Genomic DNA, 57,671 nt, shown 5'->3' on the forward strand with positions numbered 1-57,671 from the left:
CCAACGCGGTTAATGACACAAAAACAGTGGCAGAAGACACCGTCGCTACCGGTAACGTATTGGCGAACGACACTGACATTGATTCAACCTTGTCGGTATCAACCTTCACGATTGCAGGGTCAAACACCGTTTACACCGCGGGCAGCACCGTTGTGACACTCACTAACGGCACCTTACAGTTATTGGCGAACGGTAATTACACCTTCACGCCAAATGCCAACTGGAACGGCGATGTACCGGTCATTACCTACACCACCAACACAGGTGCAACGGCGACCTTGACCATTAAGGTCACCCCTGTCGACGATGCGACCAACGCGGTTAATGACACAAAAACAGTGGCAGAAGACACCGTCGCTACCGGTAACGTATTGGCGAACGACACTGACATTGATTCAACCTTGTCGGTATCAACCTTCACGATTGCAGGGTCAAACACCGTGTACACCGCGGGCAGCACCGTTGTGACACTCACTAACGGCACCTTACAGTTATTGGCGAACGGTAATTACACCTTCACGCCAAATGCCAACTGGAACGGCGATGTACCGGTCATTACCTACACCACCAACACAGGTGCAACGGCGACCTTGACCATTAAGGTCACCCCTGTCGACGATGCGACCAACGCGGTTAATGACACAAAAACAGTGGCTGAAGACACCGTCGCTACCGGTAACGTATTGGCGAACGACACTGACATTGATTCAACCTTGTCGGTATCAACCTTCACGATTGCAGGGTCAAACACTGTGTACACCGCGGGCAGCACCGTTGTGACGCTCACTAACGGCACCTTACAGTTATTGGCGAACGGTAATTACACCTTCACGCCAAATGCCAACTGGAACGGCGATGTACCGGTCATTACCTACACCACCAACACAGGTGCAACGGCGACCTTGACCATTAAGGTCACTCCCGTGAACGATGCTCCAGTCATCAACGATTACACAGATACCATTAACGACTCTATTGCTGATGGAACGGTTGTATATAACGTTAATGATGCAAATACGGGGATCGACAAAGATATTGATGGTGATGCACTTACATATTCATTTGTACATTCAAATGGGTCTCAAAGCTTAATCAGCGAAGATGGTGCGTTTGTAATTGACGCTCAAACAGGTGTTATTTCTGTTAATGACACGACAAAAATAGATTATGACAATGGCAGCCAAATTCAATTAACCGTTAGCACAACAGATGGTAGTTTGTCAGATACTGCATTAGTTACTTTCAATTTAAACAACGTTGAAGCCAATGACGATATACCTGGCTCATCGTATAGCGTCACCACGGGCTCAAGTACTGGTTGGGTTATTCCTCAGTCAAATGGCGTGAATAAGATGACAATATCAGCTCGTAATGCTGATGGTTCAATGGGTGTGGTTAATATTGAAAGTAGTTCAGGTAAGCTTGGCGTTGCTGGCTCTCCTCGTCCTTCTGACCAAATTATTGGTCAAATCGAGTATGACTCAGCATCTGATACTTCTGAATCAATCGTTATTGATTTCAATGGATTAGTAAATCAAGCAACCTTTAGTGTTTCGAACATGTTCACCAATGAGAATGATGGCGAACAGGGTATTTGGAAGGCTTACTACAATGGTCAGTTAGTTGCGAGTGAAACCTTTAAGACCCTTTCAGGCGATACTGGGACATTCACTATTAATACTGGTGATATCGTCTTTGATCAATTAGTGTTCGAAGCGACTAAAACCATTAGTGAAACAAATGGCGGTGCGCCATTAAGTGACTCTTCAGATTATTTCTTGACGAGTATTACTGCCGCAGGTCCTGCGATAATGGGCACTTACCTGGTCTCTGAAGATGGGGTGTTGACAATCTCTAATGCTAGCAATGGCTTATTAAATAACGACTCTGATGCACAAGGAAATACCTTTAGCCTTACCGAAATAAATGGCAATGCTGTTACTGATGGCCAAGTCGTTATATTACCTAGTGGCGCACAATTAACTATCTATAGTGATGGTACCTATTCGTATGACACTAATGGTTCATTTGAAGCTCTTACTGCAGGTCAGCTAGCAACAGATACCTTTACCTACACGGTCACAGATCAATACGGTGCAACTGATACAGCTACCGTCACGATTAACATCGTTGGCGAATCTGAATCAGGTACTGTTTATGAGAAATACACGGGTAATCCGGGTAACGATGACATTGATGGAACTGTAAATAACGATATCATTGTCAGCGATCAACAAGGCTTACAAATCGTTGCCGGTGAAAATTACAACATCGCATTTATTTTTGATACGTCAGGTAGTATGTCTGGCGTTATCGCAGAGGCTAAAACACAGCTTGAAGCTGTCTTTAACTCATTGGCCAATAGCGCAACAGGTTCTAACAGCGGTACAGTAAATGTATTGCTAACTAACTTTGCATCTGGCTCAAATTACTCTGTATCAGTAGATATGGATGATCCTAACGCAGTCCAAACATTGCTAACAGAACTTGCGAAAATGAGTGCTACTGGTTCAACTAACTACGAAGCAGGTTTAGAGTCGGCTCTCAACTGGTTTACGAGCAGCACAGTGCTAAATAATGTTGGAAATAATATTTCTTACTTTATTACAGATGGTTCGCCAAATGCACAAACTGTAGACACTAATACTTCAACAGTATTAATGACCTATGATGCTTCGACCAGTAGCTATCTAACCTTAAGCAGTTTATTAAGTACTAATAACTATTCTAAAGGCCAATCCATTAGCATAGATGGTCAAGTTGTTGTCGACGCGAACGGTGCTGTGTATTCACCTTACACAGGCACTAAAATAGGTCAATTAAGCTTTAACAGTAATAACAGTGTTAGGAGCTTTACTGATAATGGATCAAACTCATCAAGCCAAGCCCAAGCACTGCACGCATTTAATTTACTTGCAGCCGTGTCTGAGGTTGAAGCAATCAGCTTAGCAAGTGCAAACGGTAGCACTACGGTTAATGAAGCTAACTTGTCACTATATGATACTGATGGAAATGTGCGTGCCTCTATCGACGTATCAACATTATCAAGTGTCATTATGGGTACTGAGACATTGCAATCTCAAGGTGACGATAATACAACGGGTAATCAAGGTGATGACATCATCTTTGGTGATTTAGTCCGCTTTAGTGGCTCTACCGAACAAGGCTATGTTGCATTACAAAGCTATGTTGCTGATAAAACAGGCCAAAATGCGGCAGATATTGATGTACAAGCTGTGCATGATTACATACGTACTCATGTCAATGAATTCAACATCAACAACTTAAATGACGGTGACGACATTTTAAACGGTGGTGTTGGTAATGACATACTCTTTGGCCAAGGCGGAAATGACACTATCTATGGCGGCGAAGGTAATGATGTACTTATCGGCGGTTTAGGTAATGACACACTCATTGGTGGATTAGGCAGTGACACTTTTGTGTGGTCGAACGGCGATGTCGGAACGGACACAATCACAGACTTTGAAGTAAATAATGATACGCTTCATATCAGTGATTTATTACAAGATGAGCAGAATGGTAATTTAGAAGACTACCTACAATTCTCATTCAGTGACGGCAATACCACTATCTCTATCGATGCTAATAAAGATGGTACCGTGGACCAAGTTATTGTTTTAGATGGTGTTGATCTATCGCAACAATACGGTGCAACAGCCGATGGCGTGATTATCAACGGACTATTAAATGATGGAGCCCTGATTGTCGACACACCAACGGCTAATCCTGCACCATCACCAGGAACCACACCACCTGATCTTTATGATCAATATAGTGGAAATATTATTCCTTAATAACAACACTTTGGATGCGTCGCATAGTAATATGTGACGCATCCATTGTTATTTCTAACAATAATAAATTAAGGATTCTAATTAGGTGTCTATAACTGCGTCTAACACAAACGAGCAGTGGACCATTTCGGCCTCACAACGTGTAACCGTTGATCCACTACTTGATTGCTTAGTATTACTGACAGAACACTTTGGCAGCCCTTGTTCTATTGACTCACTGGCAGCGGGTTTACCCTTGTCAGGCTCAGTTATTTCTCCAGAATTAGTACCACAAGCAGCGGCAAGAGCAGGCTTGTCTGCCAAGCTTTCACGTAAAGATTTAAATCAAATCTCAGACATATTATTGCCATGCATTTTATTATTAAAAGATAAAAAAGCATGCATATTAAGAAAAATTGATTTGGATAACGATAAGGTTATCATCCAATTACCTGAAACCAGCGGTGAAGATAAATTAACAATTGAAGAATTAGAGTCACTATATGTTGGCTATCTTTTTCTAGTTAAACAAGATTATCGCGGCGATAAAAGTTTTGATGTCCATTTGCACGACAACAGTACACACTGGTTAATGCAAAGCATTAAAGACGCAGCTCCGATATACCGAGATGCATTAATAGCGTCAGTTTTGGTTAACTTATTTGCGTTAGTGTCGCCACTGTTCATTATGAACGTCTATGACAAAGTTGTGCCCAATTTAGCATTTGAATCGCTCTGGGTATTAGCAATAGGTGCGAGCATAGCGTATCTGTTCGATTTTATTATGCGCCAACTTCGTAGCTACTTAATTGATGTCGCGGGTAAAAAAGTCGACATCATTGTCTCATCGAAACTATTTGCCAAAGCTATCGGGATCCCACTATCAAAACGCTCTCCAAGTGTTGGCGGTATGGCAAGGCAACTTGGCGAGTTCGACAGCATCAGAGAGTTTTTAACCTCCGCAACAATAACCGCCTTAGTCGACTTACCATTTGCTCTGCTATTTGTGCTGATTATTTATATTATCGCAGGTGATTTAGCGCTCATTCCAGTTTTTGGTAGCATCATTATCATCGCTGTAACCCTCTATTTGCAGCCGAAATTAAAGCAAGCAATTGAAGAGAGCAATCGTTTTTCAAGTTTAAAGCATGGCCACCTAATAGAAAGTCTAAGTGCATTAGAATCAATTAAAGCCAATGGTGCTGAAGGTTTAGTGCAAAAAAGCTGGCAGCAGATGATTGGACATACCGCCAATTGGCAACTAAAAAGTAAAAAACTATCCAATCATGTGGCTCATGTTGCTAACTTTATGGTGCAAATCACAGTCGTGTTAGTCGTCATTTTGGGCGTTTATCGGTTAGCAGACAATGAAATTTCAATGGGCGGTATTATTGCAGCAGTCATGTTATCGAGCAGAGCTATATCACCTATGGCACAACTAGCAGGGCTCATTTCTCGAGGTAACTACACAATAAGCTCTCTACGCCAACTTGACGCCATTATGGAACAAGATGATGAGTTTGAAGACAAAGGCCACCTCGTTAGTAAAGAACGCATAGTGGGTAAAATAGAAGCCGACAATATTAGTTTCAGTTTTCCAGGAAGCGAAAAACCAAGCCTTCACCCGTTGTCTCTTCGCATCAAACCTGGTGAACGCATAGCCATTATCGGTCGTAATGGTTCAGGTAAAAGTACCTTAGCTAAGTTATTAATTGGGTTATATAAACCCACACAAGGTAGCTTGCGCTATGATGGGCTAGATTCTGGACAAATACACCCAAGCGATTTACGACGCAACTTTGGCTACTTGCCTCAAGATGTCACCCTGTTTCATGGCTCAATCCGTGACAATATTCTCTTTGGATCTCGCCAAGTAACAGAACATCAATTAATGAGAGCGATTCAGCTATCTGGTGTCAATATGTTCACCAATTTAGAAGCCGAGGGGTTAGATCAGCAAGTTGGCGAAGGTGGTTTATCATTAAGTCGAGGTCAACGTCAAACTGTGGCATTGGCAAGAGCAACACTCAATGACCCGCCTATTTTATTAATGGACGAACCCACTGCAAGTTTAGATGCCAGAGCAGAAAAGCAATTCATTCGTTCAATGCAACTTGTTAGCCGCGATAGGACCTTATTACTTATCACGCACAAAATGCATTTACTCAATTTAGTGGATCGTATTATCGTTTTAGACAAAGGCCACATTATGGCCGACGGGCCTAAAGACGAAGTACTCGCCAAACTTAACTCCGGCGCAATGGCGGGAGAACAGACCAATGAGTAAACATTTAACTGCAGAAGATTTGGAAATGGTCGATGACGTATATGGAGCCATAATGACAGATGCCCCAACCGGTCATCGACTCATTATATGGTCACTCGCCGCCATGATGTTTTGCTTTATTATCTGGTCTTATTTTTCTGAATTAGACCAGGTCACCACAGGGCAAGGTAAAGTGATACCTTCATCTCAACTGCAAATCATTCAAAGTTTAGATGGCGGCATATTACAAGAAATATACGTACAAGAGGGGTTAATGGTCACTAAAGGTCAGCCGCTTGCACGTATAGATGACACTCGATTTAGATCCGATTTTGGCCAGCAAGAACAAGAAGTCTACGGCTTACAAACTAACATTATCCGTATGCGCGCAGAACTCGACAGCATCGTCATTTCTGACATGTCATCAGACTGGCGTGAACAAGTTAAAATCACAAAGCAAGAGCTGACGTTTCCCGGCACAACAATCGAAGCAGAACCAGAGTTAGTCAAAAGGCAACAACAAGAATACTCTCTACGCCTAGACAACTTAAACAACCAATTAGAGATTTTTGTTAGGCAAATCCAACAGCGCCAACAAGAAATAGAAGAGCTAGCCTCTAAAATTAATACGCTAACAACCAGCTATCAACTTGTCAGTCGCGAACTTGAACTAACACGTCCTTTGGCACGTAAAGGCATTGTACCCGAAGTTGAACTACTCAAACTTGAACGTACAGTTAACGACATACAAGGTGAGCTTCAATCATTACGGTTACTCAGACCAAAAGTCAAAGCCACAATGGATGAGGCCATTTTAAAACGCCGTGACGCTGTTTTTGCATTTACAACTGACCTGCGGGCGCAATTAAACGAGTCACAAACTAAATTATCGCGCATGAACCAGGCACAAATAGGGGCTTTTGATAAAGTCAGCAGAGCGGTAATTACGTCTCCGGTTGTTGGCACTATCAAAAAAATCTACTTTAATACTTTAGGTGGAGTTGTTCAGCCAGGTGAACAAATTATTGAGATTGTGCCATCAGAAGATAAACTACTGATAGAAACAAAAATTACACCCAAAGATATTGCGTTCCTACACCCTGGTTTACCCGCTATAGTTAAAGTAACAGCATACGATTTCACTCGTTATGGCGGGTTAAATGGAACGGTAGAACACATTAGTGCTGACACATCTCAAGATGAAGAAGGCAACAGCTTTTACATTATTAAAGTAAGAACTGAACAATCGAGTTTACTAAAAGACGATGGCACAGAGATGCCAATAATCCCTGGAATGCTCACCTCGGTGGATGTTATCACAGGGAAAAAATCAATACTTGAGTACATTTTAAATCCAATTTTAAGAGCGAAAGACACCGCCCTTAGAGAGCGCTAAGAAAAACCAGGAGGGTTTTAAATGAGCACGACTAATAATCTGCACACAAAGATAAGCGCAGTAGCACTTGCTTTGTCAGTGTTGATTGCGCCAGCCGCCTCAAGTCAATCACTTGAGCAGGCTGTTGCACATACACTAGACACCAATCCAGATTTACGGATTGCCTTTAACCGTTTTAAAGCTCGTGAAGAACAGGTTAACCAGGCGACTGCAGGCTTTCTGCCTACGGTGGATGTCTCAGCCGGTTACGGTTGGGAACAAACCGACACCCCTTCAACTCGCCGCAAAGCAGGCCAGGGTGATGTTGATGGCGATGGCGTAATAGACTTAAATCGCGGCGAAGCAGGCTTTAGCATCAAGCAAATGTTATTTGACGGTTTTTATACCAGCAGCGAAGTAGATCGCTATTCGTATGAAGCAACGGCAGATCAATGGGCTTTATTTGCTGCTGCTGAAGACATGGCGCTCGAAGTGACTAAAGTGTACCTAGACTACATCCGTAGCCAGCAAGTCTTAACGCTTTCAGAAAAAAACCTCGAAAGCCACAAAGCTATTTTTGAGCAAATCAAAGAACGCACAGACTCAGGATTAGGCTCAATTGCTGATTTATCGCAAATCACGGGGCGTTTAGCTCGTGCGAACGCAAATGTAGTGTCAGCAAAAAATAACCTAGAAGATGCAAAAGCGGCATTTATTCGAATCGTCGAATCAGAACCAGAAAACCTAGTTCTGCCCGTACCCGATGCAGACATGCTTCCAGAAGATTTAAACAAAGGGCTCATGCTCGCAAAAACCAATCACCCAATCCTCAAGTCAGCTGAAGGTGATATTAACGCAGCTAAAAACGAGCGTAATTCTGCCAAGGCAAATTACTTTCCACAGCTAAGTTTAGAGCTTAACGGCAACTGGAATAATGACGTTGATGGCGAAGACGGTTACAGCGCGCTAAGCAGTCAAAACGTCAATGGCCACAGCAATGACTTAGTGGCCATGGTACGGGTTAAATACAACTTATTTTCAGGCGGCAAGGATTTAGCACGCGACAGAGAAACAGCGTACAAAATTAATGAAGCCAAAGAAATTCAACAACGTGCTTATCGTCAAGTTGTTGAAGGGATGTCTTTAGCCTGGAATGCCTTCGACATGCTAGCACCACAAAAGCAATATATTCGTGAGCACGTGATTGCAGCCAAACAAACACAAGTTGCCTATGTTCAACAGTTCAATTTAGGTCAACGCTCTCTTCTTGATTTACTCGACACTGAAAACGAGTTATTTGAGGCTCGTAAAGATTACCTTCAAACCGAGTATGACGAAATTGCAGCTCGTTATAGAGTGCTAAATGCCTCCGGCAGCCTACTTGACTCATTAAGAGTGACTCGCCCAGATGAATGGCGCGGTGAACGCACTTATGAGGGAGGAGTTCAATAATGAAATATTTAATGATTCTACTCGCTATGTTGGCCGCTACGGGCTGTTCAATGAACGATATTGTCGAACTCGAAAAACCAACAGAACAAAAATTTGACCTAACCGATATGGACAAGGACGGCGTTATCACTGCTCGTGAAAATTGCGCAGGCACCATATTAGGTGCAGAGGTTGATAATTATGGCTGTGGTCAAGTTAACGATATTAATGACAGACAAGATCTCAAAATTTTATTTGAAAATAATTCTGATGTCATTGAGCCACAGTATTACGACCAAATAGAAAAAGTCGCAAAAATAATGAGAAAACACCCAGAGACTAAAGCCATTATTGAAGGTCACACTAGTCTTAGAGGCAGTTACGAACTCAATTTAGCCTTGTCTCAAAAGCGTGCAAAAGCCGTTATTGATGTACTAGAAAAAACATTCGATATTAGCGCTCAGAGAATGTCTGCAGTTGGGTATAGTTTCGATAAGCCCATTGATACTAGCGGTACACCCGAAGCTGAAATGCGTAATAGACGCGTCATCGCAACAGTAACTGGTGAAGATACAATGTCAAAGATGAGATGGACTATCTATACTGTTGACGATATGGATGAATAATCGTTAAACAGGATATGGGTCATTGAGTCGTAAAGACAGGCATGTCAACGCAGCGTATTACAAAAGGGTCTGTCACAGCATTATAGTGACATCGGCCCTTTTAGTTTCATGCTTATTTGCTGCTCCAACTCAAGAGCTAAACCAACAGCAGGTTGTTTCAGCATTAACAAAACGTTACGGCGACAGGGCCGCACTAAGAGCTAATGCCTGGTTTAAGATTCTTAAAGAAGCGCAGCAACTCAGTGATATAGAAAAATTAAAGAAAGTGAATCATTTCTTTAATTTATTTAGGTTTATTGATGATAAAACTCTGTGGGGAGACTCAAACTATTGGGCGTCACCCATGGAATTTATTGGGGTTAACGGCGGTGATTGCGAAGACTTTTCAATTGCAAAATACTTCACCCTACTCCAACTAGGCGTACCGGAAGATAAGTTGCGAATCACCATGGTAAAAGCAACAACCCTAAACCAATATCACATGGTACTTGCCTATTACGAACAACCTAACTCAATACCGTTAGTGCTAGATAATTTAGATAAAGCCATTAAACCTGCCACCCAAAGAAGAGATCTTCTTCCTGTATACAGTTTTAATGGTAAACAGTTATGGTTAAACAAAGAGAAAGGTCGAGGTGTATTAGCTGGCTCATCATCACGCCTTGAAAAATGGACGGACCTTAAACTTAGATTAGGTGTAGACCGCTTACGCCAACCCAAACTCAACATGGAGTAGTAGCAACATGACACTGTTCAGGCAGATCTATGCGTTACTTTTTGCACTTTTTTTACTAACAATTGCAAGTGTGGCCTACGTACAGTTTTCAGAAACCCAAGGTTTTTTAACGAAACAAATGGAGTCTGATCTTAATAATGCCAGTAATTCATTAGGTTTAATGCTAACCCCAGTGCTTGAAGCTGGAGATACAGCTGGCGCCGAAACCTTGGTCAATGTTATTTTTGAAGGGGGCTACTACCAACAAATCAAACTGACCTGGTTAGTGGACGGTAAACAACAGGTTTGGAATAACGCGGTAAAAGTCAATAACGTGCCCCAATGGTTTATCGACCTTGGCCTATTTAAAAGCATCAACAAGCAAACAACAATTACCTCTGGCTGGCTGCAAATTGCCACGTTAGAAATAACTGCCCACCCTGGGTTTGGTTACCAAGAGCTGTGGCGTATTATCAGTGACATAATCATTCTATTTTCAATTTTATTCTTAATCGCCATCGCATTTGCACGCGTCGGCTTAAGCTGGATTTTAAAACCGCTCAATACCCTTTCGGTTCATGCACAAAAAATTGCCGAACGCCAATTTGGCCCAGATATGCAGCCACCGAAAACAAAAGAACTAAAAGAGCTCGTTAACGCATTTAATAGTATGTCTGCACAATTAAAGCAGGTATTCAATTCACTCGATGAAGAAGTATCAGCACTACGCAAAAAAAATCTGGTCGATCAAGTCTCTGGATTACCTAATAGGCAATATATGGTCAGTCGTATTAACGGCTGGCTGAGCGAGCCAAACACTGGTGCACTTTTTTTAGTCAAAATGGATTGGCTAGAAGACATACACAGTAAATTTGGTTTTCAGGTAAGGGATGAAACCATCCGTATCCTGTCAGAAAAATTACAATACCACCAAGACGAAATTGCACACTCAGTCATTGCGAGAATAGCCGCTTATGAGTTTGCATTTTTAGTAGAAGATAGCGAGCACGACCAATTAACTAAGTACTTACAAAGCCTTATTCGTACAATAAACAAAGAAATAACCAAAGCCGGCTGCAAACCTAATGAACAATTTAATATTGGTGTTGCTGAGCGCTTAGGTCAAATGACAGTATCAGATATGATGGCACAAGCAGACAACGCGTTGCAGCAATCAATTAAAGAAGCCAAAGTATTCCACTGGTTTGAAAATAGTCAAAAGCAATTGTTTACACGTGAAGAGTGGCGCACCAACCTAGGGTATGCCATTCAACATAAAAAATTCCAGTTCCGCTGGCAACCAATCCAATTAAGCGCCAAAAACGAAGTATGTCAACGTGAACTATATTGCCAATTACAAATAGCAGACACAACACTTCATGCTGGCCAATTCATGCCTTATATTGAGCTGCTGTCACTAGGCACCCTATTGGATAGATGCCTCATCGAAACCGTCAATGAGCACAGATTACTTGAGCGCAACTACGAAAGAGTCGCAATAAATTTAACCAATCAAAGTATTAGCGATAATGATTTTCATATGTGGCTTAAGCAATTTTTAAGGGCAAACAAATACCCTGAGCGGATTTGCTTCGAAATCCCAGAAGCCAGTGTATACAGTGATTTAGAGTCGTGTGAGAACTTATGTAAGGTTATTCGCGATTGCGGAGCACACTTTGGTATAGATCACTTTGGACGTCAATTTGGTTCAATGGCTTACTTACAAAGCCTAAGACCACACTACGTCAAACTAGACCAATCGTTTGCTTACATTGATGAAAATCAACATAATAGTGAGCTATGCCGAGCCCTAATTAACGTTGCCAAAGGCTTAGATATTCAAGTTATCGTGACTGGCATTCAAGACGATCAACAGCTCAGTCGCTTTACCGAGCTTAGAGTCGATGCCTACCAAGGCTTTATCTCGCCGCCGGTCAATGTAAAGCTATAACGACTTAGCGACATACCCAATAAAAACCACTCTACGGAGTGGTTTTTTATTGGGGAACAATACTCTTATTGATGACTGATAAACATAGCAGAGTCATCAGACATACATATAAAGAAGCGTAACTCATATCAAAAATGAAAACAAAAAGTACCAAATAATGAAAACAAAAAAGCCACTCATTTGAGTGGCTTTTTTGTTAGATTGGTCGGTGATAGAGGATTCGAACCTCTGACCCTCTGCTCCCAAAGCAGATGCGCTACCGGGCTGCGCTAATCACCGAAATATACTTTAAACTGTGCAGTAAACCAATTAATCAAGTTAACCTGTTCACTTAAATGTGGTCGGTGATAGAGGATTCGAACCTCTGACCCTCTCGTCCCAAACGAGATGCGCTACCGGGCTGCGCTAATCACCGAAAATAAAAATTTTGATTGAATGGGGTGACTGATGGGGCTCGAACCCACGACAACCGGAATCACAATCCGGGACTCTACCAACTGAGCTACAATCACCACTGACTTTCAATCTACTAACCAATACAACATAACCACTGCTTACGGAATGGTGCGCCCAGAAGGATTCGAACCTTCGGCCTTACCCTCCGGAGGGGTACGCTCTATCCAGCTGAGCTATGGGCGCTCGCCTTGGTTAGCGACGCATATAGTAGGGATAAATTACCCTCACGTCTAGCACTGATTTACTTTTTTTAACTGACTGATTAACTTTTGACTCATTTTAGAAAGTAAAATGTGCAATCAGGATAGTTATTAACTTTATACTTACAATAAATTCGCTTGGATCACATTTATATTTATGGTAATTATAATGATTGTTCAAAAATATTTGTGCACATTATTAATAGGATAACGCCAGCTCGGGATATGGATACCAATTTAAGTCACCCAACAACATCTCCACGAGTAGAGCACCTACAAAAAAGGATTGCTCGGTTAAAGCGTTTGGCTAAAAAATATAAACGTTCCGAGATCATTCAAAATGCGCTGTTGGGCATATCTAATATTGCCACCCAGGTAACCTCATTAGATGATTTTTATCAACGAGTACATTTACACCTGCAACAACTTATACCCGCTGAAAATTTCTTTATTGCATCACGCAATCTTAAAACGGGATTAACCAGCTTACCTTTTTTTGCAGACCAACAAGATTCTCACCCAACAGAGTTATACCCAGATCAAGAAATTTCATCTTTATTAAATAGTGGTTTAACCGGATACGTTCTGAGAAAAGGTGAACCGTTATTATGTGACGATAAAAAATTTAATGAGCTCATCGCCAGTGGCGACATTAAAAGTTTAGGCTCACCCAGCCATCAATGGCTTGGAGTGCCAATTAAAAACCAAGATGTAGTCAGTGGTGTATTAGTGGTTCAAAGCTATAACGAAGCCAACACCTATGGCGAGCTTGAACTCGAGTTAATGGGCTTTATTTGTCACCATATTTCTGGGGTTATGGAGCGACTTGAGCATCATGAGCAACTAGAACAAGCTATCACAGAGCGCACAAAAGAACTTAGCCAAGCTTATGATAAAGTTAAAATTGAAGTTCAAGAACGTGTTAAAGCCGAAAAACTACAAAAAGCGTTATTCGAAATTGCCGATTTATCTGCTTCAAATGTATTACAACAAGATTTCTACAAGCGCATTCACGCAATTCTCAGTCAGTTAATTCCAGCGCAAAATTGTTTTATTTCATTAATAGACGACCACAACATGTTGTCTTTCCCATTTTATGTATCTCAAATGGCGGCAGAATATCCAGCATCGCGACCAATGCAAGATGGCTTAACCGAATATATATTACGCCATAAGCTACCACGGTTATTATCAGCAAATGACATTGCCCAAATGGTGGTTAATGGTGATATATATTCAAAATCACCAGAGTTAAACAAAACTCAACGTATGTATCAATGGATAGGTATTCCGCTGCTGATTAATGGCGACATTGCCGGGGCATTAACTATTTACAGCCTTAATGATGAGCACATTTATCAACTAAAAGATTTAGAGCTGCTCACTTTTGTATCGCAGCATATTGCCAACGCGATTGAACGTAAACAAGCGGTTGAGACACTCAAAAACAGCCACGAATTATTAGAAGACAAAGTCATTGAACGGACTCGTGCGCTCGCTGAACTGAACAACAGCTTGCAACAAGAAATACAACAACGTCGAAAAATTGAAGATCAACTGGTTCATGACGCACAACACGATGGCCTAACCGGATTGCCTAATCGTAGCTACTTAATGGAACGATTATCACAAGCATTAAAGCATCTTCGCCGCCATGGATTAGACCAATTTGCTTTATTATTTATCGATTTAGATCGCTTTAAACTCATAAACGACTCATTTGGTCATTTAGAAGGAGACCGTTTCTTAATAGAAACTGCTCAGCGGCTAAAATCATGTGTGCGCGACAATGACACACTGGCTAGAATGGGCGGCGATGAATTTGTTATTTTGCTTGACTCTATAAGTTCCACTCAAGATGCTGTCGACGTCAGCGAGCGCATATTACAAGCCATATCTAAACCCTACCAACTCGCTAAACAAGAGTTTATTTCAGGTGCCAGCATCGGTATTGCTTTTAGTGGCCGCAATAAGCTAGTGACGAGTGAGTCAATACTGCGTGACGCAGACGCAGCGATGTATCAGGCAAAAGCTAACGGCAAAGGTTGCTATGTTATTTTTGATGATCACCTCAGTGCTCAATCAAAACAACAACATGAACTTGAAGTCGACTTTAAACAGGCCCTTGAACAACAACAATTTGATATTGATTATGTAGAAGTAGTTGATTTTACTACAGGCGAAATCATTGCAATTGAACCCAACATTGAATGGCGACATCCGTTACACGGTAAAATAGAACACGCTAAAATGAAGCGCTTAGCGGAGCAATATCAACTTACTCTCAATTTAGATGGGTATATATTTTCTCACCTAAGCCAGAAATATCATTTACTTAAACAGCAATATCACCAAGATGTTATTTTGCACTTATCCATTAGCAGCCAACACATTAAAAATAAGTTTGTGCTACGCAATTTAAAAAACTCGATCAAAGCCAGCAATATTGAACCTAATAAGTTAATGTTGTTTTTTAATGAAAAAGCCCTGGTACAAGACACTGAAAACCACATCAATGGTTTCGATATTATCACCCAGTTAGGCGTTCACATCGGCATTGATGGTTATGGAAAGGGGTACAGCTCATTAAGTTGTCTCAGCTTTTTACCCATCACGGCACTAAAACTCGATACTGATATCAGTAAACACTTACTCAATGATAAACAGCTGCAACTGGTTAAAGCCTATCAACTGACGGCACAAACCCTTAATTTTGAAATATACGCCACAACAGTAGACACCCAACAACAGGTAAGACAATTTATCGATCTCGGATACACTCTTGGCCAGGGGCGTGCTATCAGCAAGTTATTTAACGAAAAAAAAAAGCCAACTAAATCCTGCGCCTAAATAATAATATTAGGCCTACTTTTTAAACATATCACGCAAGTTAGCAATATGACTTCTACCCGTTTCAACACGTTGCTGCTCAGTTTGTATCGGTTTTCGGTTTTCCCAAATTAAATCATCTTGGGGTAACTCAAGTAAAAAACGGCTTGGCTCGCAGCGCATAGTTTCACCAAATTGGCGACGTTCACGGCAAATCACAAACCACAACTCACGCTGTGCGCGGGTAATGCCAACATAAGCTAAACGCCTCTCTTCATCGACATTATCTTCATCAATACTCGATTGATGCGGCAAAATACGTTCTTCTACGCCAACCATAAACACAAACGGAAACTCCAGCCCTTTAGAAGCATGCAAGGTCATTAACTGTACCTGATCGCCGCCCTCATCTTCGCTATTGCGCTCCATCATGTCACGCAGGGTTAAACGCGTCACCACTTCAGGCAATGTCATGGCTTCGTCAAGTTCATCGCCTTCAAGCATTTCAGTCACCCAGCGATACAGCTCAGAGATATTCTTCATGCGCATTTCAGCGGCTTTTGCACTGGTACTGGTTTCGTATAAATAGTCTTCGTAATTAATTTTACGAATAAGCTGCTTAATGGCTTCTACTGGCTCCCCTCGCGTGGCAAGCTCGCCCGTATCGACAATAAACTGCCCAAATTGATAAAGCGAATTCACCGCAGCAGGTGCTAAATGATGATTCAGCTCGACATCAAAAATAGCCTCAAACAATGAAATATGCTTTTGATTGGCAAAATTGCCTAATCGCTCCAAAGTGGCAGGGCCAATACCACGTTTAGGTAAATTAACCACACGTAAAAATGCGTTATCGTCATCTGGATTCACCACCAAACGCAGATAAGCCATAATGTCTTTGATTTCTGCGCGCGCAAAAAATGATGTTCCACCACTTAACTTATAGGGTATACGGTTCGTCATTAGGGCGCGTTCTAATAAGCGCGACTGATGATTCCCCCGATACAAAATGGCGTAGTCGCCAAATTGAGTCCGGCCAACAAACTTGTGACGAATAATTTCAGCCACCACCCTTTCAGCCTCTTGCTCTTCGTTAGCAGCAATTAATACTCTAAGCGGCTCACCATAAGCGAGTTCACTAAATAATGCCTTGTCGTAAACATGAGGGTTGTTAGCAATTAAAATGTTTGCCGCGCGCAAAATACGTTGGCTAGAACGGTAATTCTGCTCAAGCTTAATCAGTTTTAATTTAGGAAAGTCTTTACCTAATAACACTAAGTTTTGTGGCTTAGCACCACGCCAGGAATAAATTGACTGATCGTCATCACCCACCACGGTAAATCTGGCACGCTCTCCAACTATCAATTTCACTAATTCATACTGGCTGGTGTTGGTATCTTGATATTCGTCCACCAGCAAATATTGAATGCGTGTTTGCCAACGGGTGCGCACTTCTTCGTTCATTCGCAGCAATAAGGTTGGGATTAAAATCAGGTCATCAAAATCAAGCGCGTTGTAGGCTTTCATGTGCTGCGCATAACGCTGGTACAACATGGCAAACAATTGCCCCTGCTCATCTTTTGCCAAGCTGCGCGCCTGCTGCGGTATAACCAGGCCACCTTTCCAATTTGAAATCGCCGAGGCCAGCGCTTTAATAAGGTCTTTGTCTTCGTCTAACTCATCTTGAGTCAGCTCTTTTAATAACGCAAAGGTGTCTTGGTCATCAAATAATGAAAAACCTGCTTTAAGGCCAAGCACTTTATGCTCACGCTTAATAATTTCTAACCCTAGAGTATGGAAAGTCGAAATCCACAACCCTCGCGCTTCTTTACGCCCCATAGACTGCGCCACACGCTCTTTCATTTCACGCGCAGCTTTATTGGTAAAGGTTACTGCGGCAATGTTACGCGCTTTATAGCCACATTTTTCGACCAGGTAAGCAATTTTATTAATGATTACACGTGTTTTACCGCTGCCTGCGCCCGCAAGCACTAAGCAGGGACCCGAGACATAATGTACGGCTTCATTTTGCCCTGGATTGAGTTTCATTAATATCGACACCTTACTAAATCTAAACGAAGGCGGATCATAGCAGAATCGCTAATACACAGTTAAGAAAATCACACTTTGGTTTTGGAAAAACGTTCACCTCGGTTACAATTACCTTAATATATCAGTAGGGGATCATAATGATTAATCCAAAGAAAATAGAAGAGCTCGCAAAACAACTCAGCGACAATTTACCAAGCGGTGTAAAGCAATTTGCAGGTGAGTTTGAAGAGCGTAGCCGGCAGGTATTACAAAACCAACTGATGAAACTTGACGTGGTATCGCGCGAAGAATTTGAAGTACAGCAACATGTGTTGCTTAAAACCCGTGAAAAGCTCGAAGCATTACAAGCGCAAGTTAACGAAATTGAAAAAAAGCTCGCTGAATAATCATGTCCAACAAACCATTATTCAACAAAAATGACGCTCAGTAGCGTCATTTTTTATGAACATAACCCAGAAACAACAAGCTTAACTGAGAGACTCTTGTAAAGCCCGTAAGCACAAGGCCACATTTTCACGGCGAGCACCAAAACCCATTAAGCCAATACGCCATGCTTTACCCGCTAATGCTCCTAAGCCTGCACCTATCTCAAGGTTGTACTCTTCTAACAGATGTTTACGCACAGCGGCATCATCAACACCTTCTGGAATATACACAGCGTTTAATTGTGGCAATCTCGACGCTTCATCTACTACAAATTTAAGCCCTAACTGGGTTAAACCATCACGCAATAACAGGTGCATCTTACGGTGTCTTGCCCAGGCGTGTTCTAAACCTTCATTAGCCAGTAAACGCAATGACTCGTGCAGTGCATAAAGCGCATTGACAGGTGCGGTGTGGTGGTAACTGCGTTTAGCACCGCTGTTATTACCCCAATACCCCATCACCAGTGTTTGGTCCAAAAACCAGCTTTGCACAGGCGTAGTGCGCGCTTTTAGCTTAGCAACAGCTTTAGGCGAGAAAGACACTGGCGATAACCCTGGCACGCATGAAAGGCATTTTTGGCTGCCAGAATAAATCGCATCAATGCCCCACTCATCTACCAGTAGCTCAACACCACCAAGAGATGTAACCGCATCAACAATACTGATACAGTCGTGTAATTGCGCTAACGTGCATAAGGTTTTGGCATCAGATAAGGCACCAGTAGAGGTTTCTGCATGCACAAAGGCTAAAAACTTGGCATCGGGGTTTGCCACAAGCGCGGCTTCAACTTTATCAGGGCACACGGGTTCGCCCCACTCATTGTCGACAACAACGGCAACACCACCAACACGCTCAACATTTTGGCGCATGCGCTCACCAAATACACCGTTGCGGCACACGATAACCTTTTCGCCTGGCTCAACCAAATTAACAAAACAGGTTTCCATACCGGCACTACCAGGAGCCGATACCGCTAAGGTCATTTCGTTTTTAGTTTGAAAGGCATACTGGATCAGGCTTTTTAGCTCATCCATCATGCCGACAAATAGCGGGTCTAAATGACCAATGGTAGGACGCGACTGCGCTGCAAGTACTTCTGGATATACATCAGATGGGCCAGGACCCATTAAGGTACGGCGCGGCGGCATAAAGGCTGGAATAGTTGGCACGGGTAACATCAATGTCTCCTTAAAATGAGGTCGTATACGCCTGCATATAACTACAAGCGCATGGAAAAATTTACCCTACATATAAGCAATCCATCACAATGACATAACCCAATAACGGCATTACACTTTGATGGTATTGGTATTAACCTACGAATATATTTTCGTTTTAGGCGCACTGACAATATCACACTGAGATGTTAAATCATCTCAATGTGATAATAATTTATTCACCATCAGCCCAGTGCATAGCTGATTTCATTCAACTTTTAACCACTAAACAGTTACCTTTAGCAGTGTTGAATGCTTAATGTATTTAGCTCTTTGCTCTATTTAGCTCTTAGCACTATTTAACTCTTAGCACTATTTAAGAATAACTTATAAGCTGGGCTATGAGTTTCTTCTTGATAAACAAAGTCTAAGTCCGTTAAAAACTGCGCAAAAGCGCCATCATCACTTGCCGGCACTTCAAAGCCTGCCAAAACACGGCCAAATGCAGCGCCATGATTTCGATAATGGAACAAACTTATGTTCCACTTACTTTGTAAGGTGGTTAAAAACTTCAGCAAAGCGCCAGGATGCTCAGGAAACTCAAAGCTAAATAGGCGCTCTTCTAACGGCTCAAGTGGATGACCGCCAACCATATAGCGAACATGCAGTTTAGCGGTTTCATCTTGAGAAAGATCTTGAACCTCAAAACCCTCTAACTCAAGCTTGGCGACAATTTCAGCCAGTTCTGTTTGGCCGCCCGTTAAACGAATACCGGCAAATACTACCGCCATATCTCGACTACTAAAACGATAGTTAAACTCAGTCATTGGGCGTTTTTCAAGTAGCTCACAAAAACGTAAAAAGCTGCCTGGTTTTTCAGGTACTTTAACCGCCAACACGGCTTCTTTTTGCTCACCAAGCTCACAACGCTCAGACACATAGCGAAGGCTATGAAAGTTAACATTAGCCCCACTTAATATGGCAGCGGCTTTTTTAGGCGCATCGCTACTGTCGCCCTGTAGTGCCATATATTTTTTTAAACCCGCAATTGATAACGCCCCAGCAGGCTCAGCAATGGCTCGAGTGTCTTCAAAAATATCTTTAACTGCAGCGCAAATTTCATCAGAGGTCACTGTGACCACATGATCTACGTATTCACGTGCCAGCCTAAAAGGTTCTGTGCCGATACGCTTCACCGCGACACCGTCGGCAAACAAACCGACTTGCGCTAATGTAACGGGCTCATCCGCTTCTAATGCCGCTTTTAAGCAGGCGGCATCTTCTGGCTCAACACCAATAATTTTAACTTGGGGCATAACAGCTTTGTAATACGCAGCAATCCCGGCAATTAACCCGCCACCGCCCACGGGCACAAAGACTACTTCGATGTCACGTTGCTGCTGCACCATCTCTTGGGCAATGGTGCCTTGGCCAGCAATCACGGCCTCGTCATCAAACGGCGCGATATACACACGCCCTTCAGTTGCCGATAGGTTTTTAGCATAATCATTTGCTTGATCAAAGGCTTGCCCATGCAACACCACATTACCACCAAGGCGACGCACAGCATCAACTTTAATGTCTGGTGTGGTACTTGGCATAACAATCACGGCATCAATGCCGCGGCTGGCCGCTGACATGGCTACGCCCTGAGCATGGTTACCCGCCGAGGCACACACCACGCCTTTATCGCATTCATCTTGAGTTAGCGCAGCAATCCGGTTGTAAGCACCGCGCAACTTAAATGAATGCACAGGCTGCATATCTTCACGCTTTAAGTACACCTGACAACCAAACCGAGCGGATAATTTATTCATGCTCGACAATGGCGTCACCTTCGCAACATCGTAAACCGACGACAGCAAAATTTTCTGCAAATAATAATGCGCTAAATCTAATTGAGTTTGAGACGCCAATGCCAACATACTACCCCTCCAGTTTAGTGCGATCGCGTACCGCACCTTTATCTGCACTGGTTGCTAATAGCGCATACGCTTTTAACGCTAACGATACATAACGCTCACGTGATACAGGCTTCCAACCTAATGGACCTTTGGCGTCCATTGCATCACGGCGACGTGCTAATTCGTCATCGCTCACATTCAATTGAATACTGCGTTTTGGAATATCGATCGCAATTTGATCGCCGTTTTCAATCAGTGCGATAGTACCGCCCGATGCGGCCTCTGGTGAAATATGACCAATAGATAAGCCCGATGTACCACCAGAAAAACGTCCGTCGGTAATTAGCGCACACTGAGTGCCTAAACCACGAGATTTAAGGTAAGTGGTTGGGTACAGCATTTCTTGCATACCAGGGCCGCCTTTAGGGCCTTCGTAACGGATCACCACCACATCACCTGCAACAACTTCGCCACCTAGGATTCCGCTTACAGCATCATCCTGGCTTTCATACACGCGGGCACTGCCCACAAAGGTTAAATTTGACTCATCCACACCAGCGGTTTTCACTATACAGCCATCAGTTGCCACGTTACCCGCAAGTACAGCTAGGCCACCTTCTTGACTAAACGCAAATTCACGTGCGCGGATACAGCCATTTTCGCGGTCATCATCCACACTGTCCCAGCGGCAATCTTGGCTAAAGGCTTTAGTGGTCGGAATACCAGCCGGGCCTGCGCTGAAAAACTTAATCACGGCAGGATCATTGGTTTGTTTTAGGTCGTATTTAGCTAATACAGATTTTAGGTCACCGCCGTCATCTGCTGCTACGTGTGGTACATCATTGTGCAATAACCCTGCTCTGTCTAACTCTCCCAAAATACCCATCACGCCACCAGCACGGTGCACATCTTCCATGTGGTATTTAGGGGTTGATGGTGCAACCTTACATAAATGCGGAACCAGACGTGACATACGATCGATATCAGCCATATCAAAGGCTAATTCAGCTTCTTGAGCCGCTGCCAATAAATGCAATACGGTATTAGATGAACCGCCCATGGCGATGTCTAATGCAGTTGCGTTTTCAAATGCTTTAAAAGACGCAATATTACGCGGCAATGCATTTTCATCATCATGCTTATAGTAACGCTCAGCCAGCTTCATTATTCGGCGGCCTGCTTCTAAAAATAATTCACGGCGATCGGCGTGAGTCGCCAACATCGACCCATTACCCGGTAATGACAAGCCTAAGGCTTCTGTTAAACAGTTCATTGAGTTTGCAGTAAACATACCTGAGCACGAACCACAGGTTGGACAAGCGCTGCGTTCAATTTGCTTACTGTCTGCATCGCTAACATTGGTATCCGCGCCAGCGACCATAGCATCGACTAAATCAAGCTTGATTAACTTGTCAGACAACTTAGTTTTGCCGGCTTCCATTGGGCCGCCAGACACAAAAATAACCGGAATGTTTAACCGCAGCGCAGCCATTAACATGCCGGGGGTGATTTTGTCGCAGTTTGAGATACACACTAACGCATCAGCACAATGCGCATTAACCATGTATTCAACACTGTCGGCAATCAACTCACGTGAAGGCAAGCTGTACAACATACCGCCATGTCCCATGGCGATGCCGTCGTCCACAGCTATGGTGTTAAATTCTTTAGCAATACCGCCCACTTCTTCAATCGCACTGGCAACAAGCGAGCCCATGTCTTTTAAATGCACATGCCCTGGTACAAACTGTGTAAATGAGTTGGCAATCGCAATAATTGGCTTACCAAAATCGGTTTCTTTAACTCCAGTGGCACGCCATAGTGCGCGGGCACCTGCCATGTTGCGGCCTTCGGTACTGGTTGCTGAACGTAATTTTGGCATTGCAAATATCCTTGTGTAATGTGGAGCAAGTTACCCGTGTTATCACAAGTAACGCATTAAAATGGGTAATAATGTATGTTTAGCTGTTTGCTGCGTGCCCAAGTGACACCGCTGGTATCACCTTGCATTGGGTGACATCAATTAATTTAGTGAGCTGATTACTTAACAGTTCTATTGCACGTTCAGCCTCAACCCATAATTCTACAGCCATACTAGCATCGTCATTGATGCGCATCTGCATTTGAGTGACTTTAAATCCACGGTGGCGAGTAACACGCAAAACACGCTCTAGCACTTCTGGACGTTGTTGAACGGTTATTTCAAGATTATGCATCATGTTTGCTTCTCCATTTGATCCATCATGTCACTGTTACTGGCTCCGGGTGGAACTAATGGCCATACATTAAAGGCATCATCAATCGCGACGTGCAACATGTAAGGACCACTGCTGTTAAGCATTTCATCGAGTGCTTGCTCGACTTGATCAGCATGGTTAATCGTCCGGCCAGGAATATCAAAAGCCGACGCCATTAACACAAAGTTAGGGTTGTCAGACAAGTCAGTCTCGCTGTAGCGCTCTTCAAAAAACAGCTGCTGCCACTGCTTAACCATGCCCAATTTTTGATTGTCTATCAGTAAAATTTTAACCGGCAGCTTACGACGTTTAATGGTCGTCAACTCTTGAACGTTCATCATAAACGAACCATCACCAGAGACCGTGACCACCGTAGCATCTGGGCGCGCCACCTGAGCACCAATGGCTGCTGGCAAGCCAAAGCCCATAGTGCCAAGGCCAGCGCTAGACAAATGATCTTCAGGACGACGAAACCACATATGCTGAGCAACCCACATTTGGTGTTGCCCCACATCGCACGCCACCACGCTGTCTTCAGGTAATTTATTGGCTAAACGGCGCAACATAGCTGGCGCGTAAATTAAATCACCTGGGTGTTGATAGTTCCATTGATGTTGACGCGAAAGCGTTTCTACCTCAGCTTGCCACTGACTAATCGCCAGCTTACCTTTTACAGCTTGAGTTAACGCAGGCAAGACTTGTCGAAGCTCTGCGGCAATAGCCACTTCGGCTTGGCGCAATTTACCTAACTCAGCCGCATCAATATCTAGGTGCAATACTTTGGCATTACTGGCAAAGCTGGCTAATCGCCCTGTGACTCGGTCATCAAAACGAGCACCAACAACGATTAATAAATCACACTCTTGTACAGCGAGATTTGCCCCTTTACCACCGTGCATACCTAACATGCCTAAGTATCCTTTGGTGCCGTGGGCAATACTGCCTAAGCCTTTAAGCGTTGCAACCGACGGAATACCTGTGGCATCTATAAATTCACGTAAATGTGCAACCGCACCTGCCATGCCCACACCGCCACCAACATACAACATTGGCTTACTAGCTTGTGAAAGTAATTCGATAGCCGAATCAAGCTCGCATTGGGTCGCCACTAGCTCATCAGCAACACTTTGTAGAGGTGTTTTGTACTCAAGCTCGGCAATTTGAATGTCTTTTGGGATATCAACCAATACTGGACCTGGGCGGCCTTCGGCAGCAATTTCAAATGCTTGATATAGCGTAGGGATTAAATCATTGATGTCGGTAACCATAAAACTATGTTTGGTACATGACAAAGACATACCAAGCACATCGATTTCCTGAAAAGCATCAGTGCCAATAACGGCAGTAGAGACCTGGCCAGTAATGGCCACTAACGGTACAGAATCGAGCAAGGCATCGGCTAACGAAGTGATTAAATTGGTCGCCCCAGGGCCTGAGGTTGCAAAACAAACACCGGTTTTACCACTGGCTCTTGCATAACCAACCGCGGCAAATGCCGCACCTTGTTCATGACGGCTAAGTAAATGCTCAACAGGGCTACCATAGAGCGCATCGTAAATAGGCATAATTGCCCCGCCAGGATAACCAAACACTGTGGTAACACCATGTGCTGCTAGTACTTTGATTACTGCATCCGCGCCGCGCATTTTCTGTCCTGCTTCCATAATTTTTATCTCTACTTCGTCAATGTTTTGCTTGCTCTACGTCATGTTTGGATATTTTTATTTAGCCTTAAACTAAAAAACCCCCGATCCTTTCGGAGCGGGGGTTTTGCAATCTTTGTGACTCTTAGGTCAGTCTAGTTGTCAAACGCCACCCCCGCTGTGACTTAATAATCACTACGGTAATAATCACGAGAATGAGCATGGCTGCACGGTTTAACATGTTTTAGACAGTATCCTAAGTTTCAAATATTTTTTCGTTCGCTTATGTTCAATAAACGTTACGGTATGACTAACAAGTACCATAAAAGATTTACTGAGCACAACTAAAAAATTGTCTATGTAAAAAAAATTCAGCTTCCCTGCCGAGACAATGCAAACAACAACAAAAACTTAACGCATGAGTTCAATCTAAAATTACTTTAAAACTCACTCTATCAATTTGTTTTTTCAGCGCCCCATTTAACACTCATTGGGGCGTTTCGATTGATGCCTGTCCGACAACGATACTGTATTTACAGCCAACAACTGAACAGGAACAACATCAGTTTTTTAACGCTTAGCCCGCTTCAACAATACGCTTCATGTCAGTCATGTAGCCGCGAAGCTCAGCACCAATAAACTCAACATCAGTGTGACGAATTTGCTCATTCACTTCGATTAAACGTTGGTTATCAACACCATTTGAAGACTCAGCAAGTCCAGCACCTAAATACTCAGGCGACATGGCATTCACATAGTCACGTAGCATGGGTACTGCTGCGTGGTTAAATAAATAACAACCGTACTCAGCAGTGTCAGAAATAACCACGTTCATTTCGTATAAACGTTTACGGGCAATCGTGTTAGCAATTAATGGCGTTTCATGTAACGACTCGTAATAAGCCGACTCTTCAACAATACCAGCTGCAACCATAGTATCGAAGGCTAGTTCAACACCGGCTTTGATCATCGCAACCAAGAAGATGCCTTTGTCAAAATACGTTTGCTCATCGATGTGCTCAGATGATGTTGGCGCATTTTCAAATGCCGTTTCGTTGGTTTCTGCTCTCCAACGTAGCAAGTTTGCGTCATCATTAGCCCAGTCTTCCATCATGGTGCGAGAGAACTCACCGCTGATAATGTCATCCATGTGCTTTTCAAATAGCGGTTTAAGGATTTCTTTTAGCTCTTCAGCCATATCAAACGCTTTGATTTTTGCAGGGTTTGATAAACGGTCCATCATGTTGGTAATACCGCCATGTTTAAGCGCTTCAGTAACGGTTTCCCAACCTTGCTGAATAAGCTTAGCGGCATAACCTGGCTCAACGCCATCGGCAACCATTTTCTCGTAACCTAAAATCGCACCTGTTTGTAACATGCCACATAAAATGGTTTGCTCGCCCATTAAGTCTGACTTAACTTCAGCAACAAACGACGACATTAATACACCAGCACGATCACCACCGGTTGCACTTGCATACGCTTTAGCAATCGCTAAACCATCGCCTCTTGGGTCGTTTTCTGGGTGAACAGCAATCAGTGTTGGCACACCAAAACCACGCTTATATTCTTCGCGCACTTCTGTTGCTGGACACTTAGGTGCAACCATAATGACAGTAATGTCTGAACGCACTTGCATGCCTTCTTCAACAATGTTGAAACCATGAGAATAGGCTAACGTAGAACCTTGTTTCATCAATGGCATAACGGCATTAACAACATTAGTGTGTTGCTTATCTGGCGTCAGGTTAAGCACTAAATCAGCATCAGGCACAAGTTCTTCAAATGTACCGACTTTAAAGCCGTTGTCGGTTGCTTTTTGCCAAGATGCGCGCTTTTCAGTGATAGCTTCAGGACGTAGGGCAAAAGAAATATTTAAGCCAGAGTCGCGCATGTTCAAACCTTGGTTAAGGCCTTGTGCGCCACAACCTAAAATAATAATGTTCCAATCTTTGATATATTGGCAACCGTCGCTGAACTCAGAACGTTCCATAAAGCGGCATTGTGCTAATTGAGCTAATTGTTGACGTAAATTCAGAGAGTTAAAATAGTTAGCCATCTGATACCACCTTTAAAATTTATCTATTTGGGACGCAAACTACGTTTGATATTCATTCAAACTTTGCGATTGAGTTGACTATAGCCTATCCATAGCATTGCTTAAAATGATATATTCGGCATGTGATGTTGCAAAAAATGCAACGTCGCTATTTTGATGAATTATCTTCACTTTACGGAAATACCGATTATGGACATACGCTCTCTAAAATTGTATTTGCACCTGTGTGATAGCCTGCACTTTGCTAAAACGGCAGAGCAATCGCATGTCAGTCCATCCACATTAAGTCGAGCATTACAACGCTTAGAAGATGAAGTCGGCAGTAAGTTATTTGAACGCGATAATCGCAGCGTTACCATGACCCATGCAGGATTAGAATTTAAACGCTTTGCCGAACAAACCCTGGCAGACTGGAGCCAACTGCGTAGCCGTATCGACCCTAGCCAACAGTATTTACGCGGTATTTTAAATCTATATTGCTCAGTCACCGCAGCATACAGCCATCTACCAGCTCTATTAGATCGATTTCGTCGCGACCATCCACATGTAGACATTAAACTCACAACCGGAGATCCTGCAAATGCAGTCAGCCTGATCCAAAAAAATCGCGCAGACATAGCCATCATTGCGTTACCCGAAGTGTTTCCCGATACCCTACATTTCACTCCTATAGATAAAGTGCCTATTTCGGTGATAGCACCAACCATGCAATGCCAGGTACAGCAATGGGTTAATCAGGCCAATATTGAATGGGCAAAATTACCTTACATAGTGCCTGATCACGGCCCAGGGCGAAAACGTATCGACCAATGGTTTAAGCAAATGGGAATTAAACCCAATATTTATGCACAGGTGTCGGGGCAAGAAGCCATTGTATCTATGGTGGCATTGGGGTGCGGAGTGGGCATCAGCCCTGAAGCAGTGATCCATAACAGCCCTGTACGAGATAGGATCCAAACATTAGCATCACCTGTAGACATTCCTGCATTTGAGCTGGGATGTTGCTGTAAAGAAAAACGCACCAATGATCCTATCATTAGTGCGTTTTTAGAGATTATTTGATGAACATACTTTCTTCAAGGCTTATGGCATAGGTGGAGCATCATTTTCTAAACGCGTCACCAACAATTGGTCGACTTTGTACGAGTCGATGTCGACCACCTCAAATTTATAACCCGCATAATTGACAAAGTCAGTGCGCTTCGGAATTTTGCGCAACATATACATCATAAAACCGGCAATCGTTTCGTAATTTTGGTTATGTGGAAACTCTTCAATCTGAAACGCTCGCATCACATCGGTAATAGGAGTCACCCCATCAACCAGCCAAGAATTGCCATCACGGGCAACAATTTGCTCTTCACTTTCATGTAATGACCAGGCGCCCATTACTGCACTTTGCAAATCGTTAGTGGTCACAATCCCCACCACTAATGCGTATTCATTCATAACCACAGCAAAGTCGGCACGATTATTTTTAAAATACTCCATCGACTCAGACAGGGTTAAGGTGTCAGGAATAATTAAGCAGTTGTGCACTAATGTACTGCCTTTAAGGGTAATTTTTTCTCCATTGATTACCCGAATAAGCAACTCTTTTGCATCAACAAAACCTTTGATCATATCTAACTGACCATCACACACTAAAAACTTATTGTGCGGGTTTTTAGCTATTTTTTGCTTAATGTCTTCTTCGGTGTCTTGCAGCAGAAAATACACCAAGCTTTCACGTGCTGTCATGGCCGAAGTGACAGACACCGACTGCATTTCAAACACGTTTTCCATCATTTGTTGCTCACCTTTATCCATTACACCGGCTTCTGTTCCGGCGGTCATCATGGCGTAAATATCATCGTGAGTAACTTGATCGTTGCGCGCTGTAGGCACCTGCAACAGTTTAAAAATCGCATTGGCCAGACCGTTAAAAATCCACACAAAAGGTTTTAAAACCGTAATACAAAACGCAATCGGCATCACAAAGGTAACAGCCACTTGCTCAGGGATCACCATCGCAATACGCTTTGGCATAAGATCGGCAAATAAAATAAATAACGATGTCACAGTCACAAACGAGCACATAAAGCTCAGTTGCAAGCCCCACTCATCACCTAATAACGGTAATAACAATTGCTCAAAATACGGGCGAAATGCCGACTCACCCACAATACCGCCCATAATGGCAACCGCATTTAAACCAATTTGCACCACAGTAAAAAAGCTCCCTGGATGCGCTTGTAATTTTAGGACTTTTTGCGCTCGGATATCACCTTCATCCGCCATGGTTTGCAGGCGTATTTTACGTGAGGCGGCTAAGGCAATTTCAGACATAGAAAAAAAGCAACTTATGCCTATCAGGCACAATATAATTAAGAAACTATCAGTAATAGTCATATATTCTCTTTATCCTAGGCACAAGGCACTTAGGCATAATGGGGTAGCGGTTATCGCGTTTAACACGTTAATTTTGTTTTACAACAAAAGGACAAAAATTCGGTTTGGGGCCAATTCGAGGATGATTTCGACAGGTCTCAGGGCGTTGATGGTAAATAGTGCAACGTCGGCTATGTCTATCAAGATAAAGACAATCATCATTGGCCATTCGGGCTAAGGTAAAAATAGCGGTTTTATGAGAAAAGTGCGCCACTATTTTAGCTTTTTGTAATCTTTTGGCGATAGCCTTAAGATCACCTTCTGCTTCAAATGGGTCAACCAACCCCATCCTAATCAAATCGTTAACGGTCACCTCGACCGGTAACGTGCAGCAGGTTGCTCGACAAGTATCGCAAAGATTTTTTCGATATGCTGTCCAAGTTGATAAATCATCAATATTAAAATGATTCCCCTTAGAAAACTTCACGCCGCTTTCTCCACATAAAAATAGCGCGCGTATTCTACTCAAAACACGGCAATATAACCAAGGTTTAGTTAACACAATTGAACAAATTTTGATTCATTATACCGAGCGATCCACCATAAAATCAGCAAAAAACCTCAACGCTGCTAGACTGTATTCATCCCTTCATTTGTATATTATTCAAACAAAAGGATTTGTTAATGGCAATAGCCTGTGTTTTTACTCGAGCAAGTTGTGGTGTTGAGGCACCTAAAGTCACCGTAGAAGTTCATTTAAGCAATGGTTTACCTGCTTTTAATTTAGTGGGGTTACCCGAAGCTTCAGTAAAAGAAGCCAAAGAGCGAGTCAGAAGCGCATTAATCAATGCGGGTTTTGAATTTCCCCAACGACGCATTACCGTCAACTTAGCGCCAGCTGATCTCCCAAAACAAGGAGGGCGCTATGACCTGCCGATTGCTGTCGGGATTTTAGCGGCATCCAATCAAATACCGAACAAAGCGCTTAACCAATGTGAATTTGTCGGAGAGTTAGCGCTCTCAGGCCAAGTCAGACCGTGTACCGGGCTATTACCAGCCATAATTGCTGCTCGTAACGACCAACATCATTTTTTTATGCCTATCGACAATCGCCACGAAGCAGAATTAGTAGGGTACAACCACAGCTATTTTGTCGCGCATTTACAAAATCTCGCCGCATTTTTACATGGACAAGCGCAACTGCCTTTGCTCGACACCCAGCCCGAATGGATAGACGAATCGCCAGTTACTGACAATTTATTATGCATGAGTGATGTAATTGGCCAATATCAAGCAAAGCAAGGGCTAGAAATCGCTGCAGCAGGAAATCACAACCTACTTTTTCTTGGGCCACCTGGCACAGGGAAAAGCATGTTAGCTAACCGAATTATCCCGCTGCTGCCGGCATTGACGTACGATGAAGCCATTGAGGTTGCAGCTATTCATTCTGTTGCCGGTTTGCATATTAAACCGCAAAATTTTCTTAATCGCCCTTTTCGCTCACCACACCATACCTGTTCATCTATTGCATTAATTGGCGGTGGCAGCCACCCCAAACCCGGCGAAATCTCCCTCGCCCATCGCGGAATATTATTTTTAGACGAAATCGCTGAGTTTCCTCGCAAAGTGCTCGATTGTTTACGAGAGCCCCTAGAAACCGGCCAAGTTGAGATATCTAGAGCTGCAGCTAAGCTTACTTTTTCAAGCCGTTTTCAACTCATAGCAGCAATGAACCCCAGCCCCTGTGGCGATACGGAGCGAGCCCGATCAACACCTGAACAAATTCAGCGTTATTTATCGCGGTTATCTGGGCCATTTTTAGACCGCTTCGATTTAACCGTTGAGGTGCCTAAATTGCCATCGGGCACTCTTACGCAACAACATCAACCGGGCGAAACCAGCGTTGAAATAGCCAAACGAGTAAAACAAGCGCGCGAAAGCCAGTTGGCGCGCTCGGGTGTATTAAACAGTGAATTAAGCCCAAAACAACTTAAACAAGACAGTAATATCAGCCAGCAAGATTTAGAATTTTTAGAAAAAAGTGTACTGAGTCTTGGTTTGTCTGTGCGCAGTTTTCACCGTATTCAACGAGTATCACGTACCATTGCCGATCTACAACAGTCTGTCACCACAGAACGAGGCCATATCGCGCAAGCACTTGGCTACAGAGCAATGGATCGTTTACTCGCAAAGCTTAATCAACAATAAAGTCAATTTTTAACTGTTGTATTTATTGAGCAATCTTGCGACTACGAGTAACATAGCTCTCCGTTTAAAAGGAGAGAAAAATGTCGTTGCTTGCTAAAATCAAAGGCTGCTTAGCATTTACATGCTATCTACTGAATACTGTTTTTTGGACTATACTCATTATGGTGTTTAGTCTCTTCAAACTTATCCCGATTAGCATTTTTCAAAAAAACTGCAGTTATATTCTTGATAACTGTGCCACCGCATGGATAAGCGTTAACAATATCGTCGAATCTATATTCCACCCTGTACGCATTCACGTTAGCGGCGATGACACCTTTTCAGAACAAGAATGGTATATGGTTATTGCTAATCACCAGTCTTGGGTAGATATTTTAATTTTGCAGCGCGTATTTAACCGAAAAATCCCTTTTTTAAAGTTTTTTCTGAAACAAGAATTAATTTATGTGCCCATCCTCGGTTTAGCTTGGTGGGCATTAGATTTTCCTTTTATGCGTCGTTACAGCTCAGCAGAGTTGCGTAAAAACCCTAAACTTAAAGGCAAAGACATTGAAATCACGCGTAAAGCCTGCGAAAAGTTTAAAACTAAACCCGTTAGCGTAATGAACTTTGTTGAAGGCACTCGATTTAGCCAAGCAAAGCACAACAAACAACAATCGCCTTTTACACACTTGCTCAAGCCTAAAGCCGGCGGCATGGCCTTTGCGTTATCGGCAATGGGCGAGCAAATTAATAAATTAGTTGATGTCACCATTTATTACCCAGGCCGTGTACCCAGTTATTGGGAGTACATTTGTGGGGCACTTAATGATGTGCATGTACATATTAAGATCAGTGATATTCCCCAAAATATGCGCGGGGATTACCTTAAAGATCGTGAGTTTAAGATTGATTTCCAAGAACAACTCAATCAAATCTGGTTAAACAAAGATCACCAACTACAAGAGCTTGCAGACAAGTCAAAGCAAAAGGTATAACAATACATGTTAACGTTTTTACCTGGCCCACTGCTGTTTGTTCTCAGCCTGGTTTTGCTGATTATTAATACCAGCGTATGGGGTTCATTAATTGCAATAGGCGGTATCATTAAACTGTTATTGCCATTAAAAGCCCTTCGTCGTGTGTTGACTAAAATCATGAACCGTTTTATGTGGGCCTGGGCCACCTGCAATGGCGGGATTTTATATCTGATATCGAATATCGAATGGGATATATCAGGGCTAGACAATCTAGACCCAAACGGTTGGTATTTATTGATCAGCAACCATGTCAGTGGCTTTGATATTGCGGCACAAACATATGTGCTACGCAACCACATCCCCATGTTAAAATTTTTCCTGAAAAAAGAACTCTTATACGTGCCAATCTTAGGTTTAGGTTGTTGGGCGCTCGACATGCCATTCATGAACCGAACCAGCCCAGCCAAACTGAAGAAAAACCCTAAACTCAAGGGTAAAGATCTTGAAACCACCCGCAAGGCTTGCGAACGTTTTAAAGATTCACCCACCTCAATCTTTAATTATGTTGAAGGCAGCCGTTTTACTGAAGAAAAGCGTCTGCGCCAAGACTCGCCCTATCGGCATCTGTTACGCCCCAAAGCCAGTGGCATTGCCTTTACGCTATCAGCCATGGGTGAGCAATTTACCAACTTACTCAATATCACTTTAGTGTATCCAGAAACATCTGAAAAAGTGTTAAGCAATGTTATGCAAGGTCGAACCAAAAAAGTCGTCATGCATGTTGAAGTACTGCCGGTTCCGCACGTCAATGCCAATGACTATTTACATCATGCAGATAGCCGAGTTGCTTTTCAGCGCTGGTTAAACCAACTGTGGTTTGAAAAAGATCAATTTATTGACAATGTGCTCAAGCAATATCAACAGTCATCGCTCCACAAAAAGGACAATTAGCATAGTTTTTATACTGCGAAGTAGCATAACACTGTTAGTTTTGTGCAATTTCCATTAACCTAATGACACAATTGATATAAACAAAATTTAGTCACTGAATACGCAAGGCTTAATTAGCGTTTTACTGTTAAGCTTGAACAAACACTTTTACGCTGCTTGTCTACTATAACTTGTATAGGTGAGATTTGAATTTTCGCGCAATAACACTTTTACCCTACTTGATAATTTTGCTGGCATTGATTTTTTCAGTGCCCGTTTCTGCGCAAAAAAATAGTGCGAACCATGCTCTTGCAGAAGTGAAATTTCAACATTTCGACACCGAAGGCAAACTCAATCAAAACTCAATCACTCGCCTGTTTATGGACAGTGCCGGTATGTTATGGGTTGGCACACAAGATGGCCTACACAGCTACAACGGTGTCGACTTCGAGCTTTACCTTAAACAAGCTAACAACAGCAAAAGCATTTCTGGCAACTACATTACTGATATTTTGCAATCACCTGACGGTGATTTATGGCTAGGCACGTTTGATAATGGCTTAAACCGCTTTAACTTGAACACAGGCGAGTTTACACGATTTAAACAAAAACAAGGGTTAAACGAACTTCAAATCACTAAACTTGCAGTAATTGGTGACACCCTATGGATAGGCACCCGTACAGGTTTATATTTATTATCGTTAAAAACCGAAAAAATTATCCCCGTGAGTTTAGGCAGCAATATCACGCCAGATGTTGTGAGCATTGCAAATGTTGACGACAAATTCATCGTCGTAGGCACCAAAGAACATGGCACTTTTGCAGTAGACAGCAACACCATTATTCGCCTTGATATCCCCACAAACATGGTCGTCAACCAAATTCAATCCAGTTCAATTTATTCTGTTTGGTTGGCAATCGACAATCAAATATGGCGTTACAATCTTGATACTCACCAAAAAGAGTTAATTTGGTCACGAGATAATAGTTACGGAGAAAACCGTAAAATTGTCGACTTTATCGTGGTGAACGCCAATCAAATTTTTGCAATAGGTAACAACACAGGCCTGTTCCAATTGGACTTTAAAGAGGGGCAGTGGCACAGCACCATTTACAAACATAATCCACAAGCACTCAACACCATCAGTGCCAACACGTTACAAACATTATTTCTCGATGCAACAGGCACCCTGTGGATTGGCAGTGGTTATTCTGGTATTGATAAACTCAATCTTAACCAGCAATACTTTACACATTATTACGATTACCAAACCGACGCACCAGACATGGCCAATATGGTACGCAGCATTTATCGTGATAATCAGCAGCGCTTATGGATAGGAACCGATGGCGCAGGTGTTAAATACCTAGCGCCTCAAGATAGTCAATACTATTATATTAATCAATTATTTGCAGACAATCTGCCGGTACCTGTTGAACAATTATCACTCATAGTTCACGACATAATCCAAGACAAACAAGAGCTGCTATGGTTTGCTACAAACCTTGGCCTGTTTACTCTCGATCTCAACAATGAGCTCAAACAAATTAAGCCTGCTAACCCGCAGTTTCATGCAGACACCAAGTTTCGAAGCTTTGCCTTTGATGATAAAGATCGCCTATGGATATCGAGCTCCCTAGGGCTGTATTTTATCTCTGAACACACCCATAAGATGATGGCCTATAATTTTGGCTTTCAAGCAGACTACTCACCCTTTAAACATCAAATTATTAAATTGCACTTTAGCCAAGGCTATTTATGGCTCGGCACCATGGGTGGTGTGGTTAGGTTGTCACCAGAAGAGCAAAAGCTGGATTTTTTAACCCACGACGCAGAAAACATTTATAGCCTAAGCGACAACCGCGTCAGAGACTTTTTACTGGCTGACAACGGCGATTTCTGGATAGCGACTCACGGTGGCATAGACAAACTCACCCTTGAGTACGGCACCTTCTCTTTTGAAAGAATGGACGTAAATGCAGACAAAAGCAGTAATACCGTTTACGCCATATTAGAAGATGAGCAACATGATTTATGGCTCAGTACCAATTCAGGTATTTCGCGTTTTACTCCCAGCACAAGAAGCTTCATTTCATATAATACTTATGAAGGCTTGCAGGCTAACGAGTTTAATGGCGCCGCTAAATTTAAAGACACCAACGGCAGCTTATGGTTTGGTGGCATACATGGCTTAAATCATTTTAATCCTGTAACCATTCCTGCATTCAGACCGGAAAACAAACTTGCATTAACCAAATACATCATTGGTGAAACACAATATCCTATCCGCGATTTAAGCCATGCCCCCAAAGTTGTCATGCCCTATGAAAAACAATTAATCAGTTTCGAGATTGGGTCACTTAACTTTAACTATCCCGGGCTAAGTCGGTTTAGTTACAAATTAGATGGCTTTGACACCGACTGGCGTGAGCTGTCACAAGGCAATCAAATTACCTACACAAACCTTGCACCTGGCGATTACAAATTATTAGTCCGTCATGCGCTGGGAACCAACAAATATAGCCAGTACACACTCAGTGTAGATGTGTCTGTGGTCCCACCGTTTTATATGACACATATTGCCTATGCAGCCTATGTGAGCGTGGGCTTGCTAGGCATTATTTGGATTATCGCTGCCAGACGCAGAAAACAAACCAAACAGCGAGAATTTGATAACAGTATTCGCGCATCAGAAGAACGCCTTAAACTCGCGCTTTGGGCTTCGGGCGATGGGATGTGGGATTGGAACATAAAAGACGATAAAGTCTATCGGACCAACATGGTTGAACCGATGAACTTTTCATTAAAAGATGAATTACTGATAAAAAACATTCATCCAGAAGATCGTCCGCGCGTGCAAAAACTGCTTAATGATCATCTGTCAGGTGAAAGCGAATTTTTTGAAGCTGAATACCGTGTAGAAACTCAACCAGGAAATTGGGCATGGTTATTAGACAGGGGCCAAATTGTAGAGCGCGACAGCAATAATGCGCCCATCCGAATGGCCGGCACTCACAAAGATATCACCAGCCGTAAGCTAACCGAAAACGAACTAAAATTGTCATCGCAAGTACTGTTTAGTATGAACGAAGCCGTTGTGGTTGGTGAGCTAGACTATCAAGTTCGCTCAGTAAACCCAGCCTTTAGCCGAATTACAGGCTTTAGACACCGCGATGTTGTCGGTAAGCACTTTTTATTTTTAACCATGGGCAAACAATCGCGCGAGTTTTACAACGCGGTAGAAACCCAGTTATTAAGACACAAGCATTGGGCCGGTGAAATTAAAATTAGAACCCGAGACCGTCGTGGCATATTGGCATGGTTGGAAATCAACCAGGTTATCGACAACAAGGGAGAAACCAGTCACTTTGTAGCGGTATTTACCGACATAACTGCACGTAAAAAAGCTGAAGAAGACCTACGAGTGTTGGCTAACTTTGACCCACTAACAGGCCTGCCTAATCGCACCTTATTCCAAGACAGATTAAACCAAGCTGTAACCAAAGCACACCGAGCCGAAAGCATAGTGGCATTGCTGTTTTTAGATCTCGACCGCTTTAAGCACATTAACGACTCAATGGGTCATCATATCGGTGACTTATTACTTAAAGCGGTAGCGCATCGCCTGCAAAATGCTGTGCGTGAAGAAGACACCGTCGCCCGCTTAGGAGGAGACGAATTTACCATTATTTTAGAAGGTGTTGCCAAAACCAAAGCAGCAACAATTATCGCCGAAAAGGTATTACAGGCATTTCAGAAACCTTTCTTACTCGACGATAAAGTACTGACTATTTCACCATCGATAGGGATAAGCCTATTTCCAGATGATGCCGAAGACACTACATCATTAATTAAGTATGCCGATACAGCTATGTATCATGCAAAATCATTAGGCCGAAACAATTTTCAGTTTTATACCAAAGAGTTAAACCAATATGCTACACGTCATGTGCAGTTAGAGGCTGGCCTAAAAAAAGCCCTACAAGAAAACGAATTTTATTTAGTGTACCAACCTAAATATGACGTAAAAACAGAGCGTATTATTGGGTTAGAGGCTTTACTTCGCTGGGAAAGTCCAGAATTAGGCCTTATTTCGCCAGTTGAATTTATTCCGCTCGCGGAAGAAACCGGCTTAATTAACCAAATAGGCCATTGGGCTATTAATCAGGCATGTACTCAACTTGCACAATGGCATCAGCAAGGGTTTGAGCATATCTCTGTGGCGGTAAACTTATCGGCAAGACAGCTTAAAGCAGACATTATTTCAACGATTGAAGTCGCCCTTGCCGTGTCAGGTTTGCCTGCCAGCGCACTTGAACTAGAGTTAACCGAATCAATGATTATGGGCAACCCACAAGACTCAGTAACCGTATTATCTAAACTCAAAGCGCTAGGGCTAACCATTGCCATTGATGACTTTGGTACCGGTTATTCCAGTTTAAGTTATTTAAAGCGTTTCCCAATTGACACCTTAAAAATTGACCGCGAGTTTGTTCGCGATATCACAGAAGATCCAGATGATGCAGCCATCACCAGCGCCATTATTACCCTAGCGCATAGCCTAGAACTCAATGTAGTTGCAGAAGGTGTTGAAACAAAAGAACAGCTTGAATTTTTACGTAATGGTGGCTGTGATCAAGTGCAAGGGTTCTTGCTCAGCAAGCCGCTTACGGCAAGCGAATGTTTAACGCTATTAAGTCAACGTTAAACTAGATCCTGTTGATCTAAAAACAAAAAAGCTCCCAAGGGAGCTTTTATTTTTTTGCTACTGTAAAGCTAAGGCGCTATTCGCTCAACACGCGTTACCCAGCCTTGTGGTGCGGCAACATAGCCTTTTTGTATATCCGTAAATAGCTTGTAAATTCGCTTAATGTTTGGACCCACAGTGCCATCGCCAACGGTGACGACTCTGCCATCTTCAAAAATATACGAATTTACTGGCGACACTACAGCAGCAGTACCAAAACCACCCGCCTCAATGATCTCACCAGACTCAATATCAGCAATAAACTTGTCTAACATGACCGTTTCTTGCCTTACTTTGCAGCCCAGCATATCCCCGAGTTCGAGAATAGATTGTGAGGTAATCGACTTTAAAATCGTATCGGTAAATTTTGGAATAATCACAGTACCATCTTTTAAAATATGGAAGTGATTCATCGCGCCAGCTTCTTCAATTTGCGTATTAGTCGAATCTAAATACAAAACTTGCGAAGCGCCATGTTCTACCGCAGCCTTGCCCGCCCGTAGTGACGCAGCATAATTACCAGCGGCTTTTGACGCGCCTGTACCACCAGACACTGCACGGTGATATTTAGTGCTAATTAACAAACGAATACCGTTATTAACACCAGACGAATAATAAGCGCCAGAGGGGCTTAACACGACGCAAAAGGTATATTGCTGGCTAGGGCTAACCGATAAACGGTCTTCGGTTGCAAATATAAACGGGCGAATATACAAACACGCCCCTTCTTGCAAAGGGAACCACAAACGATCAACATCAATCAGTGCATTAATCGCCTTAACTTGCATCGCTTCATCAATATTGGGAATACACACAATATCTGCAGAACGGTTCATGCGTTCAGCATTCTTATTGATGCGGAAGGTGTAAATTTCACCGTCCTCGTGCATAAAGGCTTTTGCGCCTTCAAAAATAGATTGGCCATAATGCAACGCCATTGCACCAGGCGCCATCTCAAACGGGCCGTAAGGGACTATGCGCGGATCGCACCATTGACCATCACGATAATCCATTAAAAACATGTGGTCAGTTCGAAGCTTACCAAAACCAACATCGCCTTCAGGCATAAACGGTTCTGTGCGGCGCTCTGACGCAGATTTTAAATTATATTTTATGTCCATTGCATACCACCTTAAAAACTGAGCTTGCAGACTATGGAGGCGAGAGATTAATGTCAAGTCGCAGCGCTAGATCCTAAATCAAAATACGTCAATTGAACGTAACAAGCATCGATATATTTATTCATATTGCAACAGACAAACTGTCAGTGCATCACGCTATGTTATCTGTAACGCCAAGTCATCCTGTTTATTGCACGATAGCAGCCACAATAGAGACTTCAACTAAATATTCTGGCTCTGCAATGGCGGCCTGTACACACGCTCTTGCAGGCGCATGCCCTGTCGGCACCCAATGGTCCCATACCAAATTCATAGCATCGTAATCGGCCATGTCTTTAAGGTAAATAGTGGCCGACAAAATATGCTCACGGCTCGAGCCAGCTTGAGCCAACAAAGCATCAACCTCTTCAAGCATGGTGATGGTTTGGGTAGTAATGTCGCTGTTTTTATCTTTTGCCACTTGGCCACACAAGTAAACCGTATTGTTATGGATCACAATACTGCTCATCCGAGCGCCTACATCGAGTCGAGTAAGTGTCATAAATGTCGTTTTATTGAGTAAGTCAGGCGATGAAAATAGCGCGATATTAGATAAAGCACAATATCGACTGATTTATTGAATATATTTTAGCCACTCAGTTTTAAAGGCTATTCCTATAGGGCTTGACACTGCTAGAATCGGGGTTCCATCCAGAAACGTATAGGACTCCCCATGAGCCTTGAATTATTGTCCCAACTGGAAACCAAAATCCAGGCGACTCTTGAAAATATTGAGCTACTAAAAATGGAGCTAGAAGAAGAGAAGCAAAAGAACCAAGCTTTAGTGCAACAGCAAGAAGCATTGACACAAAAAAACCAACAATTGCAGCAAGACCTCAACTCTTGGAGTGATAAGGTCAATGGCCTTGTTGGTTTATTGAATAGCGAAATGTAACTGAGACTGTTAAGTAGATTGTTGTGGCGTAGATTGCGCCTCAATCAATGCATTTAATTCGCTGATAGCCTGCCTTACTTTTGGCAGGCTTTTTTTTGTTTGTAAAAAACGTCCTTTATCAAATTCAAGTAAACCTAAATCTTTTACCCAAATCGCACCACTCAGAAAGATCCTAGCATGCTTAACAATTAACTTGGGCGCATAAACAGGGAACGTTCTCATAGGGTTTCCTCCTAGAGCAAATACACATAGCACAATGTAATTAACCTAAAGTCGCTATCTATAGCCATGCTTAAAGTGCATTGGTAACACGAGTCATTTACGCAGCACTTTTATTCACTATTTGTTCTAACGACTATGTCAGTAAACGACAAGACAACAACACTAAAAACGCTGATATTGATGCCTGCCTGAAAGTTGGACAACGGTTTTTTATAAGAGTTTCATTAAAATTTTCACTTTAAATCATCTGACAAATCACACAAAAACAACTTGCCAATATAATGCCACTTGCCAATTTTTTGACGCCATGCTAGTATTTTGGCGTTACTCAGGGTAAAAAAGAGTCATTTGACTCATCACCGTATTATCTTTTCATAGATATACGGTTTTTTTTTGCTTGGGTTTAGGGCAAAAAAAAGGAGCCAAAGGCTCCTTCTCATCAATAAGGCTTAATTAACCGTTACTTTTTATTCATCGTAGATAGGTAAAATGCGATATCGATTAGCTCGTCATAAGACTTGATTGAGCCAGTTTCGACACGGTACTTACCATTAACAACCAATGAAGGTACACCAGAAATTTTAGCGTTTTCAGTATCACGCTTCATTTTTGACATCTGTGCATTCACCATAAACGAGCTTGCCGCTGCGTCATAGGCTTTTGCCTCTACACCATTAGCAATAAACAATGCTCTTACATCATCTGCACGGGTAAACTGTTGGCGTTTGTCATGGATTGCACTAAACAAAGCAGGTTCAATCTTTTCTTCAACATTGAGTTGTTTAGCAATTGCAAAAGCGCGCGACATTTCTACACCCATTTCACGGCCAATAAACTCAACATGTGCTTGGTTAAAAGCAACACCTTCTGGAAGGTTAGCCTGAATTTTAGGGACTACCGTTTTAGCAAAGTTATAACAATGTGGGCAATAGAAAGAGAAAAACTCAGTAATTTCAGGCTTTGCAGACTCTGGACCTTCATTTATCACTGTGTAATGAACACCTTCTTTGTAATCTGCAGCCATCGCCGCCATTGGCGCAAGTAATAGTGCTGCGGCCATCAATAATGCTTTTTTCATCTCACTTCCTTTAAATAGGCAAAATAAACTAATAAACATACGCTGGGGCTATCATAGTCTAGCGTTAGCCTGAAACTCAATCGCTAGATGATTGTATTTGTAACTAAATACATTCTGATAGTTATTATGAATCAATGTTAATCAACAATTAAACTGGTTTAAACTTAATGGTGCATCATCGAGGGCGGCCAGTTGCTCTTTAAACGCCAAGGTTTGTTGCTCCCAATATTTGATATCTGCAAACCACGGAAAGTTCATTGGAAATGCCGGGTCTTGCCAACGTTTTGCTAGCCAGGCGTTGTAATGGATCATTCTAAACGCTCTTAACGGCTCAATTAACGCCAGTTGCCTTGTGTCAAAATCGCAAAATTCTTGATAGGCATCAATTAAGATATCCAGCTGCAATAGTTGCTGTGCTCTATCGCCGGTCAGCATCATCCAAATGTCTTGCACCGCAGGCCCTTGCCTTGCGTCGTCTAAATCCACAAAACCTGGGCCATCTGGTGTCCATAAAATATTACCCGGGTGCAAATCTCCGTGTAAGCGGATCGTGTCAAAGCTGTGTTGTTGCCAAATCTGTTTGGCTTTTACAAGCACTTGTTCTACCACTGTAAAAAAGGCGTTTTGCATGCTTTGATCAACAATGCCACTGCTGCGTAAATAGTGGTAAGCATCATCACCTAATATTTGGGGCGTTAAAGGTTCACGATGGGTAAAAGCTTGCTTACTGGCATACTGATGAATGCGGCCAATAAAACGCCCTACAGACTCTAATTGCTCTTCGTTATCTACTTCAAACGCGCGTCCACCTATCGATGGAAATAACGCAAATCGATAACCTTTAAACTCAAATAAGGTTTTTGCGTCAATGACCACAGGTACAGCAATAGGAATGTCTTCAGCCGCTAATGCCAATGCGTAATCGTGTTCTTCTTGTATTTGGGCATCACTCCAACGTTGTGGTCGATAAAACTTAACCACATAACGTTGCCCACGGTCGCAGCGGAACTGATACACGCGGTTTTCATAACTGTTTAATGCCAATAAACCGGTCTCAGGAAACACCCCAATACTTTCAATCGCATCTAAAATCAAATCGGGCGTTAATGCCTGAAAATGAAACGCCGCGCTGTTATCCATGTATGTCTTCTTCTGTTATGTGAATATAGGATTTAAGCAAGCCAGATAAAAAATGCAACACATCAACATCTTTTGCACTGTCTACTGACAACCAACAAATATCACCATAAAACTCATAGTGTAACCACACCGGACAACCTTCAAAATTCAGCAGCCATTGGTGTCTATCTGCGCCCCATTGGCGCTCACGGATGTCGCAATCTAATGCTGCCGCTAAAGGTTCGGCAAACCGTTCAAATTGCTCAAAATCAACTTCAGCTTGGATAACAATGCTCTTCGCTTCAGGATCAAATTTAGCAGACAATAATTTCATAACATCACTCAATAAAATGGCAATTAAACTGGGTTAACTACTGCAAGACATAACTAAGCCTTGGCCCCACTGCGGAGGACGTTTGGCAAAATCATTCATCTCGGGCTGTTCATCAAAAGGTCGAGTTAATAACTGCTGTAATTGTAAAAGCTTGCTATTGTCAGCTTTTTCTTCGATGTCGATAATCGCTTCCTGAGCAAGATAATTACGCAAAATGTATTTAGGGTTATGCTGGTTACGCTCATGCTGCCATGCAGCAACATCGCTAACCTGCCCAACACGACTCTGATAGGCTTGAAACCAGCTATCAAATTGGTGCACATCGAGCATGTCATCGCGTAGTAGACTGTGCTGGCTGCTAATGTCAATTGTGCCTATTTTGCGTAAGCTGTTGGTGTAATCGAGCTGGTTGTTTTCAAGCATGACGGTAAATTGGCTTATAAATGCTAAATCTTGTTTTTCTTGCTCGGCGTTATCTAAATCGCTGTCGGTACTTAAGCCTAATTTTTCTCGCATTAAGCTAACATAATGGTTCACCAAACTGGGTTGATAGGTATTCAATGCGGCAATTAAATCGTCCGATGCGATAATTGGGGGCAGCGCTTGTGCGAGGCGTTTTAGATTCCATAATCCAATACCGGGTTGCTGGCCAAAAGCATAACGGCCGTCATGATCAGAGTGATTGCAAATAAAGCTTTCTTTAAATGTGTCTAAAAATGCAAACGGCCCAAAGTCAAAGGTGTCGCCTACAATCGACATGTTGTCGGTGTTCATCACGCCATGGGCAAAACCTACTGCTTGCCAGTGGGCAATCATTTTTGCAGTTAATTGCACCACTTCAACAAACCATTGCTTATAGCCAGCGGCGTCGGTTGTTAAATGCGGAAAATGCTGGGTAATCGTAAAGTTAAGTAACTGGGTCAGTTTATCTGGTGCGCCCTTTTCGCTATAACAAAAGTATTCAAAGTGACCAAAGCGAATATGACTTTTCGCTAAACGCACTGTTATTGCTGCGGTTTCCTGGCTTTCACGCCACACGGGCAGATCAGATCCTATTACCGCTAAAGCACGAGTTGTTGGTACAGACAACGCCGCCAGTGCTTCAGACACTAAAAACTCACGCACGGCTGAGCGCATAACAGCCCGACCATCGCCATGACGAGAATACGGTGTGGGGCCGCCACCTTTTAGCGCCACATCCCACGCGCCATCAGGGCCAATGGCTTCGCCTAATATAATCGAGCGGCCATCGCCAAGCCTTGGAGTATAACCACCAAACTGATGACCACTGTAAACCTGGGCATAATAGCTCGCACCAGGCGCGGCGGCATTAGCAGATAACTGCATCAGTAATTCATGGTTTGGTTTGTCTAAACCAATCAGTTTAGCGGCAGCATCACTCCAGCCTAGCCAATGCGGATTGCTAATCCCCTGCGGATAAGCTTGCGAATAAAAGCCGTCTAATTGCTCAAAAAAGTCTTGTTTAAAGCGCATCTAACTCAGCCCCAGCAACCAAGCGTTGACACTGTAATTGCTGCTTATCGTCGACCTGACATGCTTGAGCACACACAAAGGCTTGCGCTGCCGGCATGGATGAACCTTGCAAGCGTAACATGCCGGTGCCTTTGGCCTGACATTGTGCTAAAGAATCGTAATAGCCACTAATAAAATCAGTATCTAGCATGTTGGTTGTAGCCATGGCTTTTTGGGCATTTACAGGATTATCTGCAACGTAAAATAGCGTCCACTCTGGTGTGCGCGTACACCCCATGGTTACACTTAACCCAATTGCTGCAAGCAGTAATTTACCTATTGTAGAAGTCATCTATTACCACCAAAATCTAAACTATGCTATCCATTAGCATCGATTACTTCATCACAGATGCTAAATACAAAAAAAGCGGACCTAGGTCCGCTTTCCTTTGTGGATATCATACCTGATATCCGTCACCCTGTATTAACTGAGTTAACCAGCTTTAGTTTTAGCCTTTTCTATTCGATTTATTCGGCCTTCAAACCCAGTCACAGTTCCGTCGGTTAGTTGGTACTCAAGCGCCTGTTGGCAAACATCAATGGCTTGGTCAAATTCGTTGGTATCGTTCAGTAGAGTCGATAACTGCATAAATGCCGGTGCTTTGATCTCTTGCGCGCTATCGTTGGCGACTTGCTGTTGATATACCAAACGAAATAAGTCTAGATACGCCGACTTAAGTGCAGCACCATATTGGCAATAGTCATGCTGTTTTCGCATTTTATAACAATGATTAATCACACCGGATAATGCATCATGCTGACTCTGAGGATCATTTGCGCCATTAGCAGACTCAACTAGCTGTTTAAAACTGTCGCTGGCCCAGTCGCCTTTGGTTGCTGGTAAGTTGAGTAAATGGCTTTGAGCAGTGTCGTGAGGTGTAGACTCTTCAACTAAAACGTTTGCCTCGTTTTCAGTGTTGAGGGTTTCAGGTTCAAGCAGTGGCGCGTTGGATTTATCATCTAAGGTGCTCACTGAGTCTATTTTTTCTGGGTCCTTTGCACTTTCAAAACGGCCTTCATCAAATTCAACGGGGTTATCTTGTTCAGGCTTTGTTTCGCTAGCCACCTTTGCGAGGTGTTCAACGTCAGCCTTAGCTTGTGTAGCAACTGAGGCCTCTGGGTCTTCAACATCAGATGGCGTTGTTGCCGAGGCCTTTACATTTGATGGCTTTGTTGTTGGAGTCTTTTTCTCTAACTCTTGCTTTGCCACGGTTTGAGTTCGCTTGTAAAGATACACAGCGACAGCAACCAATATGGCAATTAAAATGATCTTTACTAATGGCATTAGGTATCCACCTTGCTGATGATGCGCAAACACGCATGGGTTCGGTACTACTCACACTCAGGAGTTACAAGCGAAATCTACTGTGCTAAATAGAGCGTGATGTTTTTTTAATCACTCATCTTTATTATTTCAATCTGCGCTATAAAATCAAGTATTTATCTACTTTAAACACTAACAAGCTATCAATTTTAGCCAAATAGATGATCATTTAGCTCATTTTTGCGATCAATGACACACTCAAGCATGGTTTTGTGTACAAATTCATAATTAGCAAATGCGAATTTGTCAGCTTGCATGTTAGCCACATAAACTGTCTATACCAGACTGTTTTACTAAGGTATTTACGATGAGCGAAACCGAGTTACTCACAGGCAAATTACTGTATGAATTTCGCACCATTACAGCCATGGTTAATATTTACTGTAAAGCACATCATCCAATGAAACCATCACACGGTGTTTGTGAGCAGTGTCGAGAGTTTTTAAACTATGCCAACACTCGATTAGACCGTTGCCCGTATGGCCAAGACAAGCCAACCTGCAACAAATGCCCAGTACATTGCTATAAGCCTCATATGAAACAAAAAGCCCGTGAAATCATGATTTTTGCAGGGCCAAGAATGTTACTGCCACACCCAATCATGGCCATAAAGCATTTACTTGCCGAGCGTAAACCCGCACCTGGTTTACCACCTGAAGGCGCATCGAATCGCCATGAGCGCAAGCGGCAAATGTCGTGAACATGTTTTGCCGTTATTAATAACATGGCCACCTGTGCCGTTATTTGTTCAATCATTCCTTATGGTGTTTACAGTATTTGCCTTAAGCTAACCTTGGTATAATGCCGAACCGCATTAACAAGTGGCCACGCAGAATGCGACCCGCGATTGTTGATAAGTATAAACGTTAATTAACTCGCACCGTTTAAGTGGTATTGGTAATCTATAGCGATATACAATGACAATGATGTCAATGGGTTCGTTAATGAGGTGATTTATGCAAGGTTCAATCAACCTATTTTTTGCAAGCGTAGTGATGTTGTTTAGTGTCGTGTTTTCTGTACCCACTTTTGCTAATGAGAATGCTTATAACGAAGCCGTTGCTAACTTCAAAAAAGCCAGCGAGACCAGAGACTTTTTCAATTCAGCTTATGGTTACGCGATTTTCCCAACAGTTGCCAAAGGCGGCATTGGTATTGGTGCAGCTTACGGTAATGGACGTGTTTACCAAGGTGGAACTTACACGGGCGATTCTGCCCTGACTCAGTTATCCATCGGCTTTCAAATTGGTGGCCAGGCTTACAGCGAAATCATCTTTTTTAAAGATGCCAAAGCATACAATGAATTTACCAGCGGCAGTTTCGAGTTTAGCGCCCAGGCTTCTGCTGTAGCGATTAACCTAGGCGCCAATGCCCAAGTTGGCACTACCGGTAACTCAGCCGGCGCAGGCCAAGCAGGCAGTAACCATAACGCTGCGGCACAATACATTAACGGCATGGCTATTTTCACCGCCGCCAAAGGTGGTTTGATGTTTGAAGCCGCCTTGGCAGGACAATCGTTTACCTTTAATGCTAAGTAACTCGAGTTAGCTCAAATGAGTTCAAATGAGTTCAAATGAGTTCAAATGAGTTCGAGTTGTGCTCGTTGCTTAAAGTACATTCAGGCTGCCATTGGCAGCCTGAATTGTTTTGGGAAGAGTTATTCATCTTACTAATTGGTTTTATCACAAAGGTTTATTACTACATTCTTGAGGCCTCAACTCTAACGTCGTCCCAACTCTAAACGTCGTCCCACCTCTAAACGTCGCCCCAACTCTCACGTCGTCCCGGTAATGCTTTTGAGCCGGGACCCAGGTGTTTGTTTACTTTTGTGCTTTTTATGGCCTGCGGCCACACCAGATCAATAGTGGCTAATGTAAGTCGGTCAACTAGAGCTACTAATTCAAACAAAACTAGGGTGTTAGGTATCGATACTCAATGAAATCACTTCTATGACACGCGGTGAACCCATCCATGGGCGCTCTGCGAAAACGTCCATGTTTTCGAAGGTCATAGCCGCGATTACATCCCCGTATAGGTATCTTCGATGCAACCTTGTTTGTGTTTGTAATTTAAAGATCTAACGAAAAGCTCGATAACTACATTCTCGTCGCCCCACCCCTCACGTCGTCCCGGTAAGGCTTTTGAGCCGGGACCCAGGTGTTATGTTTACTTTTGTACTTTTTATGGCCTGCGACCACACCAGATCAATAGTGGCTAATGTAAGTCGGTCAACTAGAGCTACTAATTCAAACAAAACTAGGGTGTTAGGTATCGATACTCAATGAAATCACTTCTATGACACGCGGTGAACCCATCCATGGGCGCTCTGCGAAAACGTCCATGTTTTCGAAGGTCATAGCCGCGATTACATCCGCCGTATAGGTATCTTCGATGCAACCTTGTTTGTGTTTGTAATTTAAAGATCTAACGAAAAGCTCGATAACTACATTCTCGTCGCCCCACCCCTCACGTCGTCCCGGTAATGCTTTTGAGCCGGGACCCAGGTGTTATGTTTACTTTTGTACTTTTTATGGCCTGCGGCCACACCAGATCAATAGTGGCTAATGTAAGTAGGTCAACTAGAGCTATCTAATTCAAACAAACTAGGGTGTTAGGTATTGATACTCAATGAAATCACTTCTATGACACGCGGTGACCCCATCCCTGGGCGCTCTGCGAAAACGTCCATGTTTTCGAAGGTCATAGCCGCGATTACATCCGCCGTATGGGTATCTTCGATGCAACCTTATTTGTTATTTAAAGATTTAACGCATTTCTGGATCAAGCTTGATAACTATCTTCTTGTCAAAAACAATGCCACCCATGTTTTATAAAAGTAACTTAACTCTTTTTTATGACTTTGGCGAGGGTTACGATCGATGTTAACAACTAATCAATTTTTATCGATATGGCTAAAATATTATCGTTAAATGAGTGATTTATGGTCATCTAAGAAATTTAGCACAGCAGAAAATCTTGATATCTATCAAGTGTTAGGTGAATTGTAATTTGATTGGGGATGATGACTTAAGCGCACAACCAGCGCTGACAATTTGCAGCGCCTTGTCGTCGTTTTCGGTCTAAATGCTCACAGTATTCAGTTAATGCGGGTAATGCTCCGACAGCACCTTTAAATAATGTACCAAATTCTGTGGTGATTTTAAGCCAATTATCTGCGGGGATGTTGAGCCTATTCAGTATGTCCTGGCTGCTTGAGCTAATGGCGCCATGCTTATCATCTCGAATTATCCGACCGGTATCTTCAACTAAGACGATGTAGTCTTTCACGCTGAACATGAGCCCGTTAGGCATATTTAAGCGCTCATTACCCACAAACGGTAATAACTCAGGTGGTTGCTCGCCTTTCATTGCTGAATTGATACGTCTTTGAATACTGGTGTAATCTGAGGTTTCAGGGGTTGCAGCCATTTTGGCTCTGACTGGGTTTAAATCCACATAAGCCATACAGGCTAAAACTGCGGCTTCATCAAGCAGAGCTTGAGACTTAAAGCGACCTTCCCAAAAGCGACCTGTGCACTTATCTTCTTTATTGGCCATTCTGGCGATGGGCTCACTGAGTGAGCGCATAAACCAACTGATATCAATTAAGCGTTTACGGTATTCGGTAATGCATTCATTAACCGTTTGAAGTTCAAACTGGTTAAGGTCTTCCTCTTTTAGGAACTTGTGCGTGAGTAACGTACCTTTAAAGCCCTTGTGCCATTGAATGAGCACTTCTTTATCTGACCACTTTTTTGCTTTGTCAGCATCAACTTTTATAACCACATGTAAGTGATTGCTCATCACGGCATAAGCACAGATATCAATGGCAAAGATGGTCGCTAACTCAAGAATGCGGGAATCGACCCACTCGCGCCGATGCTCAAAGTTCTCACCTGTTGAATTATCAATTCCACAAAGAAATGCCTTACGCACCACACGAGAACAGCAGTGGTAGTAAGGTGTATCTTCCAGGCTAACGATTGTCTGTCTTGGTCTGGCCATCTTTAATTACCGTTTGGAAAGGGTAAATAAAGCGTAGTTCAGCGTTCATTATTTCGCCAACTATTGTGGGTGGCCATGTAAATATTGTAACTCTGTCAATAAAGAGAGAGTTATTGTTTAACAAGGCTTTGGCATGTTCACAAGCCGCTATTTTTTCTTGTTCAAGACTCATAGTTTCAAAAGCGTATAACGCCCAACTTTGGGGCACAAATACATGGGCTAAAATAACGAGCGAAGCGAGGGAGCCCATGTGTTTGTGTCCCAGCGAACGCAGTGAGCGCCAACAGTTGTTTATTAGGCTCAGTTGAATCTGGCCTCGACGTTTAAAATTGCTGTTTCCGCTGTTGCAGGTAATAGCAAAAGCCATGTTTTTTCATACTCTTTGAGCTTTTGAACGACCTCTTGAGAGAAGTATCGACCGTTTACATCGAAACCTAATTTGTAAACTACGTACGCGGTTTCATCTTTTAATGTCGTAGAAATGATTTCAAAATCAGAATTTTTCAACATTGAAATTAGCTCTGGAGCTTGAGCTGCAACTCCATCATTAAGCCTTTGAAATGCTTCTTCATTTGAAATTGCCATGTACTCAGAAAAGTTGTTGAGTGAAAGTAGTGGCAACAATTCATTTTTTGCTTGTTCAGCTTTCGGTCCCTGAAGAGCATTATCAAAAGAAGCTCTAAACCTTTCCAGTGCGAGTGGGTGAATAAGAGAAGCCATTTGTTTAGTGTCGTAGACTCGCATTGCATCAATATAAGATGCCATAACATTATTAATATCAGTTTCGCCATCTGCAAATGTGTTCGCAGAGAATAAAAGGATAAAAGCAAGAAAATACCATTTAAAAAATTTGTTCATCAAATCCTCAATGCTTCTGAGCCTAACGCCTGCCACAACGGCTTGGGTGAGATGGCGGCTTTTGTGCGTCTTTTTGCACAAAAGGTGACAGCTTACCCAAGTCCGCTTGCTGGCACTTGTTATATGCTTTTAAGTTCCGAGTCATACCAAACATCTTCATAGTCTCCTGCGACTAAAAACCTATAGCCTGGAGGTAATGATAGATATTGTTCTACCTCGGGCAAATATTCTTTGATGTGGCTTACATGGAGAGGTTTAAAGAACTCTGTATCTTCAGACATTTCTTCACCGCACCAAACGTACCAACCACAAGTTCCATTTTCTGGAGGGTGGCGTAAACCATTAATTGGCAATTTACCGATTGTCTCGATTGCAATACCCAACTTTTCACTGCTTCTACTTGGAATAGGTATCACATCAAACTTTTTACATACATCCTTTTGAATTTGCACGAGCCCCCCTACCGCATATAACAGCTTATTGAAGGGCAAAACAAAATTAAAGTCGCCCTTTAAGTTATTGATTATTAACATCCTACATTTACTAACTTATTGATGTAAAGCGATTTAATTTAACTCCATTGACAAATAAAAGCGAGCTTGCACATTAAAAGTGGACTGAATTTTAGTCAAAAAATAAAAATACCTCTTATTCAAATGGTTACAAAATAAACAAATCGTTTATCGCACTACTTTAGTTTGATTATTAGCCAATTTAGCTTGAGTACACCTCAAAACCCATTACCACTATATTTATATACAGTGCACACCATTTAAAGGTGGCAGACATGGTTGGCACAGGATATTTATCCGACATTTGTAAGCCAGTTACAGATTAAAGTGTACAGATGAGAGAAGCACCACGACGTTAGTGGCCATAGGTACAAAAGTACAAGAAAACACCTGGATCCCGGCTCAAAAGCATTGCCGAGAAGACGTTCAACTAACCTGCGTTAGTTGCTAATTTACGACCCTAATCTGCTGCGGGCGAAGCGCCACGACGTTAGTGGCCGCAGGCCATAGTTAAAAGTACAAAAGTACAAAAGTACAAACAAACACCTGGGTCCCGGCTCACAAGCATTGCCGGGAAGACATATCTAATGATGGTTACTGTCGCTGAAAGCAAAATATGCTAAAACAAATTACTCATGCCCCCATGGCACTGGTGGTAATGCAACTGGTTTGGTTAAATCAAACTCTACCCTAAAATCGCGATTTTCGCGCTTTAAACGATACGTAAAAGTATGCGCTTCAATCATCATTTGCCACACATTGGTGACCGACTGATCTAGGCCATTTTGTTTAAAGTTAACGATGGATTCATCATCAACTGGAAACGATTGCATGTTGGCGGTACCCACATCGCGGGTGTCGCCACCGTACATGGTAACTTTATCTTCATAGCCGTCTTTGTGGCGATGATCGTGTTTTAACCGTAAGCCTGTGTCAGTTTGGGTGATAACCCAGGTGCGTGAGTGATCGTCACCGACATGAAATGGTACTTTTAATTGAGTCTCGCTGCATTCGCGTACATGCATAATCAGTGCTTTACCGCTAAATCCATCATCTTCACTGCCACCAGCAGTGATTTTACCGGCAAATGCTTTGCCGCAAAGTTTGGCTATCGACTCAAAAAATTGTTGATGTTGCACTGAGTTCGCGGCGTGACTTGGGGCGATCATTAACACGGCACTACCGATTAATGCGCTAGTAAATAAACCACGTAAACTGCTCGTTTTAACCATGTTGCTGCTCCCTTGCTTATTGATATTTTTCTTGCACACAGAGTACACGCTTTGCGAAGTGATACCAATCAGGATAAATAAGTGTTCAGAGATTGCGTAGGAAAAATCGCTTAGAATAAGGCAGAAATTGCAGCGAGCTAGTTGTTCTAACTTCAAAATGTCTAACGACGTTATAAGTGGTTTTAACCAGTAAGAATGATCACATTCTTGTACTGATTGGTATGAAGCCCAGATAAACTAAACCCGCATAAATGCGGGTTTAGTGGTTAACGCGATATATAGCTAACTGACTATTTAGCGTATTTAGACTTAGTGGCCCAACCGGTTTTAGCGGGTCGTTTAGCCCCAGTTGCTTTAGCTGGCTGACCGCTGTTTTTTGCCGTTGCTTTTGGCTTTTGCCCTGTCGGTTTAGCTTTGGGTTTATCTGCGTTTGATGCCCCTTTACGGTCTTCAAACTGGTCGGCAGAAAAACGGGTCATGGCTTTTTGGCCACCTTGGTCTTTGGCTTTAGCAGTAGGCTTTTGGCCCCACTTCACTTTGTTTTGCTCGTTACGGGTTTCAGGCGGCACCAAATGCTGTGGGCCGTTACCAATTAAGTGTTCTTTACCCATAGCGATTAAGGCTTCACGGATCATCGGCCAGCCTGCTGGGTCGTGATAACGTAATAAAAACTTATGCAATTTACGTTGGCGACCTTTTTTAGGCACACTCACCTGCTCACTGTCGTGCTTCACGTTTTTAAGTGAGTTTAGCTCGGTATGATAAATGGTTGTTGCGTTAGCCATTGGCGATGGATAAAAGTTTTGCACTTGGTCCAGTTTAAACTTTTGCCCTTTTAGCCACAGCGCGAGATTTATCATGTCTTCATCGGTAGTGCCTGGGTGCGCCGAAATAAAGTACGGAATGAGGTATTGCTCTTTACCGGCTTCTTTTGAAAACTTATCAAACAATTCTTTAAACTTGTCGTAAGTGCCCATGCCAGGCTTCATCATTTTACTGAGTGGGCCTTCTTCGGTGTGCTCTGGGGCAATTTTTAAATAGCCGCCCACATGATGCTTGGCCAACTCTTTGATATAGGCAGGATCTTCAATGGCTAAATCGTAACGCACACCCGATGCAATGAGTACCTTTTTAATACCTGGCACATCACGAGCTGCGCGGTATAAGTCGATGGTGTGTTTATGATCTGTGCCAAGGTGTCCGCAAATAGACGGATACACACAAGACAAACGGCGACAGGTTTTTTCGGCCTTTTCGCTGGTACAGCCTAAGCGGTACATGTTGGCCGTTGGACCACCTAAATCAGAAATTACCCCAGTAAAACCCGGTACTTTTTCTTGAATGTCTTTAATTTCTTTAATGATCGACTCTTGCGAGCGGCTTTGAATAATTCGCCCTTCGTGCTCGGTGATCGAACAGAATGAACAGCCACCAAAACAACCACGCATAATGTTGATTGAGGTTTTGATCATGTCGTACGCAGGGATTTTCTCTTTGCCATAAACAGGGTGTGGCACACGCTGATAGGCTAAATCGAATACGGCGTCCATTTCATCGGTATTGAGTGGCCAAGCAGGTGGATTAACCCATACGCCACGGTTAGCGTCGTGCGGCTGAAATAGCGCTCGTGCACACCCAGGGTTTTGCTCTTGGTGTAAAATACGCGAGGCATGGGCATACAAATATTTGTCTTCGCTGACTTTGTCAAACGCAGGCAATAGCACATAGGTTTTTTCCCATGGCTTTGGACGAGGCGGTTGAATGCTAATTGGCTTGGGCGCATCGTTATCAAAAATTTTCTTATCGCTTGGACCTGACAACTTTTCACAGCCAACGTCGTCTGCACCATAAGGATTAGGAATAGGATCAATTTTGTGTAATTGATCAATTTTACGAGAGTCCATACCACGCCAACCTGGCATAGGGTCTTTACGCATTACCGCGGTGCCACGTACATCATCAATGTCACTAATGGCTTCGCCTGCAGCAATGCGGCGCGCCACTTCCATAAGCGGGCGTTCGGCATTTCCGTAAATTAAGATATCGGCTTTGGCGTCAAAAATGACACTGCGACGCACTTTATCTGACCAGTAATCGTAATGGGCAATGCGGCGTAAGCTGGCTTCAATACCACCAATGACAACTGGCACTTCTTTAAAGGCTTCTTTACAGCGCTGGGTATATACCGTTACAGCACGATCTGGGCGCTTACCACCTATATCGCCGGCAGTATAAGCATCATCATGGCGCAATTTACGGTCTGCAGTGTAGCGATTAATCATGGAGTCCATGTTGCCGGCGGTAACGCCAAAAAACAGGTTTGGCCGACCTAATTGCATAAAGTCGTCTTTGCTGGACCAATCTGGCTGCGAAATAATCCCCACTCGATAACCTTGAGCTTCAAGCATACGGCCAATTACGGCCATACCAAAACTTGGATGGTCTACATATGCATCGCCCGTTACGATGATAATATCGCAACTATCCCAGCCTAGCGTGTTCATCTCTTTTCGAGACATGGGCAAAAATGGCGCAGTACCAAAACTGTGCGCCCAATACTTGGGATAACTAAATAACGTTGACTCAACTTGCATGTATATAACCTAAATCAATGGAGAGAAGCGTGTACCGAGTCCGGTAGCAATATCGCGTGCGGCCGCATTAACGGACGCGGAGTATAGCAGTACAGAAGCATTAAGTGTGACTAAAAAAGCAGCAAAAGTGAAATATTTTTATCGTTAAATAACCCTAAAAAAAGTGGTGATATGCTGATAATACCACCACTGTCAAAGCACTTATAAACCTAAAAAGAAGCCAATATTAGCCACAGCTAAAACCAGCAGTACAATCCAGGTCGCCAGTACCCCCCAAAAACGCCCAAAGTGATAACCGCCTTGCCCTTGGTTTAGCCCAATTGCGTGTAATAAACGCGCTACAATCCAAACTGTACCTAAACAGTGTATTAAGTAGGCGGGCATGCCATTTAACTCTGCCAACGCCAACAAAATAAGTACTACTGGTGCGTTTTCAATTAAATTACCGTGCGCCCTAATGGCAATAGACAGCCCCTGGTGACCACCATCACCAATGCCTATTTTATTGGCTCGACGAAATTTAACCACTTTGTATGATAATGCTAAAACCAAAAGCGCCGTTAAGCCTGCGTATAAACCTGTTACCATCAATGTCATGTGTTATTCCTTTTTTATTTTGACATCAACATTTAATATGACAATGCTAATGTGACTTAAAGCAACATTTTGAATCAGTTTGGCTATAAACACACGCACTAATCGGTTAATATTCGCGCCCAAATAAGCCCTATACCCTAACAAGAGTGACTATCGCCCAGTGGATAATCAGGATTTTTTAGAAAAACGTCGATTTATCATAAAATTAGGTAAAGCCTTACATAAGTTTGGCACACCGGCATATCGCTTAGAATCTCACTTGCAAACAGTTTGTAGTACCTTAGGTATCGAAGGATATTTTTTAATATCGCCCACTTCAATGACCTTTGTACTGCAACACGACACCGAACAAGAATATAACCATGTAGCACGCGTTAAACCTGGCGACCTTGATTTAGGATCTTTGGCGCGCACATTTGAGCTAGTTGAAGAACTGAGCTCTGGTCAACGCACCTTACAAGAAGCGCTAGAACGCTTAGAAGAAATAGCCAATAAACCTAACCCCTATGGTCACAAGTTAACATTATTAGCTTTTGGCTCAAGTGCCGGGGCATTTGCCATGTTAATGGGTACCGGTTGGCATGATGTTTTTTGGTCAGCGATGCTTGGGTTATTAGTATACAGCCTAGTATTTTGGGCTGAGCGCTCTAAACGCGTTGCTGAAATGCTAGAACCTATGGCAGCGGTGATGTGTGCAATTTTAGCCACGGCTATTTCGCAGTTTGACCCCAGCATTAATTTACCAGTGACCATTTTATCGGGAATTATTATCTTTGTGCCGGGCTTGGCGCTAACGCTTGGCTTAGCAGAGCTTGCGGCGCGTGATTTAATCTCTGGTACGGCGCGCATTATGGATGCGGTAATGCAGTTATTTAAACTGTATTTTGGCGCTGTGCTGGGTATGACCATAGGTAAAGCCATATTTGGTGAAGTCACTTATATTGACCCCATTCCACTGCCGCGGTGGGCAATTTGGTCGGCAGTGCCGTTATTGTCGATGTCGTTAGTGATCATTTTTAAAGCGCGCCTTAAAGACTCGCCCTGGGGTGTTTTTGCCGGGATAGTGGCCTTTTTCTCGGCCATGCTTGGTGGTATTTACTTAGGTGAGTCGATTGGCATTTTTGTTGGCGCGCTGGCCGTTGGCATATACTCAAACCTCTATGCCCGCTGGATGAAAGCCCCTGTGTCGATAGCGTTATTGCAAGGCATTGTTATTTTGGTGCCTGGCAGTAAAACCTATATTGGTTTAAACGCTCTGATATCGGGTGAAACTATGCTTAACCAAGCACATTTAGGCTCGCAAATCTTTTTAATTTTTATGTCGTTAATTGCAGGCCTTATCTTTGCAAACGTTGTGGTGCCTCCAAGACGATCATTGTAAAAACAACATCAGGTTAATGCGACATACGCAAGATTATCGGGGCTGCAAACTATGCAGCCCCGATGCTTTTTGACCATGATATAAAAACGTTAAATACTTGACTATTTTACGATTCAAGTGTGTTATGACTTAAAGCGTTAACGCAAAGCGCACTAAAAAAACAACAAAAATCTATCATTAGGACGAGTTTATGCCAAAAGTAGTCATGGCAGCCTTTTTTATCGTCATCTTGCTTTTTCACCCTAGCCTCAGTGCTAATGATGCGCCGGTAGCCAATCTGCCCGCCGCCTCAACGACAAACAAGCATGATGTTGATGAGGTCGCTAATATCGTCATTATCAGCCACCCTATTTTTGATGAGTCAGCCCCAGACGCGATTTTTTTACATCGTTGGGCAAACTACCTACATATCAACACTAAAGAGTCGACTATTCTTAACAGTTTAAGTTTTGAAGTAGGCGATAACATTACTGAAAAAGATCTTGAAG

Annotated in this window: 43 protein-coding genes and 4 tRNA genes (1 of these 47 running past the window's edge); 19 read left to right on the plus strand and 28 right to left on the minus strand. The window is 42.9% G+C overall.

Annotated elements, in window-relative coordinates:
- From IEW93_RS00005 to IEW93_RS00035, 7 genes are all read left to right on the plus strand, one after another.
- Positions 1-3,818, plus strand: a 3,818-nt coding sequence (locus IEW93_RS00005; protein WP_188735600.1) for a beta strand repeat-containing protein, incomplete at its 5' end; no start/stop codon positions are given.
- Between the two features lie 85 nt (positions 3,819-3,903).
- Positions 3,904-6,084 carry a type I secretion system permease/ATPase gene (locus tag IEW93_RS00010; protein ID WP_188735602.1) on the plus strand — a complete coding sequence of 727 codons (2,181 nt, stop codon included), beginning with the start codon at positions 3,904-3,906 and terminating at the stop codon, positions 6,082-6,084.
- Positions 6,077-7,459, plus strand: a complete 1,383-nt coding sequence (locus tag IEW93_RS00015) for an HlyD family type I secretion periplasmic adaptor subunit (RefSeq protein WP_188735605.1) — start codon at positions 6,077-6,079, stop codon at positions 7,457-7,459. Before IEW93_RS00010 ends, IEW93_RS00015 begins: the two co-directional genes overlap by 8 nt.
- 21 nt (positions 7,460-7,480) lie before the next feature.
- Complete coding sequence (locus IEW93_RS00020) at positions 7,481-8,890, plus strand: TolC family outer membrane protein (RefSeq protein ID WP_188735607.1); 1,410 nt, start codon at positions 7,481-7,483, stop codon at positions 8,888-8,890.
- A complete protein-coding gene (locus tag IEW93_RS00025) occupies positions 8,890-9,495 on the plus strand; it encodes an OmpA family protein (RefSeq protein WP_188735609.1) in 606 nt (201 codons plus the stop codon). The genes IEW93_RS00020 and IEW93_RS00025 overlap by 1 nt, the downstream gene beginning before the upstream one ends.
- 85 nt (positions 9,496-9,580) lie before the next feature.
- Positions 9,581-10,231, plus strand: a complete 651-nt coding sequence (locus tag IEW93_RS00030; RefSeq protein ID WP_188735610.1) for a transglutaminase-like cysteine peptidase — start codon at positions 9,581-9,583, stop codon at positions 10,229-10,231.
- Positions 10,232-10,238: 7 nt separating this feature from the next.
- Entirely contained in the window at positions 10,239-12,161 is a 1,923-nt protein-coding gene (locus tag IEW93_RS00035) for a bifunctional diguanylate cyclase/phosphodiesterase (protein WP_188735612.1), read from the plus strand.
- A 202-nt stretch (positions 12,162-12,363) separates the two neighbouring features.
- Here IEW93_RS00035 and IEW93_RS00040 read toward each other — a convergent pair.
- From IEW93_RS00040 to IEW93_RS00055, 4 genes are all read right to left on the minus strand, one after another.
- Positions 12,364-12,440: transfer RNA gene (locus tag IEW93_RS00040), tRNA-Pro, on the minus strand.
- A 59-nt stretch (positions 12,441-12,499) separates the two neighbouring features.
- Positions 12,500-12,576 (minus strand) — tRNA-Pro (locus IEW93_RS00045).
- A 21-nt stretch (positions 12,577-12,597) separates the two neighbouring features.
- Positions 12,598-12,673: transfer RNA gene (locus tag IEW93_RS00050), tRNA-His, on the minus strand.
- A gap of 50 nt (positions 12,674-12,723) precedes the next feature.
- Positions 12,724-12,800 (minus strand) — tRNA-Arg (locus IEW93_RS00055).
- 242 nt (positions 12,801-13,042) lie between these two features.
- Between IEW93_RS00055 and IEW93_RS00060 the strand changes: the two genes are divergently transcribed.
- The gene (locus IEW93_RS00060; RefSeq protein WP_188735622.1) at positions 13,043-15,667 is read left to right on the plus strand and encodes a sensor domain-containing diguanylate cyclase; all 2,625 of its coding nucleotides are present in this window, start codon (positions 13,043-13,045) and stop codon (positions 15,665-15,667) included.
- Positions 15,668-15,682: 15 nt separating this feature from the next.
- Here IEW93_RS00060 and rep read toward each other — a convergent pair whose 3' ends face one another.
- On the minus strand, positions 15,683-17,695 hold the full coding sequence (gene rep / locus IEW93_RS00065; protein ID WP_188735624.1) for a DNA helicase Rep: 2,013 nt from the start codon (positions 17,693-17,695) through the stop codon (positions 15,683-15,685).
- Positions 17,696-17,835: 140 nt separating this feature from the next.
- Here rep and ubiK point away from each other — a divergent pair, with 140 nt between their 5' ends.
- Positions 17,836-18,084, plus strand: a complete 249-nt coding sequence (gene ubiK, locus IEW93_RS00070; RefSeq protein WP_188735625.1) for a ubiquinone biosynthesis accessory factor UbiK — start codon at positions 17,836-17,838, stop codon at positions 18,082-18,084.
- 81 nt (positions 18,085-18,165) lie between these two features.
- Here ubiK and IEW93_RS00075 read toward each other — a convergent pair whose 3' ends face one another.
- From IEW93_RS00075 to ilvC, 6 genes are all read right to left on the minus strand, one after another.
- On the minus strand, positions 18,166-19,302 hold the full coding sequence (locus IEW93_RS00075; RefSeq protein ID WP_188735628.1) for a pyridoxal-phosphate-dependent aminotransferase family protein: 1,137 nt from the start codon (positions 19,300-19,302) through the stop codon (positions 18,166-18,168).
- 338 nt (positions 19,303-19,640) lie between these two features.
- Positions 19,641-21,206 (minus strand): threonine ammonia-lyase, biosynthetic, encoded by a 1,566-nt coding sequence (ilvA, locus tag IEW93_RS00080; RefSeq protein WP_188735629.1) that lies wholly within the window; start codon positions 21,204-21,206, stop codon positions 19,641-19,643.
- Between the two features lies 1 nt (position 21,207).
- Positions 21,208-23,067: a dihydroxy-acid dehydratase gene (gene ilvD / locus IEW93_RS00085; RefSeq protein WP_188735631.1), complete on the minus strand. Its 1,860-nt coding sequence runs from the start codon at positions 23,065-23,067 to the stop codon at positions 21,208-21,210.
- Positions 23,068-23,146: 79 nt separating this feature from the next.
- Positions 23,147-23,404, minus strand: coding sequence for an acetolactate synthase 2 small subunit (gene ilvM / locus IEW93_RS00090; RefSeq protein ID WP_188735633.1), 258 nt, complete (start codon positions 23,402-23,404; stop codon positions 23,147-23,149).
- Positions 23,401-25,086, minus strand: a complete 1,686-nt coding sequence (ilvG, locus tag IEW93_RS00095) for an acetolactate synthase 2 catalytic subunit (protein WP_188735634.1) — start codon at positions 25,084-25,086, stop codon at positions 23,401-23,403. Before ilvG ends, ilvM begins: the two co-directional genes overlap by 4 nt.
- Before the next feature lie 556 nt (positions 25,087-25,642).
- On the minus strand, positions 25,643-27,124 hold the full coding sequence (gene ilvC, locus IEW93_RS00100) for a ketol-acid reductoisomerase (RefSeq protein WP_188735637.1): 1,482 nt from the start codon (positions 27,122-27,124) through the stop codon (positions 25,643-25,645).
- Between the two features lie 189 nt (positions 27,125-27,313).
- Here ilvC and ilvY point away from each other — a divergent pair, with 189 nt between their 5' ends.
- A complete protein-coding gene (gene ilvY / locus IEW93_RS00105) occupies positions 27,314-28,186 on the plus strand; it encodes an HTH-type transcriptional activator IlvY (protein WP_188735638.1) in 873 nt (290 codons plus the stop codon).
- A gap of 21 nt (positions 28,187-28,207) precedes the next feature.
- Here ilvY and paeA read toward each other — a convergent pair whose 3' ends face one another.
- Positions 28,208-29,515 carry a polyamine export protein PaeA gene (paeA, locus tag IEW93_RS00110; protein ID WP_188735640.1) on the minus strand — a complete coding sequence of 436 codons (1,308 nt, stop codon included), beginning with the start codon at positions 29,513-29,515 and terminating at the stop codon, positions 28,208-28,210.
- Positions 29,516-29,582: 67 nt separating this feature from the next.
- Complete coding sequence (locus IEW93_RS00115) at positions 29,583-29,981, minus strand: YkgJ family cysteine cluster protein (RefSeq protein WP_188736061.1); 399 nt, start codon at positions 29,979-29,981, stop codon at positions 29,583-29,585.
- A gap of 197 nt (positions 29,982-30,178) precedes the next feature.
- Here IEW93_RS00115 and IEW93_RS00120 point away from each other — a divergent pair, with 197 nt between their 5' ends.
- The 4 genes from IEW93_RS00120 (at position 30,179) to IEW93_RS00135 (ending at position 38,300) form a co-directional block, all read left to right on the plus strand.
- A complete protein-coding gene (locus tag IEW93_RS00120) occupies positions 30,179-31,702 on the plus strand; it encodes a YifB family Mg chelatase-like AAA ATPase (protein ID WP_188735643.1) in 1,524 nt (507 codons plus the stop codon).
- 80 nt (positions 31,703-31,782) lie between these two features.
- Entirely contained in the window at positions 31,783-32,679 is an 897-nt protein-coding gene (gene yihG, locus IEW93_RS00125; RefSeq protein ID WP_188735645.1) for a 1-acylglycerol-3-phosphate O-acyltransferase, YihG family, read from the plus strand.
- Between the two features lie 6 nt (positions 32,680-32,685).
- Complete coding sequence (gene yihG / locus IEW93_RS00130; protein ID WP_188735646.1) at positions 32,686-33,612, plus strand: 1-acylglycerol-3-phosphate O-acyltransferase, YihG family; 927 nt, start codon at positions 32,686-32,688, stop codon at positions 33,610-33,612.
- Between the two features lie 185 nt (positions 33,613-33,797).
- On the plus strand, positions 33,798-38,300 hold the full coding sequence (locus IEW93_RS00135; RefSeq protein ID WP_229706543.1) for an EAL domain-containing protein: 4,503 nt from the start codon (positions 33,798-33,800) through the stop codon (positions 38,298-38,300).
- Positions 38,301-38,368: 68 nt separating this feature from the next.
- On the opposite strand, the gene IEW93_RS00140 is transcribed toward IEW93_RS00135, so the two are convergent.
- Together IEW93_RS00140 and IEW93_RS00145 are read right to left on the minus strand one after the other, a co-directional pair.
- Positions 38,369-39,460 carry a branched-chain amino acid aminotransferase gene (locus IEW93_RS00140; RefSeq protein ID WP_188735648.1) on the minus strand — a complete coding sequence of 364 codons (1,092 nt, stop codon included), beginning with the start codon at positions 39,458-39,460 and terminating at the stop codon, positions 38,369-38,371.
- A gap of 187 nt (positions 39,461-39,647) precedes the next feature.
- Positions 39,648-40,001, minus strand: coding sequence for a RidA family protein (locus tag IEW93_RS00145; protein ID WP_188735650.1), 354 nt, complete (start codon positions 39,999-40,001; stop codon positions 39,648-39,650).
- A 171-nt stretch (positions 40,002-40,172) separates the two neighbouring features.
- Between IEW93_RS00145 and IEW93_RS00150 the strand changes: the two genes are divergently transcribed.
- Complete coding sequence (locus IEW93_RS00150; RefSeq protein ID WP_188735652.1) at positions 40,173-40,394, plus strand: cell division protein ZapB; 222 nt, start codon at positions 40,173-40,175, stop codon at positions 40,392-40,394.
- A 9-nt stretch (positions 40,395-40,403) separates the two neighbouring features.
- Here IEW93_RS00150 and IEW93_RS00155 read toward each other — a convergent pair whose 3' ends face one another.
- The 7 genes from IEW93_RS00155 to IEW93_RS00185 all read right to left on the minus strand — a co-directional run bounded on the left by IEW93_RS00155 (position 40,404) and on the right by IEW93_RS00185 (position 45,965).
- Positions 40,404-40,616: a DUF1107 domain-containing protein gene (locus tag IEW93_RS00155; protein ID WP_188735654.1), complete on the minus strand. Its 213-nt coding sequence runs from the start codon at positions 40,614-40,616 to the stop codon at positions 40,404-40,406.
- Between the two features lie 460 nt (positions 40,617-41,076).
- The gene (locus tag IEW93_RS00160; RefSeq protein ID WP_188735656.1) at positions 41,077-41,694 is read right to left on the minus strand and encodes a thiol:disulfide interchange protein DsbA/DsbL; all 618 of its coding nucleotides are present in this window, start codon (positions 41,692-41,694) and stop codon (positions 41,077-41,079) included.
- Positions 41,695-41,835: 141 nt separating this feature from the next.
- Positions 41,836-42,834, minus strand: coding sequence for a serine/threonine protein kinase (locus IEW93_RS00165; protein WP_188735658.1), 999 nt, complete (start codon positions 42,832-42,834; stop codon positions 41,836-41,838).
- Positions 42,827-43,147 (minus strand): DUF3630 family protein, encoded by a 321-nt coding sequence (locus IEW93_RS00170; RefSeq protein WP_188735660.1) that lies wholly within the window; start codon positions 43,145-43,147, stop codon positions 42,827-42,829. Before IEW93_RS00170 ends, IEW93_RS00165 begins: the two co-directional genes overlap by 8 nt.
- A gap of 33 nt (positions 43,148-43,180) precedes the next feature.
- Positions 43,181-44,641: a protein adenylyltransferase SelO gene (locus IEW93_RS00175; RefSeq protein WP_188735663.1), complete on the minus strand. Its 1,461-nt coding sequence runs from the start codon at positions 44,639-44,641 to the stop codon at positions 43,181-43,183.
- A complete protein-coding gene (locus IEW93_RS00180; RefSeq protein WP_223418845.1) occupies positions 44,631-44,972 on the minus strand; it encodes a hypothetical protein in 342 nt (113 codons plus the stop codon). Before IEW93_RS00180 ends, IEW93_RS00175 begins: the two co-directional genes overlap by 11 nt.
- A gap of 141 nt (positions 44,973-45,113) precedes the next feature.
- Positions 45,114-45,965 (minus strand): hypothetical protein, encoded by an 852-nt coding sequence (locus IEW93_RS00185; RefSeq protein ID WP_188735665.1) that lies wholly within the window; start codon positions 45,963-45,965, stop codon positions 45,114-45,116.
- Positions 45,966-46,311: 346 nt separating this feature from the next.
- Here IEW93_RS00185 and IEW93_RS00190 point away from each other — a divergent pair, with 346 nt between their 5' ends.
- Positions 46,312-46,704: a nitrous oxide-stimulated promoter family protein gene (locus IEW93_RS00190; RefSeq protein ID WP_188735667.1), complete on the plus strand. Its 393-nt coding sequence runs from the start codon at positions 46,312-46,314 to the stop codon at positions 46,702-46,704.
- Positions 46,705-46,999: 295 nt separating this feature from the next.
- On the plus strand, positions 47,000-47,542 hold the full coding sequence (locus IEW93_RS00195; protein ID WP_373284844.1) for a YSC84-related protein: 543 nt from the start codon (positions 47,000-47,002) through the stop codon (positions 47,540-47,542).
- 1,489 nt (positions 47,543-49,031) lie between these two features.
- On the opposite strand, the gene IEW93_RS00200 is transcribed toward IEW93_RS00195, so the two are convergent.
- The 6 genes from IEW93_RS00200 to IEW93_RS00225 all read right to left on the minus strand — a co-directional run bounded on the left by IEW93_RS00200 (position 49,032) and on the right by IEW93_RS00225 (position 55,802).
- A complete protein-coding gene (locus IEW93_RS00200) occupies positions 49,032-50,009 on the minus strand; it encodes a transposase (RefSeq protein WP_188735671.1) in 978 nt (325 codons plus the stop codon).
- Positions 50,010-50,309: 300 nt separating this feature from the next.
- Positions 50,310-50,867: a hypothetical protein gene (locus IEW93_RS00205; protein ID WP_188735673.1), complete on the minus strand. Its 558-nt coding sequence runs from the start codon at positions 50,865-50,867 to the stop codon at positions 50,310-50,312.
- A gap of 119 nt (positions 50,868-50,986) precedes the next feature.
- Positions 50,987-51,319: an immunity protein Imm33 domain-containing protein gene (locus IEW93_RS00210; protein WP_188735675.1), complete on the minus strand. Its 333-nt coding sequence runs from the start codon at positions 51,317-51,319 to the stop codon at positions 50,987-50,989.
- Between the two features lie 689 nt (positions 51,320-52,008).
- Positions 52,009-52,548 carry a hypothetical protein gene (locus IEW93_RS00215; protein ID WP_229706554.1) on the minus strand — a complete coding sequence of 180 codons (540 nt, stop codon included), beginning with the start codon at positions 52,546-52,548 and terminating at the stop codon, positions 52,009-52,011.
- A gap of 353 nt (positions 52,549-52,901) precedes the next feature.
- Positions 52,902-55,205 carry a YgiQ family radical SAM protein gene (locus tag IEW93_RS00220; RefSeq protein ID WP_188735679.1) on the minus strand — a complete coding sequence of 768 codons (2,304 nt, stop codon included), beginning with the start codon at positions 55,203-55,205 and terminating at the stop codon, positions 52,902-52,904.
- 201 nt (positions 55,206-55,406) lie between these two features.
- Positions 55,407-55,802 carry an MAPEG family protein gene (locus IEW93_RS00225; RefSeq protein ID WP_188735681.1) on the minus strand — a complete coding sequence of 132 codons (396 nt, stop codon included), beginning with the start codon at positions 55,800-55,802 and terminating at the stop codon, positions 55,407-55,409.
- A 160-nt stretch (positions 55,803-55,962) separates the two neighbouring features.
- Between IEW93_RS00225 and IEW93_RS00230 the strand changes: the two genes are divergently transcribed.
- Together IEW93_RS00230 and IEW93_RS00235 are read left to right on the plus strand one after the other, a co-directional pair.
- Positions 55,963-57,183, plus strand: coding sequence for a threonine/serine exporter family protein (locus IEW93_RS00230; protein ID WP_188735683.1), 1,221 nt, complete (start codon positions 55,963-55,965; stop codon positions 57,181-57,183).
- A 190-nt stretch (positions 57,184-57,373) separates the two neighbouring features.
- A protein-coding gene (locus IEW93_RS00235) for a ShlB/FhaC/HecB family hemolysin secretion/activation protein (protein ID WP_188735686.1) crosses the window boundary here: on the plus strand, positions 57,374-57,671 show its beginning. It continues 1,349 nt past the right edge of the window; 298 of the gene's 1,647 nt are visible here — the first part of the coding sequence; its start codon is at positions 57,374-57,376; its stop codon lies off the right edge, out of view.

It is taken from the genome of Shewanella inventionis (assembly GCF_014641855.1).
GTDB lineage: Bacteria > Pseudomonadota > Gammaproteobacteria > Enterobacterales > Shewanellaceae > Shewanella > Shewanella inventionis.

Coding starts and splice junctions, on each gene's coding strand:
- IEW93_RS00015 (WP_188735605.1), top strand. CDS start 6,077: ATGAGTAAACATTTAACTGCAGAAGATTTGGAAATGGTCGATGACGTA.
- IEW93_RS00020 (WP_188735607.1), top strand. CDS start 7,481: ATGAGCACGACTAATAATCTGCACACAAAGATAAGCGCAGTAGCACTT.
- IEW93_RS00025 (WP_188735609.1), top strand. CDS start 8,890: ATGAAATATTTAATGATTCTACTCGCTATGTTGGCCGCTACGGGCTGT.
- IEW93_RS00035 (WP_188735612.1), top strand. CDS start 10,239: ATGACACTGTTCAGGCAGATCTATGCGTTACTTTTTGCACTTTTTTTA.
- IEW93_RS00060 (WP_188735622.1), top strand. CDS start 13,043: ATGGATACCAATTTAAGTCACCCAACAACATCTCCACGAGTAGAGCAC.
- rep (WP_188735624.1), bottom strand. CDS start 17,695: ATGAAACTCAATCCAGGGCAAAATGAAGCCGTACATTATGTCTCGGGT.
- ubiK (WP_188735625.1), top strand. CDS start 17,836: ATGATTAATCCAAAGAAAATAGAAGAGCTCGCAAAACAACTCAGCGAC.
- IEW93_RS00075 (WP_188735628.1), bottom strand. CDS start 19,302: ATGTTACCCGTGCCAACTATTCCAGCCTTTATGCCGCCGCGCCGTACC.
- ilvA (WP_188735629.1), bottom strand. CDS start 21,206: ATGTTGGCATTGGCGTCTCAAACTCAATTAGATTTAGCGCATTATTAT.
- ilvD (WP_188735631.1), bottom strand. CDS start 23,067: ATGCCAAAATTACGTTCAGCAACCAGTACCGAAGGCCGCAACATGGCA.
- ilvM (WP_188735633.1), bottom strand. CDS start 23,404: ATGATGCATAATCTTGAAATAACCGTTCAACAACGTCCAGAAGTGCTA.
- ilvG (WP_188735634.1), bottom strand. CDS start 25,086: ATGGAAGCAGGACAGAAAATGCGCGGCGCGGATGCAGTAATCAAAGTA.
- ilvC (WP_188735637.1), bottom strand. CDS start 27,124: ATGGCTAACTATTTTAACTCTCTGAATTTACGTCAACAATTAGCTCAA.
- ilvY (WP_188735638.1), top strand. CDS start 27,314: ATGGACATACGCTCTCTAAAATTGTATTTGCACCTGTGTGATAGCCTG.
- paeA (WP_188735640.1), bottom strand. CDS start 29,515: ATGACTATTACTGATAGTTTCTTAATTATATTGTGCCTGATAGGCATA.
- IEW93_RS00120 (WP_188735643.1), top strand. CDS start 30,179: ATGGCAATAGCCTGTGTTTTTACTCGAGCAAGTTGTGGTGTTGAGGCA.
- yihG (WP_188735645.1), top strand. CDS start 31,783: ATGTCGTTGCTTGCTAAAATCAAAGGCTGCTTAGCATTTACATGCTAT.
- yihG (WP_188735646.1), top strand. CDS start 32,686: ATGTTAACGTTTTTACCTGGCCCACTGCTGTTTGTTCTCAGCCTGGTT.
- IEW93_RS00140 (WP_188735648.1), bottom strand. CDS start 39,460: ATGGACATAAAATATAATTTAAAATCTGCGTCAGAGCGCCGCACAGAA.
- IEW93_RS00145 (WP_188735650.1), bottom strand. CDS start 40,001: ATGACACTTACTCGACTCGATGTAGGCGCTCGGATGAGCAGTATTGTG.
- IEW93_RS00150 (WP_188735652.1), top strand. CDS start 40,173: ATGAGCCTTGAATTATTGTCCCAACTGGAAACCAAAATCCAGGCGACT.
- IEW93_RS00155 (WP_188735654.1), bottom strand. CDS start 40,616: ATGAGAACGTTCCCTGTTTATGCGCCCAAGTTAATTGTTAAGCATGCT.
- IEW93_RS00160 (WP_188735656.1), bottom strand. CDS start 41,694: ATGAAAAAAGCATTATTGATGGCCGCAGCACTATTACTTGCGCCAATG.
- IEW93_RS00165 (WP_188735658.1), bottom strand. CDS start 42,834: ATGGATAACAGCGCGGCGTTTCATTTTCAGGCATTAACGCCCGATTTG.
- IEW93_RS00170 (WP_188735660.1), bottom strand. CDS start 43,147: ATGAAATTATTGTCTGCTAAATTTGATCCTGAAGCGAAGAGCATTGTT.
- IEW93_RS00175 (WP_188735663.1), bottom strand. CDS start 44,641: ATGCGCTTTAAACAAGACTTTTTTGAGCAATTAGACGGCTTTTATTCG.
- IEW93_RS00180 (WP_223418845.1), bottom strand. CDS start 44,972: ATGACTTCTACAATAGGTAAATTACTGCTTGCAGCAATTGGGTTAAGT.
- IEW93_RS00185 (WP_188735665.1), bottom strand. CDS start 45,965: ATGCCATTAGTAAAGATCATTTTAATTGCCATATTGGTTGCTGTCGCT.
- IEW93_RS00190 (WP_188735667.1), top strand. CDS start 46,312: ATGAGCGAAACCGAGTTACTCACAGGCAAATTACTGTATGAATTTCGC.
- IEW93_RS00195 (WP_373284844.1), top strand. CDS start 47,000: ATGTTGTTTAGTGTCGTGTTTTCTGTACCCACTTTTGCTAATGAGAAT.
- IEW93_RS00200 (WP_188735671.1), bottom strand. CDS start 50,009: ATGGCCAGACCAAGACAGACAATCGTTAGCCTGGAAGATACACCTTAC.
- IEW93_RS00205 (WP_188735673.1), bottom strand. CDS start 50,867: ATGAACAAATTTTTTAAATGGTATTTTCTTGCTTTTATCCTTTTATTC.
- IEW93_RS00215 (WP_229706554.1), bottom strand. CDS start 52,548: ATGATCGCCCCAAGTCACGCCGCGAACTCAGTGCAACATCAACAATTT.
- IEW93_RS00220 (WP_188735679.1), bottom strand. CDS start 55,205: ATGCAAGTTGAGTCAACGTTATTTAGTTATCCCAAGTATTGGGCGCAC.
- IEW93_RS00225 (WP_188735681.1), bottom strand. CDS start 55,802: ATGACATTGATGGTAACAGGTTTATACGCAGGCTTAACGGCGCTTTTG.